The sequence below is a fragment of the Halorubellus amylolyticus genome (assembly GCF_034808145.1).
Taxonomy (GTDB): Archaea; Halobacteriota; Halobacteria; order Halobacteriales; family Natrialbaceae; genus Halorubellus.
In genome coordinates, this window is record NZ_JAXHGM010000003.1 from 1 (window position 1) to 57,280 (window position 57,280).

The following is a 57,280-nucleotide window of genomic DNA, read 5'->3' on the forward strand; positions in this document are numbered from 1 at the left end:
GAGCAGGTCTGCGAGCATCCTAGGCAGATCACTCAACGACCTGCTCGTTCCTCAAACTGGCTCAACTAGACAGTGCCATTCTCAGAATATTAACAGGGTGCTCACAAATAAGTGACCATTTAATACTCTTTTGTGAGCCTCTCTACTGAGAATCGGTTCGTGGAGCATATGCATTGAGAAGGCTGGTCTCAACTATTGCGTTTCGGAGGGTCGAGGCGACCTCGGGGATAGTGGGCCTGTTATGCGTGGTTTCCGACGAAGCAGGAGCGGGAATCGCTTCAGATGCCCTACGTTCGCTGCTTCCTCTCGAACTAAGACCAGCTCGTGATTCTCCTGAGTCACTGGAAGGAGGGTCACGGAAGTCGAATCCGTGAAGCCAGTTGAACGGCAGAGCAGACCACCGGTTTCCGTCCGGTGCGATTACCGGTCGGCTAGTCGTCCGCGACGGTCCGAGCGCTCGGCATCCCCCGGCTTGCTTCGGTCCGTTCGGTCACCGGACTCCATTCCAAGGACTCCTCGTAGTGGAAGGCGCGGTGGTCCTGCGTCGGATCGACGACCGTCAGTGATAGCCAGTTGTTGTCCAGAATCTCGGTCAGCTCCTCGTGGTCGGTCAGGATGTCCGTGACCCGCTCGACCGGCGCGTGGACGACCGTCGAGAGGCGGAGTGGTTGGTGGTACGGTTCGTCGTCCGCGGCCATCAGCGACTGGAGCGGGAGCCCGCTCATCAGGTCGCCGCCGTTACCCTGATAGACGCCGACGTTGCCGACCGGGTTCTGGGTCACCTTCGACCCGCTGCCGTAGACGGCGCTGTCGACCGTCGAGAAGTAGTACTGGGTGTTGATCCACTGGGTGACGACCATGGGACCGGTGAAGATCGCCTCGAGTGCGTCTCCATCGGGGTCGGTCGACCAGTCGTACGAGTGGAGGAACGTGCGCCCGTCGAGGTCACGACCGCTCGTCAGCTCGCGGGGGCCGACGACGAAGCCGGCATTGCCCGCCAGTCCCCATTCGGGACGCGTCTCGGCCCAGTCGGCGGCACGGCGCTCCGTCTCGCTGACGCCGGTCGAAGCGTCGGCGCCCATCGCCTCGGCGCGCTCGGCAGTCGCCGTCTCGCGGGCCGTCGCGAGGTCCGTGCGTAACTGGTCGAGGTCGTCCGCGTGGGTCTCGGGGACGTCGTCCGCGAACAGGTCCACTTCGTCGGTCGTCGTGTTGTGTTCTCCGGCGACGAAGACCGTGTCCTCGGGGATCTCGAACCCGCTGTCGCGGAGCTCGGCCTTGACGGCCTCGTCGTTACAGATCTTCGCGAGGACGCGAGCGCTCGGGCCGCCGGGGTTTCCGGCACAGGCACCGCAGTCCAGGCTCGCGTCGTAGGGGTTGTTCGCCGTCTCGCTGGCGTGGCCAGTGAAGACGACGAGGCGGCCGAACTCCTCCCAGCCCATCAACTCGAACGCGGTCGCGGCGTACTCGACCTTCTCCTCGGTCGTCAATCCCACCGGCAGGTCGCCGGAGTAGGTGTACTGGTGTTGGACGAGCGGCTCACTGAACTCGTGCTCGTCGGGTACCAGGTCGGCGGCAGCGTCGAGCAGGTCGTGAACGCGCCCGGGAACGAGCGTCCGGGCCGCGAGTGAGAGACCGTAGCCGCTCCCGGCGGTCTCGACGTAGCCGTAGGCGGTGGCGGCGTTGGCCTCCAGTATCTCGATGACCTCGTCGGCGGCCGCTTTGATACCGGACCACCGGGTGTGGCGTGCCTGCGTGTCGTCATCGGTCGGGAAGTCGGTGATGCGATACTGCGGGTCGAGGATCGGCGGGCAGGCATCGACCGACACGTCGGCGTCGTACCCCTGATACTCCATCGGGATGCCGAAGAAGCCGGCGTACCCGTGCGTCTCGTAGTCGCCCGTCGCCTCGATGTGACGGCGGATGATCTCCGAGCGGGTGTCGATACAGAAGACCAACTGGGCGTCCGGGCGTCCAGACGTCCCGCTGTCGGCCATCGACTGACTCTCGGCTGCGACGGCTTCGACGAGGTCCTCGCGGTAGGTCGCCTCCCACGCACGCAGGAACGCCCGAGCGATCTCGTCCGCCGGGTTCACGTCGAGGTCGTCGTCGTCGGGCTCGATGGGAGCGTCGACGGCATCGAGCAGTGCCAGTCGCGCCGCGAGGTACCCTTCCAGCGAGATCGGGTACTTCGACTGCCACGCGTCCTCGTCCTCGGAGCGCTGCTTGATGAACCCGGTCCAGCCGGGGAGTGCGGCCAGTTGCTCCTCGAAGATTGACGCCCACTGGCTCTCGGGGTACGACTGCATGACCGCCTCGATGGTCTCGAACGGCGCTTCTGGGAGGTTCGCGACGACCCCCTCCTTCGGGATGTCACTGTCGTATGCGGCCATCTCCCTGAACGCGGTGTAGAACCCCGCCTCCCGGTTCGGCATCGACCAGTGGGCGCTCCCCTCGTCGAGGAAGGCGGACAGCCACTTCGTCAGCACCCGGTCGACGTGGTCTTCGGCGGTGTCCGCGTCACGACCCTCGGCGTCGGCCGTGTCGGTCATGCGGTCGAGTAGCGGACCGGGGTCGTCCTCGTAGCCGACCTGGGCGAGTTCCGCATCCAGGAGTTCCCGGTCAATCTGGCCGCGTTCGAGCGCCGTCCTGAACGTCTCGGCGCTGGGGTAGCCCCGCCCGCCCAACAGGGAGGCGGCCTGCTCGACGGCCGCTCCGAACGGCTGGTCCTCGAACCCCGAGAGGGGGTTCGCCGTCACGAACGAGTGGATGGGCCAGAGCGAGCCGACGGTCGTCGCCGCTTCGTCGATACTGTCGCGGATGGCGGATTCAGTACTCATTGTAGTCCTCCGTCGAGGTCAAGAGGGTGTCGGACGGCGGTTGGGTGGCGTTCAGCAGTGCCACGTAGAGACGCTGGCTGTGTTCGTGGATCCCGGTCTCGATGGCGACGTAGATACCGACGAAGCTGACGGCGATGGCGCCGTGGAGCAGGGTCAGGTCGGTCGTCGCCGTGCTGACTGCGAGGAGGTCCGAGACGCCTTCGTAGACGACGGCGTAGACGACGATGGCCGGGAAGAACACCAGCGGGACCGCCCCGTAGCGGGCGAGCGTCGGGAGCGAGGTGTGGTGTACCGCGCTGCGGGCCGCGTGGAGCGTGGTGAAGACGACGAAGAAGGTCAACAGGAGGCCGCTACCGACGCTTTCCCCTTTCCCCGTCAGCATCGTGAACACCACGCCGCCGCCGAGACCGGTCAGCAACGCCACGAGGAACTCGACGGCATTCGTTCCGAGTCCGAGCGTGTGCTCCGTGGTCTCGCTCGGGCTCGTGTGTTCGACCTGTTCGCCCGAGCTGAGGAACTGGTAGGCCTTGTAGAACCCGTGCAGGATGAGATGAGTGATCGCGGCCCCGAAGAAGCCGAGGCCCGCCTGCATGATCATGAAGCCCATCTGGCCGACCGTCGAGCAGCCGAGTTTCCCTTTGATGTCCGTCTGGACTGACTTGAGGAGCTTTCCACCGCCAGCGCTCATCGCACCGACGGCGACGACTCCGAGCATGAGCGTGGAGTCGACCGTGATGACCGGAGCGAAGCGGACCAGCAGGATGCCGCCCGCATTGACGAATCCGGCGTGCATCAGTGCAGACGCCGGCGTCGGTGCGGTCATCGAGGAGAGCAGCCACTTGTGGAACGGGATCAGGGCGGACTGGATCATCGCCGCGAGGACGAGCAGACCGGCGGCGAGCAGCCACGCCGGCCCACCGAGCGTGTCGGTGGCCGCGCTGATTCCGGAGATCGTCGTCGCACCGGTCGTCCACCACAGCGCCGTCAGCGCGACACCCAGCAACACGCTGCTGGCGAGGAAGTACTTGCGGGCGACCGCCTTCGCCGCCTGTGCCTGTTTCCACCCCTCTATGGTCCCGATGAGTTCAGCCATCACCAGCCCCATCGCCATCCACAGGAACCCGAACAGTGCGACGTGGTCGGCCGCGACGAGTGCCAGCACGGTTGCGGTGAAACCGAACACGGCGACGAAGAACCTCGTCTTGTGCGTGCTACCGGCCATGTAGCGGCGGGAGTAGCTGTGCACGATACCGCTGAAGAACGTGACGACCACCCACATGAGGACGGTCAGGCCGTCTATGGCAATCAGGCCGGGGATCTCCCACGCACCTCCGAACCCGACTTTGGCGAGGAGGACGGCGACACTCACCGCGAACAGCGACCACGCGAGCCACGTTAGTGCGACGGGCACGAACGGTGATTCAACCGTCGTGTCCGGGAGCGCTCCGACCGGCGGTTTCGAACTGTGTCCTGACATCGGTCAGCCCATCGTACGACCTGTCGCGCCACCGCGGACGACCGCTGGTGGAACGGTTCTGGTCGTGGTTACTGCAAAGAACGAACACTGCGGTTATTAAATCTGCCTATGTTCACAATCTGTTCGTACTTTGGCCATCATAGAACGTGATAGTTCGCGCAGCTATGCTGGAGGCGGACGATGGCGGTTCAGGTCAAGAGGCTTGCGACCCGTCTCGGCGTCGCTTCGGCGAGACGAGTTCGGACTGCGGTCGGTCCGTCCCCCCGTCGAAAGCGACAAGATATCGATTGTCGGGGAACGAGCTGTACGCTCCATCTCGATTGCGGACGGAACCAGCGACAGTGACTGATGAGGAGAGTACCCGATGGAGTAACTGGGTCGACAATCGTTCATCCCTCGTCTCGTGCTCGGTCATTCTATCGTACGCCACCCTCGCTCGAAAAGCCCAACGTCGCCACCGGCCTCACTTGACCGATTCAGTAGCGAATCCGCACTACGTTACCGGAGCGTTCGATACGGGTGCACGATAAACCATATCGTTATGTGGGTCTGAATGCAGGTATGGAAGCACTCTCGGGGACCGTCCTTGCCGGCCGGTCGTTCGAGCCGATCCGTGGTCGCGTCGTCGTTGAGGACGGACGGATCCAGGGAATCGAGAAGACGGAAACGGCGTCGACCGACATCATCCTGCCGGCGTTCGTCAACGCTCATACGCATCTGGGTGACGCCGTCGCGAAGGAGGCGGCCGTCGGACTGTCGCTCGACGAGGCCGTGGCACCACCGGAAAGTCTGAAACACCGACGGTTGGCGGCTGCTGACCGGGCCACCCTCGTGTCGGCGATGCGCCGGACGCTCCGATTCATGGAGCGGACCGGCACGGCCGCCTGTCTGGACTTCCGGGAGTCCGGAACTGCCGGGGCACGCGCGCTTCGGGAGGCGGCACGAACAGTCGATTCCGACCCGTTCATCTTCGGGAGCGACGAGCGGTCCGTTCTCGATGTCGCCGACGGATACGGGGCTTCGGGTGCGAACGACGACGACTTCACTGAAGAGCGTACCGCCTGCCGGGAACGCGGCGTCCCGTTCGCCATCCACGCCGGCGAACCGGACCCGACGGACATCCATCCCGCACTCGACCTGGAGCCGGACCTCCTCGTCCACATGGTACACGCGGGACGGGAACATCTCGAACGCGTTACAGACCAGTCAGTTCCAGTTGCGGTCTGCCCGCGAGCGAACAGCGTTCTCGGCGTCGGAACCCCACCGATACGGGACCTCCTCGACCACACGACCGTCGCGCTCGGGACGGACAACGTCATGTTGAACCCCCCGTCGATGTTCCGGGAGATGGCGTACACGGCGAAGCACTTCGACGTGACCGCCCTGGAGGTGTTGCGGATGGCGACGACGGCTGGTGCCGAGGCCGTCGGTCTCGACTGTGGTGTCATCGCTCCCGACCGACGAGCAGCGCTCCTCGTCCTCGACGGCGAATCGAACAATCTGTCGGGGTCGGACGATCCAGTACGAGCAGTCGTGCGTCGCGCGACCGGACTGGACGTCGAACGCGTCGTCCTCTAGGCGTCGTCTTCGGGACGGGTCCCGCCGTCGAACGTCCCGAATGGCGTCGTCTCGTGGCTCCGCACGAGGACTTCGTCGGCGACGGTGAGCCCCATGTCGAGCAGTTCCTGTGCGACGGGTGTGATATCGCTGTCCGTCTCGCCGACCACAGTGACGAGGAGGTTCTGTTCACCGGTGACCAACTCCTGGACTGACACCACGCCATCGATGTCCAGAATGTCGGGAACGATGTCACCGCGTTCGGGGATCGCAGCGGTACAGTAAAGGAGCATCCGGAGCGGATAGCCAGATCGCTGATAGTCGATGCTGGCGCTGTATCCTTTGATTATACCGTCGGATTCGAGACGCTGAATGCGCTTCCGGACGGTACTGTCGGAGGTACCGGTCCGCTCCGCGATATCTCCGGACGACATGTTTCGCGCGTCCTCTTGGAGTGCGTACAAGATCGCTTTGTCGACGTCGTCGATCTCCTCGTCGGTCATATCAGTGGATTCACGTCAAAGACACTTTACCTTTGTACGTTGCTCGGTCACTCCACAGTGCCCTCGACGCGGCACGGACTCTCCGTCGAGCATTCCCCGCTCGATTTGAATAGCGCTGTCTCCCTTTCGAGATACGGCGTCTCTCGCTCGTCGACGAACACGACCGCTCCGTCCGGTCGACGACTGCCGCCAGACAACCGCCGTGGTCGAGGTCTTGGTGTGTGACAGCGACCGCTCACGTGCCATCTATAGCAAGTTCCTCAGCTCCATGGGTGGTCAACGAGGTCGTCGAGGCCACTGGGAGACTGACGTCGAGTAAGAGTCGTCTGAGACGAGCGAGGCACTGATGATAGATCGCTTACTTACTAATCAATCAGAAGTCTCTTAACTAATCAGTTAGTAAGCTCGGGTAGAGTAATGGTATCGGAGACAAAATCCGAGATCATCGACGCGACGAACTCGGTGCTCTGCGAACACGGATATGCCGGACTCACGATGAAGAAGATCGCCGACGAGGCTTCGATGACCACCGCGGCGATTCACTACCACTTCGACACGAAGGAGGAGTTACTGAACGCGTACCTCGACGACCTGATCGAGCGGTTCAAGGCGAAACTCGCCTCCGAGGCGATCGACCCGCGGGAACGGCTCACAGCGTTCCTCGATGCGGTCTTCACGCCGTCGAATCCCGACGCTGACGGTTTCCCCGTGGCGATCATGGAGTTGAAATCACAGGCACCATTCCAGGAGCTCTTCCGGGAACGGTTCCTCGACCTCGACGACGTGATGCACGAGGTCGTCGCGGGAATCGTCGCAGACGGGATCGACGAAGGTCACTTCGAGGAGACCGACTCGGAGGAGGTCGCCAGACTCGTCACGACGATGATAAACGGCGCGAACGCACGGAAGGTGGCACTCGGTGAGCCGCTCGGCGAGACCCGTCACGTCCTCGAGAACACGCTGGAACTACATCTCGGCTGGCAGCCCGGATCGGAGGTACTCGCGTGAGCTTCTTCAAGGGCCAGGACGACCTCGACCTCACGGAGGGTGGTATCGTCAAGCCGCTCCTGTTCCTCTCGCTCCCGATCGTCGTCACGAACCTCATGCAGACGGCGTACAACCTCGCGGACACGTTCTGGCTCGGTCAGTACTCCACGGAGGCGCTGGCAGCCATCTCGTTCGCGTTCCCGATGGTGTTCCTCCTCATCTCGCTCGGGATGGGGCTCTCGGTCGCCGGGAGCGTCCTCGTCGCCCAACACACCGGCGCCGACGAAACCGAGGAGGCAGAGTATGCGGCCTCACAGACGGTCTCGTTCGCGTTCATCGCCTCTGCCATCCTCGGTGCGGTCGGCTATCCCTTCGTCCGGGAGTTCCTGTCGTTCCTCGGTGCGTCGCCCGACGTCCTCCCCGGCGCGACCGCGTACATGCAGGTGGTCGCGCTCGGCCTGCCGTTCATGTTCGGGTTCTTCGTGTTCATCTCGCTGATGCGGGGCGCCGGCGACACCATCACACCGATGCTCGTCATGTTCGGCACCGTCGTCATCAACGTCATCCTCGACCCGTTCCTCATCAACGGCTGGACGCTGCTCGCCGACGCCCCGCTCGTCGGGACGGTCGCGTTCCCCGAACTCGGCATCGAAGGGGCGGCTATCGCCACGGTCTTCTCGCGAGGGCTCGCGATGCTCGTCGGGCTCGCGATCATGCTGTCGGGAACGCGCGGTGTCCAGATCAATCTCGCCGATATGAAGCCCGACCTCCAGTACCTCCGGAAGATCCTGCGCATCGGTATCCCGGCGTCGATCGAGGGAACCGGCCGGGCACTCTCCATCAACGCACTGCTGATCGTCGTCGGGCTGTTCTCGACGTCGGTCGTCGCCGCATTCGGCATCGGGACGCGCGTGTTCTCCGTCATCTTCCTTCCCGCGATCGCCGTCGCGCGCGGTGTCGAGACGATGACCGGGCAGAACGTCGGGGCTGACAAGTACGACCGCGCCCAGCAGGCGAACTACGTCGCCGCGAAAGGGCTGTTCGGCGTCCTCGCCGTCGCCGGCGTCGCCATCTTCTTCGTCCCGACGCCCATCGTCTCCGTCTTCACCGACGACCCCGCCGTCCTCGACGTCGGCGCGGAGTTCCTGCGGTACGTCGCGCTCTCGTTCGGCTTCATCGGAGTCCAGCGGGCGTTCACTGGCGGCTTCCGCGGTGCCGGCAAGACGATGATAGCTGCCGCGATCTCGATCACCGCCCTCGCCGGCATCCGACTCCCCGTCGCATACGTGGCCTCACAGGGCGTGCTCCCGACGGATTTGTGGTTCCTCGGACAGCCAGACGTCCGGGGCATCTGGATCGCGTTCTTCGCCTCGAACGTCGCCGGGGCGGTCATCGCGTGGCTGTGGTTCCGCCGTGGAACCTGGCGTGAAAGCGACGTTCGTGGAACTGGCGAACCCGATACGATCGAGACAGAGGAAGCCGACCCGTTGATTGGAGACGATTAACGTCATGCATTCGATATCTCACACTATCGACCGACGTACAGCAAGTCAGGAACGTGACTCCCATCCGGAGATCGTCCGCGGAGGCGTTCGATGACTGGCTCGGACTATCGGAACGTCCTCGTTCCGACCGACGGCAGCAATCTCGCGGTGGAAGCGCTCAGAGAAGCACTCTCACTCGCAGAGCTGACAGATGCGACGATCCACGTCCTCTACGTCGTCGACGATGCGAAGATCGCAGAACTGGCGAGCGGAACGGGGATCGATGACGTGAGTGTCGACGGCGACGTCGACGGACTCTTCGAGCGCTTCGAAGCCATCGGTGAACACGCACTCGACGACTTGCGCGAGGCGGCAACGGACCGCGGGCTGACGCTCACGACGGCCATCCGCAGGGGATTGCCGGAGGAAGAGATCCTGGCGTACGTCGAAGAGACGGAGATCGACCTGTTGGTGATGGGAACGCACGGCCGCCGCGGAATCGAACGGTACATCCTCGGGAGTACGACCGAACGCGTGCTCAGAAAATCGCCCGTTCCCGTGCTCACGGTTCGAGAGAACGCATCGGGAGAATGACCACGAGTCCCCTCTAATCGGAGACACGACGGGCGTTTGATACCGCCAACTAAATGGTCTAAACGGAGTTTACGGGCGATGTCCGGTTTCTAATCTCCCAAAGCGTCACGGCCACGTGGACCGGGACGGGGGCCTCGACTATCTTCGGCCGTTCGAACTCTCGAATCGATTCGATAGCTGTACGAAGATTCGAAGGTTGGACGCGAACGGCTTACTAAGCCTGCCTCCACCTCCTGTTTGCAATGGCAGAACGCAACGACAGACTCGTCGAGGAGAGCGATTTCGGAACGGGATGTAGCTGACGATGCGCATTCCAGTTCCCAATAACAGACTCGTCGCCTTCACGCTGGCAGGGGCCCTCCTGACGGCCGTCGTGGCCGGTGCCCTCGCGATGCCCGACGCCGGCCTCGCGCAGGCTGGCGAGCGCTCGGATTCAACTGGAACGTCAGCGTCGGATTCGTCACAGCAGGTCGCTGCCGATGCTCCGACGCCGAACCAGGACTTCACGCCGGCAGTCCAGACGCAATCCGGCGACGAGGACGAAGAACACGGGGAGTATGAGGAACGCGAGGACGACGAGGACCACCAGGAGGAAGACGAAGACGAGGACGAAGAACACGAAGAGGACGAAGAACGCGAAGAGGAGGAGTGACCGGAATGATGGGATCACTCGCATCGGTCACCGAACGGTTCGGGGACGGTCGCTGCGAGTTCGACTGCTGTGATACGACGTTTCGAGTCCGAGCGACAGGGATCCGAGCCGACGCTGCGGTGACTGCGGCGCGAGACGCGGCGGAGTCACTCGAAGCCCAGCTGAACGCCTTCGACGAGGCGAGTGCCGTCAGCCAGCTCAATCGCGACGGTGTGGTCGTGAACGAGCACGTCGCCCGTCTCGTCCGCCGTGGAATGGAATACGACGCTCGGACCGAGGGTGCGTTCGATATCCATCAGGGCCGCGTCGAACAGGAACTCAAGGCGTTCCTGCGTGGCGACAGTGACGCACCACCGCCCGCGTTCGATACCGGAACCGTTCAGGTCAGCGAGTCTCGGGTCACGGCCGACGTCGAACTCGACCTCAATGGGCTCGCGAAGGGGTACATCGTCGACCGGGCCAGTGAGGCACTCGCGGGGCTTGGTCGACGTGGGTTCGTCAGTGGTGGGGGAGACATGTCTCCCCCGACTGGCCCTGTCGCCATCGAGAGCCCGTACGGCGACGACACACCGCTGAAGATTCTGGACACGGACTGGTACGTCGCGACGTCCGGCGGATACCGTCGCTCGCGAGACGGCACGGACCACATCTACGACTCGACCAGCGAGTCGCTCGGCTCGCGTCACGAGTCCGTCACCGTCGTCGCGCGTCGAGACTGCATGGAGGCTGATGCCTTGGCGACGACGCTAGCTGCACTTCCTCTCGACGAGGCACGTGAATTAGCAGCCGAGTGGGACGGGCTAGAGGCGCTGATCGTTCACGACGGCGTGTTCCACACGACAGCGAGGTTCGAGACACATGTCATGGACGCGTAAGCAACGAATCACCGTCGTCGCGATCATCCTGCTGGTAGTAACCGTGCCAGTTATCTGGCAGATCGATGACGTCCGTGCCACCCTGGCGACCGAGAAAGCACAGAGCGACCTCGTCGGCCAGGCCGTCCCGGAGAGACAGGCACCGGCAGATTACGACGGGGACGGCATCGACGACTCCACGGACGAGTGTCCGACACGACCGGAGGAGACGAACGGGTTCCAGGACTCGGACGGCTGTCCCGATGTCGTCGCGACGACGGGGGCGTCGTGATGTCACAACTCGTCTGGTTCCTCGACCGCGGGGCCGCACTCGTCACGTACCCGTTGCTGTATCTGGCCGTCCTCACAGGTGTCCTCTACAATACTGAGTCGTTCGGCGTGCTTCAAGAGGCCGCTCAACGCATCCACATCGAACTCTCCGTGTTCGCGATGCTCGTCACGGTGCTGCACGCGGGCCTCGGCGTTCTCGACACGTGGTTCGTCGTCACCGGCCAGGTACCGGCACCAGCGTACTCGATGCCGTACTTCATCGGCGGCGTCGCCGTTGGCGCAGGGGCGCTGCTCATGCTCGTCGTCGCAGTGCTTGGCTTTACTGACGCGAGACGCTTCGAGCGGCCGTGGGGGCCGCGTGTCGTCCACTCGTTCGCCTACGCCGGATTCGCCTTCGGAACGATTCACGCGGCAGCGATCGGCACCGACCTGACGGGACTGGTCCGTCCCCTGGTGGGGCCCTCGGTTGCGTTTCTCGCGTACGTGCTGCTCCTGCGTTTGCTGGTGCTTCGCGGGACACGGTCGAACGCGACTCCGAGTCAGTAGCCGTCCCAGAGGCCCAGCATCCGGTCGACGACTTTGTCGGTGAACGAGCGTCGATGAACCGTGTAGAGGTACGTTACTCGATCGGGATCGCTGACCTCGTAGACGACGCTCCGGCCGTCGCGCTCTTTCGCGACGAGGTCGGCCTCGGCGAGCTTCGAGAGGTGCCAGGAGACGGTCGATTGCGCCTTGTCGAGGCGGTCGCTGAGCTCGGTCGTCGAGACCGGGCCGTCCGTGAGGAGGTGTACGAGGATGCGGCGACTGTACTCCCGTCGCAACGCGTTCATGACTGCTCGGTCGGTCTCGTCGAACTCGGCAGCGGGATAGTACCGCGTGTACTTGCCGTCGTCCGAGACGTCGAGCAGGCCTTCGTCGGCGAGCCACCGGAGGTGGTACTGGAGCGTTCCCTGCGCGTACTCGAGGTCGTCGAGGAGCGCGCGAAAGTGAACGCCGGGCGTGTCGGCTATCCGCTGATAGATCGTCCGCCGAGAGTCGAGTTCTAAGTCCGGGTCCGACATTGCTCAGTCCCGCGTGAGAGCGACGAAGAACGCCAAGAGACCACCGAGGATCAAGATTGCACTCCCGTGTTCGAGCAATTCGAGCGTCGCGTACGGGAGATACGGGAGCAATAGGTACTCGAGGAACACGATGAGCCCATAGACGGCAAACATCGCATACCCGAGCGTGACGATCCGCATCCGATTTTCACGTTCCCGTCGCCACGCAAGATAACTGAAGATAGTGAGCCCTCCAGCGAGGACGAAGATGCCGAGACTGACGTACTGTTCGAGGAGTTCAGCGAGGGTCATGCGTTACGGTCTGTGTACACGGTCGGTGCGACGTGCTCGCCGGTCGAGACACCTCAACCGATGGCGGTGTCGGGGAAAACGGTTGGCGTTCAACCGTCGAATCCAATCGAAGAGCTTCCGTTGGCCGCGAAGCGGTTCGAACAACTCCGCGCTCGGGGACTCCTCTTGGATGTGGCCGAGTTGTTCGACCGCGGCAGAACGGGGGTTATCTATCAGATATATACTCGTGCCACGTGGACCGCAACCGTCCGGAAACCCAGCCACCGAAGGTGGCTGGAGCCAGCACGCATCGGGTGGGGGTCGAGACATATGAAAACAGACGATACGATAGACGGGGCGATCGAGGTACTCCAGCAACTCGGCAGAGTACGAGGCAAAGTGTTTCGTCGGCCTGTCGCGGCTCTCGACAGCCACGGCGAACCAGCTCAGCGAGGTCACCGACGTCCATCGGACGCGTCTACGACGCGATTCCGCTACCGACACGCTCCGCGAACAGAACGAGGCTCGCGTCGCCTGCTGAGACAGGGCTTGTTCCCGCAGAGCGACCCGCACTCGCAGTAGCCACTGATTACCAGTTGAGAGACGATGCCGGTCGTCCTTCGCGGTCCGTCAGTGGATGCCCATCGCTTCGATCTGCTCCTGGTAGCGGTTCCGGATGGTGACCTCGGTGACCTGCGCGACGTCGGCGACCTCGCGCTGGGTCTTCTTCTCGTTACAGAGCAGGCTGGCGGCGTAGATTGCGGCCGCGGCGAACCCGGTCGGAGACTTCCCAGAGAGGAGGCCCTTCTCGGTGGTGACGTCGATGATCTCGTTGGCCTTCATCTTCACCTCCTCGCTCACCTCCAGTTCCGAGCAGAACCGCGGCACGTACTCCTTGGGGTCGACGGGCTCCATCTTCAGGCCCAGTTCCTTCGAGACGTACCGGTACGTGCGACCGATCTCCTTCTGTTCGACGCGCGAGACCTCGGCGACCTCTTCGAGACTCCGCGGGATGCCCTCCTGTCGGCACGCTGCGTACAGACACGCCGTCGCGACGCCCTCGATGGAGCGCCCGCGGATGAGGTCCTCGTTGAGCGCGCGCCGGTAGATGACCGAGGCGACCTCCCGGACCGACCGCGGGACGCCGAGCGCGCTCGCCATCCGGTCGACCTCGCTGAGCGCGAACTGGAGGTTCCGTTCACCGGCGTCCTTCGTCCGGATGCGCTCCTGCCACTTCCGGAGGCGCTGCATCTGACTGCGCTTCTCCGAGGAGATCGACCGACCGTACGCGTCCTTGTCCTTCCAGTCGATCTGCGTCGTCAGCCCCTTGTCGTGCATCGTCTGCGTGGTCGGCGCGCCCACGCGACTCTTGCTCTCCCGTTCGCCGTGATTGAACGCGCGCCACTCGGGCCCGCGGTCGATCATGTCCTCTTCGAGGACGAGCCCGCAGTCGTCGCAGACGAGTTCGTCACCGTCTCCGCTCGTGACGAGTCGGTCGGAGTTGCACTCCGGACACGTCTCCGTCTCCGACTCGTCGGCTTGTTGCTCGTCCGAACTGGCGACTTCCTCTTCTGTCCCTCGTTCTCGATTCAGACGAGCCATCGGATTCTATTGCCGTCTAGCCGTTCGCGACATTTATATGTGTGGGCGTGGCGACGACGAGCGATGGAGGTCAGCGGTGGCGACCGGTCGTTCGTCGTCGAGGGCTGCTGACAGGTGTCGCCGCGTCGTCGTGGCGTTGAACGACGCCCGCGATTTATCACCGAGGATGACCTTTCCCGTGCTATGAGCGACGGTGACGACGTCGACACCCACTGCCTCGATGCGACCGAGGGTGGTGCACCACCCGTCGGTCTCGACGCGGAGACGTACCGCGCGCTCGGGTCGACCGTCAGGCGTCGGCTCCTGGAGGTCATCTTGGACGAGCCCCGGGAGTGGACGCGTGATGAGCTCGCGGCCGCACTCGTCGAGTGGGACCAGGACGTGGTGAGGGTATCCTCGACGGCCCCGCACCGGGAGGAGATCCTGATAGAGCTACATCACGACCACCTGCCACGCCTCGACGACGCGGCGTTGCTCTCGTACGACCCCGAGGACGGGACCGTCTCTCCCGAGCCGGTCGACGACGCCGTCGAGCGTACCATCCGTCGAACGGTCCGCTCCACGACCGAGGACTGAGTGCTCGACGAGGGGGAACTGAGTACTGCGCGACCGAGGATGGCAATGACGCCCCGACTGGACGACGGTCGCTCGTCGACTGAAGCTATTTGACCTCACCGACCATAGCTAGTGACGGACGTCATCATGCCCCGAACGATCGAGCTCGACGACGAACTGGCGGAGCGACTCGACCGGCACCTCGAGGAAGACGAGACGATTCCGGAGCTCATCGCCGAACTCGTGTCGGTGTACGAGACGGATGCGACGTTCCTCCAGGAAGGGTACAGCGAGTGACGCGTGCGGAGCGCCATTCCACCTCCGAAGTGCGCGATCACTCGCGGCCGGGCTGCGCGGCCGTTCGCCTCGGTCGCGTCGCGGCGGTGGCGGTCAGCGGACGACGGTGACCGGGCACGACGCCCGCTCGACGAGGTTCTTCGCGACGCTCCCGAGGACGCGCTCGGCGCGCTCGCTCTTCCCGGTGGTGCCGACGAAGACGCCGTCGGCCTCGACGTCGGCGGCGTACGACGCGACCTCGGACGCCGGGTTCCCGTAGAGGAGTTCCGTGTCGACCGAGAGCCCGAGCTCTGCGGCGTCGGCCGAGGACTCCTCGAGGACGCGCGCGCCGCGGTCCTCGGCGTCACGGACCGTCGAGACGAGGAGGTCGTCCGCCTCACCCAGGTCCGAGAGCGGTTGGCTCGCGGTGCCCGCGTAGACGTCGGGGTTCACGACGTGCACGAGCGTCACGTGGTCGCGGGCGGCGTCCACGAGCGATGCGGCGTATTCGATCGCTCTGTCACCGGCTGCCGACCCGTCGATCGCGATGAGGAATCGCATACCTGAGAGATGGTCCGCCGGGGGCATAATGGTGCGCGTGCCTACCACTCGGTGAGAACGAGCAACGGTCGACGCCCAGGCGCGTTCGACGCGAGTCGGTCAGACGACACTGGCTTCGGGAGTCGGTCAGACCGCGCTATCGACTGCGTCGGTCGCGACGACGACCTCGCAGTCGGCGGCGTCGGCGACGCGCCGGCCGACGCCACCGAGGTGGTGGTCGTGGTCGCCGTGTTCGCCGACGAAGACGACGTCGGCGTCGACGTCGGCGGCGTAGGTTAGGACGAGGTCGGCCGGAACGCCGTGTTTCACTGCGGTCTCGACGGGGATGTCGCGAGCGCGGGCCTCGTCGGCGACGGCGTCGACGAAGTCGTGTCCGCGGTCCTCGGCCTCGATGGTGGACAATTCGCCGGTGCTCAACCCGGGTTCGGGGTGCACTCGTCGGTCGACGACGCACAGGCAGTGGAGGGTGGCGTCACGCCCGTCGGCTTCGTCGATGGCGCGGTCGGCAGCGTGCCGCCCGTGCTCGCTTCCGTCTACGGCTACCAGGACTGTGGACATGCCAGCACGTAGGGCGCTCGCGGACCTAACTGTAACCGACGGTTCGAAAGCACAGCCGACCACTTACGCATCGTATGGTGGGCCTATACGACGACTCGACGGTTCGGTACCGTTGCGGGTTCGGCCTGTGAATCGTCGAGCCTGTGAATCGTCGAGCCTGTGAGTCGTCGGCGCGGTCCTCGCGAGCCCTCGACGTGGTCCCCCCGAACCCGTCGACGGCGTCGCGCCGCTCGGTGGGCATCCGCTCCGGTCGTGTGTTCGAGCCAGCGGGCTACGGCGAAATCGCCGTCGTGTTCCGGACGGGGTCGACGCGGTTCGTGGCCGCGTCGTACTCCACGAGGCCGGCGTCCTCGAGTCGCGGGAGATGGTTGTGGTGGAGGACTATCTCGAACTCTCGACGGTGCGCGTCCACGTCGACGGTCGTCGGCGCGCGCGCCATCGCGACCTCGCCGGCGAGTTCCGACAGCTGTATCGGTGTCGCCCTGTCCGCCAGCACGCCGATAACCGCTCGTCTGTCCGAGTCCGCGAGCAGACAGTGCCGTTCGTCTGTTCCGAGGTGTCCGAGGAACGAACCCTCCGTGGCACGGTCACGCGACCATCCGTATGAGTTGTTGGTCATTGTCGTTCAGGCGGGTCGACTCCCCCCATAACCGAATATTACTACCAGCCTTGCTAAGTCTCGCCTAGAACATTGTAGGTCCACGGCGATCGCCGGTGTGGCGGAATCGCGAGTGCGTGCCGACGTGTCCGTTTCGGTCGGCGACCAGATACTTGCCAGTTGGCGAACGATGTGGGACTCCGCCGGCGGAGTGTTGAAGTGAGTTCGGGTCGTGACAGCGGGTATGGCGTCCATCACGCCGGCGCTCGCGGAGACGCTCGCGGTCCTCGAACGCGCTGCCGAACCGCTCTCGACGAGCGAGGTGAGTGACGCGCTCGACGTCGGTCGACGGAGCACGTACGACCGACTGGACAGGTTGAGCGACGGCGGCCACGTCCGGACGAAGTCCGTCGGCGCGAGCGCTCGAATCTGGTGGACGTCGCGTCCCGCGGCCGACGCACCGCCAGGGACGGGCACCGGTGACACGACGGCGGGCGTTGACGGCAACGCTGGCATGAAGACAGCCGGTTCCGGCAACGCGACCACGGCCTCTGGCGGTTCCGGTGACCCACGCGTGGACGATGGAACCGGCTCGACGACGACCGGGCCGTCGCTCCGAGCGGCGGTCGACGACGCGTCCGTCGGCGTCGCGACGTTCGACCGGGAGGGACGGGTCACGTTCGCGTCCACGGCGTTCCGAGCGCACCTCGGACTCGACACCGAAGCCGACAGTACGCAGGCGGCTCTCGAAGACGTGGTGCTCTCGGTGGAAGGGAACGAACTCGTCACCGATCCGGTCGAGGAGTTCTGGACGGTCGTCCAGGACGGGCATCGTCGCGTCCGCGTCGAGGAAGACGAGCGCTGGTTGGCGGTCGGCGTCCACTCTGCGGACGGGGACGGGTGGGTCGCGACGACGCGCGACGTCACGCGACAGGTCGACTGGGAGGCTGAACTGTCGAACGCGTACGCGGCCGCGGAGCAGGAGCTCGCGGCGTTCCGTTCGCGAGCGGTCGACGGGTTCGCGACGGTGGACGAAGCGGGCTACGTCGTCGAGGTCTGCGACCGGTTCGCGCGGATAACCTGCGGCGTCGAGACCGACGGTACCGCGCTCCTCGACCAGCACGTCGACACCGCGTTCGAGAACGCACCGACCGTCAGGCGCGCGGTGACGGACAGCCTCGAGACCGGAACGGCCGCGAGCGTCGAGGACTCGCTGGCTCACGACGGCCGCCGGTTCGACCTCGAAGCCCTCCCCATCGATCACGGGGTTGCCGTCTACCTCCGCGACGTCACCGACCGAGTGGTTCGCGAGCGCGAGCTCCGGCGGTACGCGAGCCTCGTCGACGCGCTCGGCGAACCGGTCTACGAGCTCAACGAGCACGGCGAGTTCACGTTCGTGAACGACGCGGCCGTCGAGGCGTCCGGGTACTCCCGGGCGGAACTCCTCGGGTCGCACGTCTCCATTGGGATAAGCGACGACGCGGTCGGAACCGTCGCGCAGCAACTCGCCGACGCGCTCGGCGCGGACGACCCCGGTCGACTGCGCGCCGAGTACGAGGTCGAGCCGAAGGACGGCGACCCCTTCCCCGTCGAGAACCGGCTCGCGGTGCTCACGGACGACGACGGACGGATGACCGGGACCGCCGGCGTGCTCCGAGATATCACCGAACGGTGGGAGCGCGAACGCGAGCTCGAGACGTACGAGCGGATCGTCGAGACCGTCGAGGACGGTATCTACGTGCTCGACGACGAGGGGCGTTTCACGTTCGTGAACGACGCGTTCGCGTCCCTGCTTGCGGCGCCCGTCGACGACGTCGTCGGCGCGGAGGCCGGAGACGTCCTGCACGACGAGTTCGTCGAGAAGGCGGAGCGCGCGCTCGCGTCGACCGACGGCGACGAGCGGGACACCGGACGGTTCCAGGAGACGGTGCGTGCGACGACCGGTGAGCGGTTCGTCGCGGACGTCCAGGTGTCCGCGTTCGCGTTCGAGGACGGACGCGGTCGCGTCGGTGTGCTCCGGGACGTGACCGAGCGCGTGAACCGCGAACGGAAGATAGAGAGCCAGCGGGCGCGACTGGAGGCGTTGAACGAGATGAACGCGCTCGTGCGGGACGTCGCCTCCGCCGCCGTCGAGGGGTCGACGCGCGAGGACATCGAGGCGCTCGTCTGCGAGGAGCTCGCGGCTGCGTCCTCGTACGCGTTCGCCTGGATCGGCGGCGTGGAGTCGTACGACGGGACGGTCTCGCGCCGCGCGGAAGCGGGCGTGGAGGAGTACCTGTCCGAGGTCACCATCGCGACGGACCCGTCGGACCCGCGGAGTCACGGGCCGGTCGGGCGTGCGATCCGCGAGCGCGCCGTCCAGACCGTTCAGGACGCGGCCGAGGACCCGCGGTTCGAGCCGTGGCCCGGACTCGTCGACCGTCACGGGTTCCGGTCCGTGGCAGCCATCCCGATCACCTACGAGGGAGCGCTCTACGGGGTGTTGAGCGTGCACTCCGAGCGGGAGAACGCGTTCACCGGCGAGGAGCGCGCGGCCGTCGAACGGATCGGGGAGTTCGTCGGGCACGCGATCGCCGCGGTGGACCGCAAGCGTGCGCTGACGAGCGAGGAGGTGGTCGAGCTGGATTACCGAGTCGAGAGTATCTACGACGAGTTCGCGATGGACGTCGACTCGGGCGGTCGGATTGCGTTCGAGGAAACGGTTCGAGCGGACGACGACGAGCTCCTCGTCTATGGGACGGTGACCGAGGACGCCCGCGACGCGCTGGAGGGACTCGTGGACGCGTTCGACGGATGGCGGTCGATGACGATAGTCGGCGCGTCGAGCGACGACGGCGAGTCGCGGTTCGAGTTACGGACCGGGAACTCGCCGGCGTACATGCAGGCGATGGGGAGCGGAGGGTACATCGAGCGGGCGACGATCGAGGACGGTGAGTCCCGTATCGTGATGCACGTTCCGCCGGAGACGGACGTGCGCGCGGTGACGGCCGCGGTCGTCGATGCGTACCCGGGGGCGGAGCTCGTCTCGAAGCGACAGTTCTCGCGGCCGATGGAGTCGATGACGGACCTGCAGCGGCAGGTCGAGGCGTCGCTGACGGACCGTCAGCGTGCGGTCCTGGAGGCGGCGTTCTACGCGGGGTTCTTCGAGTGGCCGCGGACGGTGAGTGGGAAGGACGTGGCGTCGTCGCTCGGCGTCGCGCCGCCGACGTTCAGTCAGCACATCCGGAAGGCTGAGCGGAAGGTCTTCTCGCTCCTGCTGGGGAGCGACCGGCTGGTCGACGACGTCAGCGCGCCGGAGTGAGCGCGAACCGGACGGCCTCCGTGGCGTGTAGACGCCCGGTAGATGGTTCCTTACGGTCGTCCGGTCGACGGTCCGAAATCACAGGGATGTCTTACGGCTGTACTTGCTGACGTATGGAACCACTTACTAACGGTGTCGTACGTCAATTGTTACCTATGGTGGAACGACTGACTGAAGACGAGATGCGTCGAATCCAGGCCTTCGCTGCGACACCCGCGTACGCGCGCGAGCCCGAACAGCTCCTTCCGGAGGACGCCGAGCCGGAAGCGACGGACGAGGCCGGGGAGAACGAGAAGCGCCTGGCGAGCGCGTTCCCGAACGGCGGTCGGCATCGCCGCCAGCGCTGACCGCCCCCGCTGACGTAACCGGCTCTTCCTTGGGTCCACGCCGTCGCATCACCGACCCAGTCCGTCGAGCTATCGCTCGTCCGGACCGGAACGTCGACCGTCGTCGGGACGCCGGCAAACCGGTCGTCGGGTCGATGCGGGAGCTACTCGACGTGCGGACTCACCGAGGAAGAGGGGCGGAGTCGGACGCGTGCGGTCACTCTGCGAGGTTCTGGGACTGCATCTCCTTCCAGATGCGCTCGCCTTTCTCCGTGATACCGTAGACCCGACCTTTCCGCCGGTTCTCGGGGACGAGGAGTTCGACGAGGTCGCGCTCGCCGAGTTCGCGGAGCGCGCGCGAGACGTGCGTGATCGCGATGTCCTCGTCGTTCGCGATCTGGGAAGGGGTCGCCGGACCCTCGTTGAGGCGCCGGAGGACGGTGACGCGATAGTTCGAACTGATCACGAACCCGATCGCGTTCCACTCGTCGCTCATCCTACCAGCCTCGTAGTGCTCGAATAACAATGCCACAGCACCGAGTGGGTCGAACTGTACCATGGACGACCTTCGTTCCACCTCGGGTCAGCAGGACGGTACGTGCGCGAACTGCGGTCGGCACGTCTCGGCGAGCTACGTGCGGGTCTTCGGTGATAACACCGGGACGCTGCATCGGTGCTCGACGTGCTCGACGGTGAGCGACGTGATGGACGGCCGTGGAAGCGGACTGGATGGTTGACTGGGCTGTCGGGCTGATTCCGTAGCTTCGTTCTGAGTATCATGATTTGTCTTCGGCAGGGGCGTCTTCGACAATCGGTCGCGCACGGTCGCGGTCCACGTAGTGCGCCGCCGACAGGACGGCGAACGCGAGGACGACGGCGACCCCGGCGACCGCTTCCGGCAGCACGTTCAGGAGCGGCGCGCCCACGGCAACGCCCGCATAGAACGCCGCAGAGACGAACGCGAGAATCGCGTAGTACCGATGCCAGGGTCGTTCGTCGTCCGACTCGGGCATGTACCGCTCGATCTCGCTCGCCCGGTCCGAGAGCTCGATGAGTCCAGACTCGGAGTCGTACTCGATGAGGTTCGTGGAGACGAGCTTCGGGACGTGCGTCTGATAGACCGAGACGTACACGCGCTTAGATTGTTTGTCGGTGAGTTCCTCGACCGGGGTGTCGTTCTCCCACGCGGCGATCTCGTTGGCGAGGTCCATGAGGTCGACCGGGCCGTCGTGCTCGTGGAGGTACGAGAGCATGAATCGTCGTCTCGAGTTGCTGAGTATCTCGAAGACGGTATCTTGCGTTAACTCACCTCCTTCGGATTCTGACATCGGTTCTGGATTCACCGGGAGTTGTTCTGCATGCGATTACCTCCTACCACGACGGTTGGACCCTTTGTTAAGTTCCGAATAGCCGAGGTAGGACGCTGGTACTGCTGGACGGTCGAGACGAGTCGTGACGACGGTCCGGAATCGAACGCCGTGATGGGCTCGGCTGCGTGTGACAGGGAGACCCAACCTTCGGCGGTTCGCGTCGATGTCGACTTAAGTGGATGGACGGTCGGCGTAGGGTGGGTCGTCGGACGCTCGGAGCTGCTCGGACGGCGACCGTCCGTGGTCGACTCGTCGCGGGTGCGCTCGACGGGCGCGGCTGGCAGCGGCCGTCGCGGTCGTCGTCGACTCCGGGCGACGGGTGGGTCGAGTCCCACGGTCCGCCCGGGGTTCTGTACGTCGTTCGACGGTGTCCCGCGTCGCCTTCTCGCGAACACGGGCCGTCCCGCTGGTGGTCGAGTCGGTCTCGGGGTCGAGCGCGGGCTGGCGTTCACCGGCGTCCACCACCCGCGTTCCCGAGCTGGTGTCTGCTGACTGTGCCGCCGGCGGCCGGTCGTCGTGTCCGTGTCTCGTACATGGCTGTGTCTGGCGTCCACGTCGCGCAACTCGGACGCGGTCGATACCCCGTAGGTGACGGAGAATGCGTTTAGTTATGCGTCACTTTGAGGGCAACAGCACGGTATTATTCCGAGTAGAAGACGTGTAACCGATGGATACGGGTCGTTCGGCGTCGTTCGACCAGGTTCACGCCGAGCGGTCGCGGTACCGGATGGCCGCGGCTGTGAGGACGCCGCCGGCGAGGACGAGACCACCGAGTGCGACCCCGCTCGCGCCGGCGAGTGCAGCGGAAAGGTACGCGGCCACGCCTGCTGCCGAGAGCACCACGAACGGTGTCTCGATACCGGTCGGTCGCTCGTCGTCGGAGTCCTCGTCGATGTCCAGGTACGGCCGGAGTTGGTCGGCGTTCGGCCCGAGCTCTATCGTGCCGCGGTCCTTGTCGAACTCGACGACGTCGGCGTCCGCCATCTTCGGGAGGTGGCACTGGTAGAGCGCGACGTACACGCGCTTCCGTTGCTGTGAGGAGAGCGCGTTGACTGGCATGTCGTTCTCGACCGCGGCGACGTGTTCGGCGAGGTCGCCGATCCGGACGACGTCGTCGTCGCTGACGGCGAGGTATCCGAGGACTCGTTGTCGGCGTTCGTTGCGAAGGATGTCGAAGACTCGTTCGAGGGGGAGGGCTGCGTCTTCGGTTCCGCTACCGACGAGGGGGTCCTCGAGCGCGGCTGGGACGTCGTCGCTCGTCGTGACGTGTTCGGGTCCGCTCTGTGGTTCGGTCTGGTTCTTGGATGTATCGTTCATGCTCCCCCGCGGTTCGAGTCGACGAGCGAGACGCACTCGGTTGGCGTCTCGCTCTCCCCCTCGTCGTCGACGGACCGATACCGCATCGACCCCTGTTACTATTACACATACTCGTCCGAATTATATAATATTTTTGTAGGGACTGTGGTAGTACCTTTAGATGACCATTACCTATTTCCAAGGATTCCGAACCGAGTAACCAGTGGTCGTATCACCCAGGTGCGGCACTACCTGGAGCGATTCAATACTCGGTCCGACGAGCGGTTCCGTCCCCGACGAAGCGAGGCTGTAACCGGAGGCCCCCTGGAACGGCCGTCAGACGTTCTCGTATTCGCCGGTCGGCGTGACGACGATACGCCCGATGTTCGAGACGAACACCTCGCAGTCCTCGAACTGGAAGGAGAGGGAGAGCTCGTTGCCCGGGTCGTGTGACGAGAACAGTTGTTCGATTGCGTCGCAGTCGACCCACTCCCCGAGCGGTGATACCTCAGTGACGTCCCGGTCGGTCGCCTCGGCTACCGCAGTCGCCATCCGTGCGGTGATCGACTCTGCCCCGCGAGGATCGAACTCGACGATCTGTTTGCTGGGTCGACCGACGGCGACACTCTGCTGTAAGTTGGTTTCTGTCATGTATCGTTCGTTTGGATCGGCATCGACTGCTGCCCCCGCTCGCCGTCCATTCCTCTCAGAGCCGTGTGCACCAACGTATAAAAATTCACCGCATCACGGGTAAAGGAACCAGATGCGAGTTTTAATCTGTTTCCCAGGACAGCGACAGGATGTCCGGAGTCGGTAGGCACCTGGTCCGTTCATCTCGTCGCCGGAGGACGGCACCGGCGATATCGAGCGCCGTCTCGCGAACGATGGCCGAACCACGAGCTCGGGAGCGATACTCGAGCGACGAGGACGGACGGACCGCGAAAACGGATACGGGGATCGCTCCCCGTCGTAAGACGGTGAAACGCCGTCCCTGGTGGGGGTGGATGGGGGGTCGACTGACTGAGTCCGGGGTGGCTGATGGACGTGGTGGGGTGTCGTCCGTGGAGCGACGTTTCGTCGCCACCCAGGAGATGCTATGCGAGGCTATGGCATTGTTATTTAGCTGTTTCGAGCGGCACCCGTCGAGTAAGTAGTGCAATTTCGTTCCCGTGCGATGATTACACGTGATTACTCGCCGCCGAACCCGTGCCGTCCCACACGCGATTATCGGCGGTCCCCCACGTAATCGTTCGTGGTCCCAAACACGATTATCGGTCGATAATATCAGATTCCGCCGGGTCGGCTTCGGACGGTCGTCGGGCGCGACGACCGCAGCGAGCGGTCGGGAGTGCGAGCGCGACCGGTCAATCGGCCGCGAGGGTCCGGCCGACGAGCGACGCGAGACCGTCGGTGAGCGAGACCTCGGCCGCGAACCCGAGCTCGTCGCGAGCCACCGTGGTATCGGCGCAGCTCTCCCGGACGTCGGCGGGCCGTGGGTCGTCGTGGACGACCGGAACGGACCCCGGTGCGAGGTCGCTGACGAGCGTGGCGAGTTCCTCGACGCTCGTCGCGGTACCGGTCCCGACGTTGAACGCTTCCCCGGTCGCGGTCGTCGTCGCCGCGGCCACGAGCGCACGGACCACGTCGTCGACGTGGACGAAGTCCCGGGTCTGGTTGCCGTCGCCGTGAACGACGAGCGGTTCACCGGCGCGTGCTCGCGCGAGGAACGTCGGAATCACGCCCGCGACCTGCCCCGGTCCGTAGACGTTGAAGAACCGGAGTGCGACGGCGTCGCAGTCGTCCCAGTCGCCGTAGGCGCGGACGTACTGGTCGGCCGCGAGCTTCGAGATACCGTACGGACTCCGTGGAGTCGTCGGTTCGCTCTCGGGGATGGGGAGCTGACTCGGTCGGCCGTAGACGGCGGCGCTGGACGCGAACACGAGGCGTGCGTCACGGTCGGCTGCTCGTTCGAGCAGGTACGCGGTCGCAGTGGTGTTGACGTCCAGGGTCCGCGTCGGCGCGTCGAGGGTGGCGGGGACCGAGGGGATGGCTGCGAGGTGGAAGACGTGGTCGACGGTCTCGGTGAGTTCGTCGACGAGGCCGCGGTCGGTGACGCTGCCGACGGTGAGCGTGGCGTCCTCGTGGACGGTGTCTCGGTCTCCCGTGGAACAGTCGTCAAGCACGCGGACGTCCGCGTGCGGGGCGAGGCAGTCGACGATGTGACTCCCGATGAATCCCGCGCCACCGGTGACGAGGATGCGTGCCCCTCGAAGCGGTGAGTCGGCGTCGAGCCTCGGACTGGATTCCGTCATCGGACGTGTCGAGGGCGAGATAGTGGTTTGTTATGGGCGTGCTTCTCCGATTGCAGGCCCGAGCCGCGTCAGTCGTCCGGAGCTCGTTGCTCGCGACGGCAGCGGCCGTCCGTGTGCACCAGTCACCGGTTCCGGGTGGCGTTTCCGACCGTCCGGAAACCCCCAGTAACGACCGTGTACGACCGGATGGGCATCGCTATCGGAAATCACCATCCAGTTTGCCTGACTGCCGTTCGTTCGTGTAGCTTGGTAACACAGTGTTAGGAAGAAACGACGGTTTCAGGCGGGCGAACACCACCACGAGACACCGTCACGTCCGCTTCTGGTAAGTAACTCGGCAATACTGTTAATGCCAGTAGGACGGTGTTTCCAAGCATGCCTGGAAGATGGGTGTTCCAGACGACACAGAATAGACCGGTTTCTGGGTGGGCCGGAACCAGCTCGAACCGCGACCGCGCCGCTATCGGTGGTGGAGACACGTGAGCGAGTCCGCGGTGGAGACCTGGGAGCGCGTCTCCTCGAATCCGGACCCCGAGGACGACCTCGGGTACGACCTACAGGCGCTGAGCATCATCACGGTCGGCGACCGCGACGAACAGTGCATGGTCATGCCGAGCGACGCCGACCACCTGGAGAACGACGAGTTCCTAGTCGCCGATCCGGAACTTGTCTGCGACCTCCACGAGCGCCGCTAGTCCACGACCGACGATACTTCTCGATAGCAATCCGATAGTGTGTTAGTGCTTACCAGTAGGTTCTACGAACCGCCGGTAGGCCGTTCGAACCACTGATTTTACCGACCGGTATGTTACCAATACGTATGGATAGAACCGGTCTAACAAAGATGGCATGGTGGGTATAACGCTACTGTCGCGGAACGGAGTCCGCCTACCCGTCGACACTGGAGGGGAATCGACCACGTACCGCACGCGGCAGTCACGGTAGACCGCTGCCGGCTGCGGCCCGAGACCACCGGCACGATGCGGACCGTCACCGCGTTCACGCGGTGACCCACCGACGAAGCCACCCGAAACGGATCGAGGCGCCTCGAACTGAGGAGGCGTCAGACGAAGGGGGAACACGTCCGCCCAACGGAGAGAGACACACCAATGCAACACCACCAACCGACCATCACGATGGACGCAGGTTCGAACGGACCTGGGGGGAACGATCGGAGTACCGATGTCGACTGAATCGCAATCGACCAGCGCCCCCGACGAGGGGACGTCGGTCACCGAACAGGTGAAGGCGAGCGAGCGACTGGAGACCGAGGCGCTCGCCGAGCCCGAGACGGAACTGGAACTCGACCAGGTGTTCGAGATACTGAAGAACCAGCGTCGCCGCTACGTCCTCCAGTATCTGAACGACGTCGACGACACCGTCTCGATGAGCGACCTCGCGGAGGAGATCGCCGCGCTCGAGAACGGCAAGGAGGTCAGTCAGTTGTCCTCGAGCGAACGCAAGCGCGTGTACGTTGGACTCTATCAGTGCCATCTCCCGAAGATGGACAGCATGGGCGTCGTCTCGTTCAACAAGCCGCGTGGACTCATCGAGCCCGGCCCGAACGCCGAGGTGTTCGACGAGTACCTCGAGACGGACGCGGAGACGGACGGGCCGGCGTGGCACCGCATCCACGCGCTGACCGCCGGCGCGAGCGCGGTCGCGCTCCTGGCCGCCGTGCTCGTGCAGGCGTTCGTCACTGCCCCCGTCGTCGTGCTCGCGGGACTGCTCATCGTCGCCGCGAACGTCGGCTGTTCGGCCGCTCACTACCAGTGGGTTCGGTCGAACGGCGAGGACGACGGGGACGGCGTCGGTATGAGTATCGGCGGGGCGTCGTCGACCTGAACCGGGACGCTCCTTCGAGCGAACCGACGGAGGCGACCGCTCCGGTCGACCGAGACCGTCCCTGGTACCGATTTTCCAGCCAGCGAACCACTCGTCGATCCCGCGAACAGCTTCTGGAGACCGCGCTGCCTCGTGACCGGTTCGGTCCGCGGGTCGTTCGCCGGAACCGGCTGCGGGGACGGCCGTCAGCATCCTCCTGTCGTGGGCGAAGGCCGCGCATAACAAACTCGGTGTCACGACTACCGACTGTCAGAGCGGGGTGGCTTCGGTCGCACCCGCGAGGAGAGACATCATGAACGCACGAACAGTACGGAGTACCGGTATCGTCGCCGAACAGCGGGGGGCGTCCCGATGACGGTCGCGGAGCTCGGCGAGAACGTCGTCGTCGAGCCGGGTGCGACGGTCGGCTACGAGTACGCGGACGACGTCGGACCGGCGGTCGTCCTCGGTGACGCCACGATACGGCAGGGGACGATCGTGTACGCGGACACGGAGCTCGGTCGCGGACTCCAGACGGGGCACAACGCGCTCGTCCGCGAGCGCTGCATCGTCGGGGAGAACGTTCTCGTGGGGACGAACACGGTCCTCGACGGGTTGCTGACGGTCGGGAACGACGTGAGCATCCAGACCGGCGTGTACGTGCCGCCGGAGACGAGTATCGGGGACGACGTCTTCCTCGGGCCGAAGGTCGTGATGACGAACGACCCGTACCCGCTCCGACGGGACGTCCCGCTGGAGGGACCGTCCATCGAGGACGGGGTCTCGGTGGGCGCGAACGCGACGATCCTTCCGGGCGTCACCGTCGGGGAGAACGCGTTCGTCGCCGCCGGCGCCGTCGTCACCGAGGACGTCCCGCCGGACACGCTCGCGGTGGGCGTCCCCGCCCAGCACCGCCCGCTTCCGAAGGAGCTCGCGGCGGAGAACGTGGTCGCATGAGCGAGCACGGCGAGCGAACACGGGTACACCTGACGGCGGGTCAGGTGGTGGTCGCATGATCTCCGTCGCGAATCCGACGTTCGGCGACGCGGAGAAGGAGGCGGTGCTCGCGGTCCTGGACTCGGGGATGGTCGCCGACGGGCCCGAGGTCCGTCGGTTCGAGGAGGAGTTCGCGGCGTACTGCGGGTCGAACCACGCGGTCGCGACGTCGAACGGGACGACCGCGCTCGTCGCCGCGCTCGTCGGGCTCGGTATCGGCGAGGGCGACGTGGTCGTGACGACGCCGTTCTCGTTCGTCGCGAGCGCGAACGCCGTCCGGCTCGTCGGCGCGGAACCCGTCTTCGCGGACGTGGACCCCCGCACGTACAACCTCGACCCGTCGGAGGTGCGTGCCGCGGTGCGCGAGCACGACGCCGACGCCATCCTCGCCGTCCACCTGTACGGGCTCCCCGCGGACGTCGGTGCGCTCCGCGCAGTCGCCGACGAGGAGGACGCGCTCCTGCTGGAGGACGCCGCGCAAGCCCACGGCGCCACGTACGACGGCCGGCACGTCGGGACGTTCGGTGACGCCGCGGCGTTCTCGTTCTATCCGACGAAGAACATGACGACGGGCGAGGGCGGGATGGTGGTCACGAACCGCGAGGACGTCGCGGAGCGCGCGGCGAGTTACGTGAACCACGGCCGGGGCCCCGAGGGCGGGTACTCGCATCGCGACCTCGGGTCGAACCACCGGATGACGAGCATCGGTGCGGCCATCGGTCGCGTCCAGCTCGAACGCCTCCCCGACTGGATCGACGCGCGACGCGAGAACGCGGCCGCGTTGACCGACGCCCTGTCGTCCGTCCACGGTGTCGTCGCACCCGTGGAGCCCGACGGGAGCGAGCACGCGTACCACCAGTACACCGTGCGTTGCACGGACCGGGACGCGCTCGCCGCGCACCTGGAGGGCGAGGGCGTCGGAAGTGGCGTCTACTATCCGACGGTCATCCCCGACCTGGCGGCGTACGACGGCTACGACGTCGACGTCCCGGTCGCTCGCGCCGCGAGCGAGCAGGTGCTCTCGCTGCCCGTCCACCCCAGCCTGACCGAGGCGGACGTCGAGCGAATCGTGGACGCGCTCCTGACCGTGGACATCGAGGCGCGATAGCCCGGATGTGGCCGTGGGAGCACGCCGCGATTGGGTACGTGTGCTACTCGGCCGCCAGCAGACTCCTGGCGGGAGAGCCCCCCGATGGCGACCCCGTTCTCTTCCTCGCCGTCGGCACGCAGTTCCCGGACCTCGTCGACAAACCCCTCTCGTGGTGGCTCGGCGTGTTCCCGACCGGGTACGCCGCCGGGCATTCCGTGCTCGTGCTCCTCGCAGTGACGCTCCTCGCGCTCGGTCTCGTCCGCGACGAGGCGCGTCGTCGGAACGCGGTCGCGTTCCTCGTCGGCGCGTGGACGCACGTCGCCGGCGACGTCGTCTCGCCGCTCAGAGCCGGCGACTCGCTCGGCGTCGACCGCGTCCTCTGGCCGGTCGTCGAACGACCGCCGTACGCCGACGACCTCGGCCTCGAACGCGGGGTCGTCTACCTCCGCGAGTTCCTCAGCGACCTCGGAACCGTCGACGTCGGCCCGGTCCTCGTCCTCACCCTCGCCCTCGCGGTCGCGTCGGTCCTGCTCTGGCTCGTCGACGGCGCACCCGGCGTCCGCGCGCTCGCCGCCAGAATCGAGCGCACGACCCGGTCGCGTCGAGAACGATAGGACCGCGAGAGGTATGGGCTGACTGTGACGGTCCCGTCACGCCAGTACGAGCCGGTTACCGCTCGCAGCGAGTGCCTGTCGACCGGGTGAAACCCGCCACCCGGACGCCGAATCGAGTATGCGATTCATTACTAATCCCGTCCTGTCCCTCCGCGAAGGTAACATGGGAGAAACCTCGAAACGAGTGCAGCGAACCGTCGACTTCACGTACGACTGGTACGGCGGGTTCCTCGACGACGTGAAGGCGGGGTACACGTTCCGGTCGTTCCACGACGATCTGGAGGCCGGTAACGTCGTCCTCCGACACGACGTGGATCTCTCCGTCGACGACGCGCTGAGGTTGGCTCGCCTGGAAGCCGACCGGGACGTCACCGCGACCTACTTCGTCCTCCTCTCCTCCGCGCTCTACAACCCGCTCAGAGGGGAGACCCGGGACGCGATCCGCGAGATACAGTCGCTCGGGCACGAGGTCGCGCTCCACTTCAGCACCCACGAGTACTGGCCGGCGGACGCCCCGCCGGCCGACGACGAGCTCGAGGCGCGCGTCGCCGAGGAGCTCGCCGTCCTGGAGACGGTCACCGGCGACGACCGGTCGCTGGTCTCCTTCCACAAACCCCCGCAGTGGACGTTCGCGAGGAGCTACGACGGGTTCTCCTCGACCTACGAGCCGCGGTTCTTCGAGGACGTCCAGTACGTCGCTGACTCGCGCCAGCGCTGGCGCGACGACCCGCCGGTCGTCGAGGACCTGGAGCCGGTCGTCCAGATACTCACGCATCCGGGGCTCTGGGGCGACGAGGACGGGCCGTTCGACGAACGCATCGAGGACGCCGTGACCGCGGCGTGTCAGACCGCGGGCCAGACCGCCGGCCGCGAGTTCCTGGGTGGTTGGTGATGTACCGGGACATGACCGTCGCCGTCGTCGTCCCGGCGTACAACGAGGAGGGGTACGTGGGGCGCGTCATCGAGGACCTCCCGGCGTTCGTGGACCGCGCGTACGTCGTCGACGACGGGTCGACCGACGACACGTGGGCGGAGATAACGGCGTACGCGGCGCGGAAGAACGACGCGCACGAGGGGCGCTACGAGGACCTCGTCGTCCCGATCCAGCACGAGCGGAACCGCGGCGTCGGTGGCGCCATCAAGACCGGGTACCAGCGCGCGCTCGCGGAGGGCGTGGAGGCGACCGCGGTCCTCGGCGGCGACGACCAGATGGACCCGCGCGAGCTCGAGAAGTACCTCGACCCCATCGCGGACGGCGTCGCCGGGTACACGAAGGGGAACCGGTTCGTGCGCGCCGGCGACTGGGCGCACATGCCGAAGTTCCGGCTCGTCGGGAACGTCGTGCTCTCGCTCCTGACGAAGGTCGCGAGCGGCTACTGGGGGTCGATGGACTCCCAGAACGGCTACACGGCGATCTCGCTCGACGCGCTGGAGCGGACGGACATCGACGGGATGTACGAGTACTACGGGTACTGTAACAACCTGCTCGCGCGCCTGAACGCCGCCGACGTCGTGGTGGCGGACGTCCGCCGGCAGACGGAGTACGCGTACCAGGACGGCTGGAAGAGCCACATCGACTACCGCGAGTACGTGCCGCGCGTCTCGAAGATGCTGTTCGAGACGTTCCTCTGGCGGCTCAACCGCAAGTACCTTGTGAAGCGCTACGACCCGCTCGCTCCCCTGTACGGGGTCGGGATGACGTCGATGGCCGCCGGCGTCCTCGGGTACCTGAACTCGGTCGCTCGGAACGAGGGCGAGGACGCCGGGTCGTGGTTCCTCGCGACGCTGATCGGCGCGCTCGCGTTCCTCTACGCGACGCTCCGGGACCTCGAGGACAACGAGGACCTGAGCGTGGTCATCGACCCGGAGGCGGACGCGGCGCGCGAACGCCGCACCGAGCCGGAGACGGTCGAATCACCGCGCGCCGCGGCCGACGGCGGCGAGCCGGCGAGCGACGACGGTGACAGCGGAGGTGCGGGACGGTGACGGAACGGGACGCGATAACCGTCCTGATGACCGGCGCTGGGGCACCCGGCGCGTCCGGCATCGTCCGGAGCCTTCGCGCCGCGCCCGACCGCGACGTCCACGTCGTCGGCGTGGACATGAACCCGGACGCGTACGGGTTCGCGCTCGCCGACGAGCACGCGGTGGTGCCGGCGGGCGGCGACCCCGAGTACGTCGACCGCATGGTCGACCTCGCCGGCGAGGTCGACGCGGACGTCGTCCTGCCGCTGTGCACCGCGGAGCTCCAGCCGCTCGCGGAGGACCGCGAGCGCTTCGACGCGACCGTGATGGTGTCCGCCCCCGACCGGCTCGCGGTCGCGAACGACAAGGCCGGGCTCTACGGGTTCCTCGCCGACGGGGGGTTCGCGTCCGCGCCCGAGTTCCACCGCACGGAGACCCGCGAGGGGTTCCTCGACGCCGTGCACGCGCTCGGCTACCCCGAGCAGCCCGTGTGCTTCAAACCGCCCGTCGGCAGCGGGAGCCGCGGGTTCCGCGTGCTCGACGACGGCGCGAACGACCTCGACGCGTTCCTGAACGAGAAGCCCGACGCCGCGACGACGACGCTCGACGACGTCCTCCCCGTCCTCGACGCCGGGGACGCGTTCCCCGAGCTCGTCGTGATGGAGTACCTGCCCGGCGACGAGTACAGCGTCGACGTCCTCGCGACCGGCGGCGACGTCCACACCGTCGTCCCACGCTCGCGCGCTCGAACGCGAGCCGGTATCTCGTTCGAGGGCGTGGTCGAGGAACGCGAGGACTTGATCGAGGAGGCCTCGGGAATCTGTCGCGGGCTCGGCCTCGAGTACAACGTGAACGTCCAGTTCAAGGAGAGCGCCGACGGCGTCCCGAAGGTTATCGAGATCAACCCGCGCGTCGCCGGCACCATCATCATGTGCGTCGGCGCCGGCGCGAACCTCCCGTACATGGCCGTCAAGCACGCGCTCGGCGAGCAAGTCCCCGCGCCGGACGTCGCGTGGGGGACGCGCATGGTCCGGTACTGGGACGAGGTGTTCACGGCCCCCGACGGCAGCACGTACCACGTCCACCCGGACGCGTTCGACCGCCAACGGACCGACCACGTCGACCCCGCTCCCAATCCATGACCATAACCGACCACGTCGACCTCACTCCCGGCCCATGACCCGGACCGCCGTCTGTTTCGACCTCGACGACACCCTCTACGACTACCACGAGTACGCCAGAGCCGGCTTGCACGCCGCCGCGGACCTCGTGCATCGCCGCTCGGGGAAGCGCGTGCAAGACGACCTGCTGTCGGCGTACTTCGACCCGAGCGTCGACGCGGGCACGTTCGACGTCCTCCTCGACGAGTACGACCTCCCGAGCCTGACCGTCGACGACCTCGTCGACGCCTTCCACGCCGCCGGCGGGCGTCTCGACCCGTACCCGGAGACCGAACGCGTCCTCGACGCGCTCGGCACCCAGCACGCGCTCGGCCTCGTCACGGACGGCCGCGGCGGCCAGTCGAAGCTCGACCGGCTCGGCATCCGCGAGCACTTCGACGCGGTCCTCGTCACGCACGACGTCGGTCGCTCGAAGCACGAACGCGGCGTCTTCGAGGATTTCCTCGCCGACCTCGACGTGCACCCGACTCGCGCGACGTACGTCGGCGACGACCCCCGCGTCGACTTCCGCGCCCCGAACGAGCTCGGGATGACCACCGTCCGCCTCCGACGCGGCCGCTACGTCGACCTCGAACCCGAGGACGCCGCCGCGGCACCCGACTACGAGATCGCGACCCTCGACGGCCTCCTCTCGGCCGTTCCCACGCTCCACGTCGAGCACGGTATCGTCGAATGACCGCGGGAATCATCCAGCTTCCTCTCCGATAGCCGCCCGCTCGTCCGACGACCGGGTCGTCTCCGAACCCCAAGTAGTAAATCCGTTGACGAGAGGGAGTTCGTATGTCGAACGAGACGCTTCCGTGTTCGAGACGTTCGCTGCTGAAGATCGGTGTCGTCGGAAGCCCGACCCTCACCGCGGGCTGCCTTCGACTCGACGAGAGCGACGGTTCATCGACCGCCGAGGGTGGGACTGGTACCGGACCGGAATCGGGGAACGGGACTGGGACGTCGTCTGATACGGGGGGAGAGAATGGAACGTCGACCGGGACGGCCGTGCAGGACCCGACGGGTTCGGTGGTGCTCGCCGACCAGGAGACCGACGGGTCGTCGGTGACGGTCGCCGAGGTGGAGACGAACGTCGAGGCGATCATCCAGGTGTACGACGGGAACGGCGAGTTCCTCGCCAATCCCGGAATCCGCTTCGAACCCGGCGAGACCCGTCGTGACATCAGTATCCAGCTCGAGTCGTCGCTCTCGGCGGCGACGGAGGTGACGGTCAAGTTGTTCTGGTGCGAGGAAGCCGGGCCGAACACCTGCAACGGCCCCCCCATCGCGTCGGAGACGGCAACGGTCTCGCCGGTATCGACCGGCACGGCCCGGGCGTCGGAGACTTCACCGTCGGGCTCTATCGTGTTCCGCGACCAGGAGACGGACGGAACGTACGTGACCGTCGCCGAGGTGCAGACGAACGTCGAGGCGATCATCCAGGTGTACGACGGGAACGGCGATTTCATCGCCAATCCCGGGATCCGCTTCCAGTCGGGTGAGACGCGGAACGACCTCGAGATCGAGTTGGGGACCGCGCTCTCCGCCACGCAAGCGGCGTCGGTCAAGCTGTTCTGGTGCGAGGAAGCCGGGCCGAACACCTGCAACGGCCCCACCATCGCCCGAGAGACCGCGACGGTGACGGTCGAGTGAGCGAACGGACGGCCCCGGTCCGGTCCGACGGTCGGGCCCGCGACGCCAGCGCGCTTCGCGTATCCTTATGTGCGCAGCGACGTCTCTGGTAGACGTCGACGTGATGCGTCTCCTCGATGCATTGGTCGGAGCCGGGGTCGTCGCTGGAAGCGCCGTCGCTGCGCTCGTGTACTGGGACTGTGCGCGACGGAGAATCCGGTTCCGGGTCCGGGTCGTTCACGCGTTCGCCTGTGGAGCGGGTACTGCCGGGTGCTTTCTGCTCCCGTACGTGTTCTCGCAGGAACTGCAGTACGCGTACTTCCGGGTGTTGCGACCGCGACCGCTCGCGGCCACGCCCGGAGAGTGGCTGTCGGTCGCGCTCGGGACCGGGCTCCTGCTCGGAACCGGCTTCGTCGGGCTCTACCTCGCTGGCACGCGACTCCACGCCCGGTGAGTCGACCGAGGTCGCTGGGGAGAACGGTCGTCCGGGCTCGGAGCGACGGGCGGAGGCGCTCGACGCGACCCCTCCACGCGTCTCGACGGGATACAACGCGGGTAGCCGCTGGACGGGGACGGCGCGTGAGCGACGGCACGTTCTTGAGGCACGCGGACGAGCGGGGAGTATGGACGATGTCGTTCCGGTCGCGGTGCCGTATACGGTGTCTGCGGGGACGAGGACCCGTGTTCCTGCGGGAGTTCACGTGCTCCATTGGTGCACGTGCGTGTCGCTCCCGCCGCGGGGAGCGAACCCCGGCGAGGAGCGAGAGCAGTTACACCCGGACATCGGGTCGCTCGACGGGACGCTCCGTGTCGACGGTCGCCGCGTCGGCGCGGTCGGCGACGTCATCCGGCCCGGTTCCGGGCCGGCGTTCGCCTTCTGGAACATCACGGACCCGCTGGCTGAGGGGACTCACGAGGCCGAGTTCCGACTCACCGTGCCGAGTGACTGCTCCGGTAGCCCGCCGGCCAGGATGGGGGTCGCCGGGGAGCTATCCGTCGACTGGGAGCCCGGGAAGACGGTCTCGCTATCGCGGACGATCGTCGCCGCGCCGCCGGCGGACGTCCCGACGCGGCGTGACGTCGACCCGCTCTGGGGTCGTCGAGACGTCCGGTACGTTACTGCGGAGCGTGACGGCGAGGACGAGGGCGTCGAGACCGTCGAATTCAGGTCTGTCTCCTGATAAGGTCGAGAGCGGGAATCCGACGTTCGATGCCGCGTGACCCGCCGGGGACCGCGACCGGGACCACCGCGAGACGCTCCGCGAGGCGACCCCGGTCATCACCACCCGGACGGTCGGCACCGACCTTGTCCGCCGCCCAGATCCCGAAGACCCGACCGGTGGTCGACCGCGGACGCTATCTATCTAGCCTCGCGGACGCCGGCCGGCCACGCACGTAGTGCGAGCGCTTGAGGGACCGAGGACACTGTCTGGTGGTATGAGCGAGCTACTTCCACAGGAGCCGCCGACTGACCCGGGGGAGCACGACCCCGAGGTTGTCGGCCTCGAAGAGACCGATACGAGCGCGGTGTTCTCGGCGCTGTCCTCGCGGACCGCCCGTTCGATACTGAGCCGGCTCTACGAGGCTCCGGCGACGCCGTCCGCGCTCGCGGACACCGTCGACACCTCGCTCCAGAACGTCTCCTATCACCTCGAGAATATGTCTGACGCCGACCTCGTCACGGTCGTCGACCAGCGGTACTCCGAGAAAGGCAACGAGATGGACGTCTACGCCCCGAGCAACGGCCCGCTCGTGGTCGTCGGTGGTGACGCGGCGCACACCGAACGGACCCGGACTGCCATCGGACTCCTCGAACTCTCCGAGTCGACGTCCGCCACTGGCGATTGAGCACTGCGACGGCACCCCACCTCCGCGTTCCCTATCGCGAGACCACCCTATCCGCGTTAAACTACTGCGAGAGAATCCTCCTCGACGCTTCCCACATCGACGTCACCGGCGTCGCCGGTCGCTGGACGGTTCTCCCGACGAGTCACTGCATCTCGCTGGGGTCGACGACGTGGTCCGCGTCGGTCGTCAACCACTCGGTCGTCTTCGTCCCGTCGTCGGCGTCGCGAACGACGAACGTCACTCTCCCCGATTCCGGGTCACGGAGCACCTCGAGCGGGGCCGCCTCGGCGCCCTCGGTCGCCTGCGCTTTGTCGTCGGGGGACGCCGACTCGCGCGCGCTCCCGCCGTTGTCCTGACTCATGCTCGTGTCGTCGTCGTCGAGTCGCTTAGTACGGCGGACACTGTTTCACGGGGAGCAACACGGTGGAACGCGACGCGGTCGTCGGGTCGTCAGTCGCCGGGCTGTGGCTGCGGGACCGGTCCGGCGTCGGCGTCGGACCGGTCGGCGTCGACGCTGATCGCGTAGCCGTCGTCGGTGACGTCGAGGGTGAGCGACTCGACGGTCGTCTCGAAGACGGTGCGGTGGTGGCCGTCGGGGTCGTAGGCCATCCGGGACTCGACGAGGCCGACGTCGGCGAGCCGGTTCAGGCGCCGGTAGACCGTTGTCCGGGAGGCCTCGCAGGCCTCGGCGAGTTCTCGCGCGGGCGCTGGAGCGTCGTGGATGTGTCGCAAGATCGCTTGCGTGTGGTCCGCGGCGAGCAGCGTCAGGACGTCGGTTGCGGGCGCGGGCTGGTCGTGGTCGGCGTCCGCGAGTGGAGGGTGACTGGATTGCATCGTCGGTCTCGTCTGTGACTGTCGGCTGCCAACCCCCAGTCACTGCTGACAATCAACGTCGTGCCGCCGACCGGGACGGGCTAGGTGTATTGCGTCGGCCCGCACGTCGACCCAGTCGTGGGTTCGGTGGACGTGGGACCGCCGGGCGTGTGATTGCTGGTGGTTGGTCCACCGGTCGTCCGTTCCTCTGGTGGTGCGTTCGTGTTGCGGTGGGTGAAACACCGCTGGGTGGCTTAGGTGGTGGAGGGTCGAATCGTCGATTGGATGAAGCAGAGTGACGCGACGTGGCCAGCACCCTCCGGGAGCGGACGCGGAGGGTGGCGTCCGGTCGCGCCCGCGGCGGCGGTCGACGCCGACGGCGAGCAGGACGAGGCGGCCGGTGCCGAGGGCGCTCCGGAGGATGCGGCCGCCGAGGGGCGGGCGCCGGCCGGCGGGTGCGATGCTGGCTCGGGCGACGTCGGGTCGGCGTTGTTGACGGCGCCCGACGACGTCCTCCGACGACGGCCCGACAGGCAGGTGCTCGTGGTCGGCGACGGCATCGTCGGGCGGACGCTGACGGCGCTCCTCCAGGAGAGCGGATACGAGCCGGTCGTCACGCCGAGCCCCGGGCAGCCCCCCGAACGCGCGGTCGTCCACCTCGGGCCAGCGGCGTTGGACGCCTTCGCACACCTGGGGCTCGCGCGCCACGTCCGCGCCGCGGGAACGCGCATCGACGCCGTGCGCGTCACCCGGTCGAGCACCGCCGACGCCGCCTCGACGGGAGACGCCGCCAGCACCGAGTCGACCTCGGCGGCGGGATTCGTCGTCGACGCGTCGGAGCTCCGGCGACTGCTCGCCGCCGAGTGGCCACTCGAGCGCGCGCAGACGGACCGCCCGATCGCTCGCGTCGCGAGCGAGAGCGACGGCGTCGACGTCGAGTTCGTCGACGGCGTCAGCGAGTCCTTCGACGTGGTCGTCGATACCGTCGGGACGCCAGCGCTCCAGCAGCCCGCCGACGCCCCACCCACGCGCACCTTCTCGCAGTACGTTCGCCGCTGCGACGTCGACGGGGCCGCACCCCAAGAGCTCGTGGACGTCTGGGCGGCTGGCGCGCTCGTCCAGGTCACCCCCGGAACGGACGCGACGACGGGCTGTCTCCGAGTCACGACCGACCGGAGCGACGCGACGGGGGTCGCGGCGGCAGCGGCCATCGACGACGCGCGCGGCGTGGACGCTGCCGCGGTCGCCGACGCGTTGCGCGACGTTCGTCCGTCGCGCGTCACGCAGGTGCAACTCGGCGCGAGCCGGCTGACGCGAGCGAACTGGGGACGCGGTCGCGTCGCTCGCTGCGGCGAGGCCGCGTCGCCGGTCGCACCGGCGACCGGGTGCGGGGTCACGCTCGGCGTGCGGGACGCGGTCGCGTTCGTCGCCGCGCTCGCGAGCCACGACCGGTCGACGACCGCGGCCGTCGCGGCGTACGCCACCGGCCGGGAGCGCGCGTTCGCCGCCATCCAGCGGCGGACCACCGCCTCCGAGAAGCCGTCCGGTCGCGCCTCGAATCGCGTCGCCGACGGCGCTCTCGGCGCCCTCGACGACTTCCGAGCGGCTGCCCTCGAACACGTCCTCGACGCTCCCGCCGACGACCCCTGAGTCAGGAGTCGTCGTCGAGCAGCAGCGTGAATATCTGCTTCTCCGCGAGCCGGAGGTGCTTGTTGAGCGTCGGTTGCGTGATGTCGAGTCGGTCCGCGACGGCGTTCCCGTCGTTGTCCCGCGGCCACTCGAAGTAGCCCGCCGCGAGCGCGGTCTGGAGCACCTCGAACTGTCGGTCCGTGAGTTCCTCGCGGACGCGCTCCCCGAGCTCCGCCGGCGTGACCGTCTCCTGGTTGTGCTGGCGTCGCGCGACGAGCTCGAGCGACGGCGCGATCGCCTGGAGGCGTTCGACGAACGACCGGACGTCGGCCTGCTGTGGGACCTCGACCACGACGGTCGTCTCCGCCGGGTCGGCGGTCGCGGTTCGCAGGACGCCCCCGTACTCGGCGAGTGGCGACCCGAACCAGTCGTCCGCGCGGACCTCGACGAGCGTCGACGTGGACTCGGCGGCGACGACGGTGACCGCGCCGTCCAGTTCGCCGCTCGCGATGTCGGCGACGTCGTCCGGGACGCCGCGGTCGAAGCTGTAGTAGACGCTGACGGCGCCGTCCTGTCGCGCGGCGGTGCGCTCCAGGGTGACGCGACAGTCGGCGACCCTGGCGGCGCGCGCGAACGACAGGGCGTCGCCGCGGCCCGTGAACTCGAGCTGGACGGTCTCGTCGGATTCGAGCGCGCGTCGACGCTCGATGGCGACGATGGCGTCCCCGATGGACGTCCCGAGCTGGGCGAGCACCCCCTGTTCGCGGTCGCCGAACGCGTTCGGACGGTCGGTCGCGACCGACAGCACGCCGTGCGTGATGCCGTCGTACGAGATCGGGACGGCGCAGATGGACTGGTAGCCGGCGGCGAGCGCTCGCTGCCGCCACTCGCCGGCCGGCCCGGCGTCGACGATGGACTCCGTCACGTGCACGTCGTCGGTCTGCCAGGCGCGTACGGCCGGATGCGGGTCGGCGGTCTCGCCGGTCGTCTCCAGGCCAAGGCCGTCGACGTACCGGTCGGTGCCGCCGACGACGGCGCGCGAGGTGAGCGTGTCCGCACCGGCTTCGAGCCCGCCGACCCACGCCAGCTCGTAGGGGCCCGCGCTCGCGAGGCGCTCGCAGACCGCGCGCTCGACCTCGCGCGCGGTCGACGCGTCCGTGATCGCGGCCTCGACGCGACGCGTGAGTCGCGCGATGCGGTCCAGGCGCTCGGCGCGCTCGGTCTGCGTGCGGAGTTCCGCCTCCTGCGCCGCGAGGCGCTGCTGTCCCTGCAGGTGGTTCAGGGCGGCTTCGAGGGTCGCAGCCAGCACGTGCGCCGCGTCGATGGTCTTCGCGGGAAGCGGCTCGTCCATCGACCCGACGAGCAGGACGCCGTGGTTGCCGAGCGCGAGCGCCCGCCAGTCGGCGAGTGCGCCCAGCCCGGTCTCCGACCCTGGCGGCTCCGCTCCCGGCGTCGCGACGGCCGTTCCGTCGCCCGGCGCGACGACCCCTCCGGCCGCGAACGCCTCCCAGATCGGGCCCTCGCCGGGTCGTATCGGCGCCGTCGTGACCGCGCTCGGCAGCGCGCCACTCCCGACCGCCGGTTCGAGGACGCCGTCGCCGTCGTCGTAGAGGAACGCCCCGACCGCCGGCAACTCCAGGGCGTCCGTCGCGGCGTCGACCGCGGTCCGCGTCGCCTCCGCTGGCGTGTCCGCCGTCGCGAGCCCGTCGGTCGCCGCCTCGAACGACGCGATGCGGCGCTCGTGAGCCTTCCGCTGCGTGACGTCACGGCTCACGATGACGACGCGCGGCGCGTCCCCTTCGAACGCGATCGGATAACAGTCCGAGTGCACCCACCGCTCGGTCCCGTCCGGGCGCTCGATGCGGTACTCGACCGAGTACCGGTCGTCGGCCCTCCCCGCGTAGACGTCGTCGACGACGTCGTCGACGAACGCACGGTAGTCGCTGCGGTCCTCGGGATGAAGCGTCCCGAAGAACCCGTCGTCGTACCGCTCCTCGATCGCCGCGAGCGACCGCCCCCAGATCGCCTCGTACCCCGAACTCACGTAGTCCGGGTCCTGGTCGGCCGCCGTGATGGCGTCCGCTCGCGTCATGAAGATGGCCTCGTCGATGCGGTCGACGATCGCGCGGAGCCGACGCTCGGTCAGTCGCTGCTCGGTCACGTCGCGCTGCAGCGAGAGCACGCGCTCCTCGCCGCCGATGGTCGCCGGCGTGAGCGTCGCCTCGATCCAGAGGCGGTCGCCGCTCCGCGTCACCGCCCGCCAGTCGATGGTCCGCGACTCGCCGGATTCGGCGACCGCCCGGATGATCTCGCGACCGCGTTCGCCGGTGTAGTCGCCCTCGGAGACGCTGAGTCCCTCGATGCCGAGGTCGCGGATGGTCTCGACGTCGTCGTACCCCACCATCTCGTGGTACGTGTCGTTGACGTCGACGAACTCCGCGGTCTCCGGGTGGAAGACCGCGATGGCGTCGTTCACGCTGTTGAATATCTGCTCGTACTCGCGCTCGCGCTGCCGGCGTTCCGTGATGTCACGCTGCATCGAGACGACGCGGTCCTCGCCGTCGATGACCGCCGGACTCACCGTCGCCTCGATGTGGATCGTGTCACCGTCCGCGGTCTCCTGCTGCCACTCGACGGTCTCGGACTCGCCGGACGACATGACGCGCCGACAGAGCGCCTGCGCCTCCCCCTTCGTGAACCCCGCGTCCGCGCCACTCAGCTCGTTGAAGTCGAGGTCGAGCAGCGTCTCCAGGTCGTCGTACCCGAGTCGGTCGACGAACGACGCGTTCGCGTCCACCAGCTCCGCCGTCTCCGGGTCCTGTATCGCGATGGCCTCCGTGACGCCGTCGAATATCTGCTGGTACTCGCGCTCCCGTCGCTCGCGTTCGGTGACGTCCCGGACGCTCGCGAGCACGCGCTCCGCGCCGCGTATCTCCACGACGCTCAGGTGGATCTCGGCGGGGAACGTCGTGCCGTCCCGTCGCTCACTCTGCCACTCGAACAGCTGTGGGCCCTCGGCTCGCGCCGCGCGGATCTTCTCCTGGGCTGCGTCGATCCCGTGGTAGGGCGCGGTGACGACGTCGATGGTCTCGCCCACGAGCTCCTCGCGCTCGTAGCCGTTCATCTCGCAGAACCGCTCGTTGACGTCCCGTATCTCGCCGGTCTCCGGGTCGTGGACGACGAGGCCGTCGGAGACGTTCTCGAACACGCCCCGGTACGTCTCCTCGAGCTGGTGGCGTTCGGTGACGTCCCGCGCGAGCACGAGCACGCGCTCCTCGCCGCCGATGGTCGCGGGCGAGAGCGTGCAGTCCAGGCGCCGTCGGTCGCCGTCGGCGGTCTCGACGACCCAATCCACGGTCTCGGCGTCGCCGGTCTCCGCGACCCGCCGCTGTATCTCGAACGCGCGAGCGGCCGTGTAGCCGTCGTCGGTCGCGGAGACCGCCTCCAGACCGAGGTCGAGTAACTGCTCGCGGTCGTACCCCGTCACCGCGAGGGCGGACGCGTTCACGTCGACGAGCGCCGGCTCCCAGGGGTCGTAGACGAGGATGAGGTCGTTGACGTCGTCGAACACCTGCTCGTACCGTTCTCGTTCGGTGGCCGACGGCTCGGCGCGCGCTCCTCGGTCCGCCCGTTCGTCGTCCCCCTGGCGTCCGTTCGTCGGTGTGCTCGCGTCGGCGACCCGGACGAGTCGGGTGGCGAGCACGCCGGGGTCGCGTTCGAGGAGCGCTCGCGGGAGCGTCACGACGTCGGTCGTCGCGAGCGCTCCGAGCACGCCGTCGTCCGTCCACTCGCCGACGAGCAACGCGACCGGCGTCGACCCGTCGCCGACCGCGAAGCGGTCGACGACCCCCGTGGCGTCCACGGTCGAGTCGGTCGTATCGACGACGACGCAGTCCACCTGCTCGGTGGTGTCGGGAGCGACGCGACAGACGTCGACGCGCCGGTCGACGCTGCCGCTCCCCGAGCGCACCCCGTCGACGACGGCGTCCGCTCCCACCACGCCAACGCGAACCGGGCGAGCCCTCGCAGCGGTCATACCCCCAACTCGACGCCCACCTCCCTAAAACCAGGCGGAGCACGCACGGCCCGCCGTCGACTCGGGTCAGTCATGCTGGGCGCCCGTGGGGTCAGTCCTGGGCGACGCCCGCGGGTGCGGCGTCGGTCGTGACGGCCCCGGGCGCGTAGCGACTCCAGAGCACGAGGAGGCTCGGGAGGACGAGCACGCTCACCGCGAACGCGGTGGTCAGGGCGACGACGACGATGGCGCCGAAGCTCTGGAGCTGGGGGTGCGGGACGAGCGCGATGGTGGCGAGCGCGCCGGCGGACGTGAGCGTGCTGCCGAGGAGCGCGCCGCCGGTGCCGGTGACGGCGGCGTCGAGCGCCTCGTACGTGCTCGCGCCCTCGCGGCGCTCGTCCGCGTACCGGTCGCCGACGTGGATGTTGTAGTCGATACCGAGCCCGATGACGAGACTCGTCAGGAGCGCCGTCAGTAACGTCAGCGGTATCGACAGGACGTACATCGCACCGACGACGATGCCGAGCACGAGCGAGATCGGGACCGCGACGACGACCCCGAGCGTGGCGCTCCCGTGCATGTACCGGAACACGCCGGCGAGCGTGAGCGCGATGGCGGCGAGCGCGACCGTCATCGTGGTGAGGATGCCGTCGACGATGGCGCCGAGGACCGCCTCGTTGACGGCGAAGCTCCCGGCGACGGTCGCGGTCCGGTCGCCGTCGTCGCCGGCCATGACGGCGGCGCTCTCGTCGAGGTCGGCGACGACCTGGTCGGCGTTCGCGTAGTCCGCGTCGAGCGACAGCGACACCAGGAGGGACCGGTACTCGCCGTCCTCGCGAGCGACGACGCGACTCGCGACGTCGCTATCGGCCTCGTAGAGCGCGTCGTAGACGCGGTCGAGGTCCCGGTCGGGGACGCCGTCGTCGTCGGTGTCGGCCGCCGCCAGCACGGCGGCGAACGAGTCGTCGCGAGCGGCGACCGCCCGCATCACCGTGACGGGTGACGTGACCGCACGGGTGCCCGTCCCGTCGGCGAGGAGCCCGCGGTCGCGGACGTCGTCGACGCCACGCTGGACGGCGTCGAGCGTCCCGTCGCTCGTCACGTCACCCTCGACCAGTATCGGTTCCCGGAACGCGGCGTCCGCGCTCGCGGGCTGGTAGACCGCCTCGACGTGCGCGCTCTGTGCGGCGACCGGATGCGTGTCCCAGCCGAGCGGACCCGGGAGGTCCTGCTTCCACTCGGCGACGTCGCCGTCGCTCTGCTGGTAGCTCTCCTCTTCGAGACCCAGCCAGGCGACGCCGCCGGCGGCGCCGACGACGACGGCGACGACGAGCACCACCGGCGCACCGCGGCGCGCCAGCGTGACCGCTCGCGCGAGGGCGGGCCTGAGGTAGCGGCCGTGCCCGAGCGGCGCCTTCCGCCGGTCGACGCCGACGCGTTCGAGGAGGCCGTCGATACCGATCTTGAGGGCCGGGACGACGGTGAGGAAGATGACGAGCGCGCTCGCGACGCCGAGCGTGATGGAGATACCGAGGTTGCGGATGAGCGGGAGCGGGCTCGAGAGGTTCGCGAGGAACCCGATGGCGGCGGTGACGGTGACGAGGACGAGCGCGGTCGCGATGCGGGCGACGCCGCGATGCATCGGCGCGCGGATGCCGTCGTCGGGGGCGCGTTGTTCGCGATAGCGGTTGAAGACGTGGAACCCGAAGTCGATGCTCAGGCCGGCGATGAGGACGACCGGGATGACGGTGACGGTCCCGGCGGCGACGCCGAGCCAGCCCAGGAGCCCGAACGTCCACAGCACCGAGAGGACGACGCCGGTCATCCCGACGACGACGTCGACGAGGTCGCGGTACGCGAACCCGAGGACGACGAGGACGAACGCGAGCGCAGCGGGGACGACGAGCTCCAGCATCTCCCCGAAGAAGTGACTGCTGTACGCGTTCCACGCGTGACTGTTGAGGACGAAGAACCCGCTTGCCGAGCGCTCGCCGGCGCTCCGGTAGAGCGCCGCCGTGGCGTTGTCGAGGACGGGCTCCTCGACGTCGGTGTCGAGGGCGACGAGCAGCCGGCGGTCGGACGCCGTCGTCTTCCCGAGGTCGTGGTCGGCCGGTAGGAACCGCTGGGCGCGCGGGTCCTCGGCGAGCGTGCGTTCGAGGAGGCGCTCGAACTCGTCGGCGCTCGTGGCTTCGAGCGCGTCGATCTGCTCGGCGACGGTGGCGTTCGGGCTGCCGGCGGCGCGGACGGCGACGAGGTTCGCGAACCCACGGACGCCGTCGTCGTGGAGCGCTCGACTGACGGTCGCGTTCTCGCGTATCGCCCGCTGGTAGCGCAGTCCGGCCAGGAGCGACTCCTTCGAGAGCGCGTTCCCGCCGTCGATTCTGACGTAGACCGGTTCGACCGTCCGGTTCGGCGTCTCGTCGGTCCGCGCGAACTGCGATTCGATCGTCTGTGCGGTCTGGACGCGGTCGAGGTGGTCGAACGCGTCGGGGTCCGCGCTGGCCTGACTGCCGGTATCGACCATCGGAACCCCGGCGACGACCACGCCGGTGAGGAGGACCATCGCCAGTAGCGTGACGCGGGTGTGTTCGGTGACGAACCCGATCAGGGCGTCGACTCTATCACGTGACATCGTTCTTCTTACGAGCACCTTCGCCGGACATCTGGTTATGAGTGGGAACAGGGTTGCGAGCCCACCAATCGCGCGAAACGTTCAAGTACGAGGACGGTCGCGCGACGTGGCGGTGGACGGAGACGAGCACGCTATCCGCCCGCCAGACCCCCGCTCAGGCACATTCGACACGGAAGAGCGGAATCGGACACCAGAACCACCTGGAATCGACCGCGACTACGAGAGCTGACGTCGGTTACCGACGGGTCGACGTACGGCAACGTCGGTCACCGACCGTATGTCTCACATCGCGGTCGGCGCGTTCGTCGCGGTCCCGACGTCAGAGAAGACGAATCTCGTCTCGTCCGGCCCGGTCTCGATCGTGCCATCCCACCCGTGTCCCGAGACGACCCGCTCGACTATCAACAGACCGAGGCCGGGCCGGTCGGCACCGAACGACCCCCCGAACACCGATTCGGCTATCTCGGCGGGCATCTCGGGGCCATCGTTGACTATCTCGAACCCCGAGTCGGTCCCGCGGACGGTCACCGTCACGCCCTCGCCGCAGTGCTCCTTGACGTTCCGGAAGACGTTCTCGAACAGCTGCCGGAGCCGCGACTCGTCCGCGACGACGATGCGACTCGCCACCACCTCCAGCGTGGCGTTCGACGGCGAGACCACCTCCCAGGTCTCGCGTGCGACGTGGCCCAGGTCAACCGGTTCACGCTCACCGACGTCCACGCCGTCGCGGGCCAGAGCGAGCGTGCTCGTAATGAGCTCCTCGATGCGGTCCAGCGAATCGAGCACGGTCTGGAGGTGCGTCGCGAGCGATTCGGGCGCGGTCTCGATCGCGTACTCCGTGTACCCGATCGCGGCCGTGAGCGGATTCCGGATGTCGTGTGCGAGCACCCCGGCGAACTCCGTGAGGCGTTCGTTCTGCGCTTCGACGGTCCGATGGTGCTTCTCGCGCTCTATCTCGTAACTGATCCACTGCGTCAAGAGCTCGACGAACCGCTGTTCGGTCTCCCCGAACTCGCGGTCCCGGGGCGCGTTGTCCGAATAGCAGAGGGTTCCGTACGTCTCCCCGTCGACCACGATCGGCGCGCCGATGTAACACTGCAATCCCGTGGCCTCCCGGGCGACGTCGTCGGCGTACGGGGACGCGTCCGCGTCCGCCACGACCACCATCTCCTGGTCGTCGACGACGTGCCGACACCACGTCTCCTCCAGTTCGGACACCGAGCCAGCGGCATACGCGCCGGACATCATCGTCGAGCCGACGACCTCGTACTCGCCGTCGGCAGTGTACGAGAGCACGCCGTACGCGAGGTCCAGTCGGTCTCGACCCAGTGTCACCGCTCGTTCGATCTTCTCTCCCAGCGATAAGGACCTGTCCGTTCCCAGCTCGTAGAGGTCGCGAAAGTAGGTATCCGGGTTCCGTGACATAGACATCGTCTTTTCCCGTTCAGTTCTCTTCATCGTTGGGACGACTGAACCCGCTTCGCTCCATGACGCCCCAGCTGTCGACACCGCGGACGTACTCGAGCAGCCCGTGCCACGCGACGACCGTCTTCCACTGCCGGTACCCGAAGTTCTCCAGGATACCGTACCAGAGCAGTCGCAGTATCTGTCGCGGGTTCTCGTAGCGGTTGAAGCTCCAGACCTCGCTGAAGACGCCGAACCACGAGAGGAAGATGCCGACGCCCGTCGTCAGCAGGAAGAACACGAGGAAGAACTCGATGCTCAACACGCCGAAGTACCACGCGAGCGGGAGCACGATGTACCCGAGGCCTTCGATGAGCGGACCGAACGTCTCGGCGGCGACGAAGAACGGGAGGATTATCGTGCCGACGCGACCGTACTTCGGATTGAACAGCATCCCGCGGTTCGTGACGACGGTCTCGACCATCCCGCGGAACCAGCGTCGGCGCTGCCTGCCGAGGACGCGACGGCTGGCGGGGACTTCGGTCCACGCGACCGGTTCCGGCACGAAGTCGACCGTGTACTCCCTGTCCTCGTCCGTCAGATATCGGTGTAAGCGGACGATGATGTCGAAGTCCTCGGTGATCGTGTCCTGTCGATACCCACCGATCTCTCGGACGACGTCGGTACGGAAGAGCCCGAACGCCCCGGAGATGAGGATCAATCCCTTCAGGCGGTCGAGTCCGAGTCGCCCGGAGTAGAACGCGCGGAGGTACTCCATGACCTGGAGTCCCGGGAGGCCGGTCTTGGGGAGTTTGACCTCCTTGACGAGTCCGTCCTCGACCGTGCATTCGTTGGCAACGCGGACGACGCCGCCCGTGGCGACCGTCGTCCCCGGCCGTTTGAGGAACGGTTTGACGATCTGTAACAGCGCATCTCGGTCGATGAGCGTGTCCGAGTCGACGGCACAGAACAGCGGCATGTCGGTGAGCCAGATACCGGCGTTGAGCGCATCGCTCTTCCCGCCGTTCGCCTTGTCGACGACCAGTAGCTCCTCGTAGCGGGTGGACCGGTACGTCGCGTGTATCTCCTCGCTGGGGACGTCGAAGGGTATCTCGGACTCGAGTTGCTCGAGGTCGAACCGCTCGACGAGTCGGTCGAGGGTCGCGTCGGTCGAGCCGTCGTTGACGACGACGACCTCCAGTTCCGGGTAGTTCAACGACAGCATCGACTGCACGCTCTCCTCGATCGTCGAGACCTCGTTGTAGGCCGGGACGACGAGCGCGATACCCGGATAGAACGGGCTCGCGAATCGCCTGAATGGCTGGTCCCACTCGGACTCTCGGACGTTGTCACGCAGTTCGAGGAGGGCCAGGATGTGGATGGAGAGGTAGGAGAGGTTGACGACGACGTAGTAGGCCAGGACGAACAACCCGGTGGCGGCGAACAGTTGCGCGGCGATGGCGGTGGGTGACGCCACGGCTCACTCACCCACCGCTCGCGTCCGGCCACGGGCGACGCCGTCGTATGACGCGTGCTCGCTGCTCCACTCCCAGGCACTGCCGAGGACGGCAGGTTCGTCGGCGTCGATGCGGTCTCGCCTGCTGACGAGGGCGTTCGTGCCGCGAACGAGTGCGCGCGGGTCGTCCTCGGAGACGAGTGCGTAGACGAGGAGCGTCAGCGCCTCGTGGTCGCCCCACGCGCCGAGCATCTCGTAGACGGCGCCGCGGACGCGCGGCGAGGGGTCGTCCGTCGCCCGGGCGAAGAACGTCGAGTCCCTGAGGTCCGGTCGCCACCCGAACCCGCCGAGTGCGCTCGCCGCTGCGGCCCGGACGCCCTCGTCGTCGGCCTCCAGACTGGCGGTCAACCACGAGATGTCCGCCGTGCGGACCGCCGAACCCAGTTGCCCGCAGACGAGCAGCACCTGCGTCAACAGCGCCGGTGGCCACGCGTCGTACTGCTCCGTCGCGATCTCGAAGAGCGCGTCCGGGTCATCGCTCGCCAGTCGATAGAGCGTGTCCTGCCCGAAGACGCTGAACTCCTCGGTCGCTCCCGCGAGCAACAGCTCGAGACCCTGTCTCGGACTGATCAGCTCACCGGTCTGTGACAGGAGTCGAGCGACCGAGGCGCGCTCGGGTGGCGTCTCCGGCCCGTACGACGCCGCCCGGTATGGCTCCGGGTCGTCCAGCCGTATGAGCCACGTCAGCGCCTGGAGCCGGACGAACTTGTGCCCGCGTTCCAGGTCGGAGCGAGCGCGTTCGGGGATGCCGAGCGCGGCGCCGAGTTCCTTGAGCGAGTCGGTCTCGCTCCCGTCCAGTTCCCGGAGGTACTCGGCCAGCAGGTCCTCGGCGACCTGTCGCTCCGTCGCGGAGAGCGTGTCTATCCAATCGTCCCAGTTCGGGTCCGGTGAGAAGGCTCGCTCGAGCAGCGCGTCCTGGACGTCCGGCCGGACGCGGTCCGCTCGCTCATCACGCCGATGACGGTACACCGATAGTCCCAGGGTGAGCCCGGCGGAGACGACGAGTCCGATACCGACCAGCAAACCGAGGACGACGAGAACCGTCTCGATGGGGAGGATGTAGCCACCGAACCCTACGTCTCCCTGCATCAACCCCGAACCCCGTCACGCGTTCGCATATCTGTTCACCCGAGCCAACAGCTCCTGCGCGCGGAACGGCTTCGTGACGTAGTCGTCGGCCCCCGAATCGAACCCCTCGAGCACGTGGTCCTCCTGACCGCGGGACGTGAGCATTATCACGGGTAACTCCGGACTCACCGCCAGTTCGCCGTTCCGGACCATCCGTAGCAGTCGCGTGCCGTCGAGCCGCGGCATCATGACGTCGAAGATGGCCAACGCCGGCTCGTAGTCCGTCTGGAGCAGGTCGGCAGCGGCACGGCCGTCCTCGCAGACGCGGACCGCGTATCCGGCCCCCTCCAGGCGGTACGTAAGCAACTGACGGATGACCTCGTCGTCGTCCACCACGAGTATCCCCTCACCCATTCTTGTCACCTGTACGACGTCGGTCGTGAAAAGCCCATCTACTGGTCGGTGAACTGCCGGTATCCTCGTGAATGCGGTCCTCAGACGACGCCGCGACGACCGAGTGGAACATGTCAGGTGTCAACTCACTGTACGTCGAACTCGAACCGGGCCCCACCGTCGGTTCCGTCCGTCACGTCGACCGTCCAGTCGTGTGCCTTCGCGATGTCGCTCACGATGGAGAGCCCGAACCCGGTTCCGCTCTCCATGGAGGTGACACCGTGGTCGAACACCCTGTCCCGTTGGTCCGGTTGAATCCCCGTGCCGTCATCTTCCACGTAGAACCCGTTCCCGTCGGGTAGCGGACCGACAGTGACGGTCACGTCGCTGCCGCCGTGTTCGATCGCGTTCCGGAAGAGGTTCTCGAACAGTTGAATCAGGCGTCCGTCGTCTCCGACCACGCGCGGAACCTCGTCGAGGACCGCGAGACTGGCCTCGTGCGTGTCGACGTACCCCCACGCTTCGGTGGCGACGGCATCGAGACGTATCTCCGCCGGGTCGGTGATGCTCGTCTCGCCCCGTGCCAGGGTGAGCAGGTCCTCGATGAGCCGTTCGATGCGGTCGTGGGCCTCCTCCACGCGTTCGAAGTGCGTCGGGTCCTGCGTCTCCCGAGCGGCTTCGGTGAACCCGGTCGCGACGGTCAACGGATTCCGGAGGTCGTGCGCGACGACGCTCGCGAACTGGTCGAGTCGCTCGTTCTGTCGCTGGAGTCGCAGTTCCCTGTTCGCCCGGCCGAACGCTGCGCCCACCGTCGAACCGAGCACCTGGAACAGGTCGAGGTCCGTGTCCGAGAACTCCTGCTGGGAGGGCGTTCCGACCGCGAGAAGGCCGAACTCGCCCAGCGGGACGAAGAGACCGCTGCCGAGTTCGGACCCCGACACGTCCAAGGAGATATCTGACGCGAGTTCGTCGTACACGCGGATCTCCGAGGACTCGAACGCCGTCCAGCCGGGACTGTCCTCGCTCTCCAGCCGCGGTAGCTCCCCGACCAGTTCGCGCGTCGCGGTACTCGCAGCGAGCGGGTCCAGCGTCCCCGTCTGGTCGTCGTACTCCCAGACGGCGGAGATATCGAATCCGAGCGTCTCCGCTGCCGCTTCGACGGTGAGCCGCCCGATCTCTTCGCTCGACTGTGCCCCACTGAGTCGTTGTGCGGTCTGCTGGAGCGAGCGGAGTTTCCGCTCCAGCTGTTTCTGCTCCGTGATGTCGTCCAGGACGGCGAGGATGCTCGTGGAGTCACCGTCCGGGTCGGTGATGGGGGCGACGGACAGCAGCAGGTCGAGTTCCTCGCCGCCCTTCGTCTCTCGCCGTATCTCCGCGCCGCGTATCCGTTCGCCGCCTAGCGCGCGCTGACGGAACGACGCGAACTCGGAGTGCTTGTCCGTCGGGACCATCGGATTGAACTCGCCCAGGACCTCCTCCGACGACCACCCGAACACGTTCTCCGCCTCGTCGTTCCAGCGGATGACGTTCCCGTCGGAGTCGATCTCCATGACGGTGAGCGGCGTCGCCTCGATGAGCGATTCGAGCCGCTGGTTCGTCATCTCGAGGGTGCGCTCTCGCTCGACCTGTTCGGTGACGTTCCGCGCGATACCGACGATGCGAACGATCTCGTCGTCGACGATCACCGGCGCGAGGCTCGTCTCCCAGAACCGAGCGTCGTCGTCGATCGCCAGCTCCTCCCGGTACGATATCGGGCCGCGATGCCTGACGCACCGGTGATAGTTCGATTCGACCGCTGCGCCTCGCTCTTCGCCGAAGACCTCCCGCGGCGTCTGTCCGCGAACCTCTGCGGTCGTGAGACCCGTCTGGGTCTCGTACCCCGGACTGAGGGTGGCGAACTCGAACGTCGGCATCTCGCCGCTCGTCTCGACGTCGAGCAGGAAGATGGCGTCCCCGGACGTCTCGAGCAGCGCCTCGTACTCGCCCGCGAGTTCCTCGTACTCGCGTTCGGTCCGCTTCCGCTCCGTGATATCCTGGACGACGCCCCGCAGTACGGCGTCGTCATCCTGACCGCTCTCGACCCGCTCCCCTTGCGCGCGCACCTCTCGGACCTCGCCGTCAGGGCGGACGATACGGAGGTCGAGGTCGTACGGTTCACCCTCCTCGATCGCCCGCTCGACGGCCGACCGTATCGTCTCCCTATCGGCCGGATGATAGAACTCGACCCCATCCGCGAGCGACGGCTCGTAGTCCTCGTCGACGCCGTGAATCCGCCTGATTCCATCGGACCAATGTAGCTCGCCCCACTGCGGGTCGTACTGCCAGATCCCGATATCCGCCGTCTCCTGGATGCGCTCGAACAGGAACTCCTGACGCTCTAGCTCCTCCCGACTCCGGGCTCTGGAGATCTCGGTCGCCGCGAGTCCCGACAGCAGCTCGACGAACGTCCGCTCCAGTGCGCCGAACGCGGCGACCCGAGTCGTCGGGCTCGAGAAGTTGACGGTCCCGTAGCGCGTCCCGTCGACGACCAGCGGCGCACCGATGTACGACTCCAGTTCGAAGTCGCGGTACGCCGGATGGGATTCCTTCCCATCCGCGACCGCGTCCGCGAACGAACACACCTTGTCCTCGGCGACCACCTCCGCACAGTACGTCGATTCGACGTCGAACCGGTCGCCGGGACTCATGTCACCGTCCGTGCGTGAGCCGCCTTGATCGTGTAATCACGCCCCTCTATGTGCGAGATGAGGCCGAACTCGAGACCCAGCGTCCGGCAACCGACCTCGAGCAGTTCCTCGAGACGCGTCTCGGTGGAGATGTCGCTCTCGGCCATGACGGCCTGCAGTTCCTGCAGTGCATCGCGTTCCCGCTCCAGTTCGTTGGTGGCCTCGCTCTGCGCAGTCACGTCCCGAGCAACGACGAGGACGCGGTCGTTCCCGGGACGCTCGAACGGCGTGAAACGAACGTCGAGCGTTCGCGTTCCCTGCCCGTCTTCGAACTCGACCTGCAGGTCCGAATCGTATAACCCGGTGACGCCCCCGTCACCTTCGAGTTGCTGCAGCGACGCCGTGATGGCGTTCGAGAACCGGCTCACGTCGGTCTCGGACACTCGACCACCGACAACCTCGGCCAGCGGTCGCCCCTGCAACTGCCCGGGCTCGCCGCTCGTCAGCCGGCGCTCCGCGGCCGCGTTCGAGAACTGGACGACGCCTTCGCCGTCGAGTATCAGGACGATGTCGTGGATGTTCTGTAGGATCGTCTCGCTGCGTTCCAGTTCCAGCGTCCGCTCGCGCTCGGTCGTGGTCTCGCGCGAGAACACGGTCAGTCCGTCCTCGTCGGGGAACACGCGGATCTCCGCCCAGTAATCGAACGGTTCCTCGATGTACTGCTCGAACGTCGTCGACTCACCGGTCCGCATCGCCGTCCGATACCGCTCTTCGAGTTCGGTTCCGGCGACCGACGGGAACCCCTCCCAGAGGACGGTGCCGACGACCGTCTCAGGGTCCTCGTCGACACGCTGGGCCATCTTCTCGTTTATGTACTCGATGCGCCACTCGTCGTCGACCGCGTAGATCGCGTCGGTCGCCCGCTCGAGCGTCCGCTGGAACCGGTCCGACATCTCCTCTGCTCGCTGCTGGTCGCGAGCCGCTTCGACGAGCGTCCGGATCCGGTCGCCGAGCAGGGAGAAGCTGTCCTCGGTCGCGTGGATTGGGATGTATTCGACCGCGTTCGTCTCCGTCGCGTCCCTGACGACCGTTTCGCTGTCGCGGCCGGTGAAGAGGATCACTGGAAGGTCGTAGCCGTCTGACCGGACGGTCTTGGCCAGGTCGATGCCGGTCGTGTCCGGGAGCGAATAGGAGGTGACGACACAGTCGATGGCTGACGAATCGAGCAGTTCGAGTGCCTCCTCGGCGTCGCGCACGGCCGTGATATCGAACTCGGCGTGACTGCTCGACAGTTTCGTCCGAACCAGCTCCCCGAACCCGGTATCGTCGTTCACGTACAGGACGCGCACCCCCCCACCAAGGTCGTCGTCGTCAGTCATTGCAGCAAGTATGGATTGAACGATAATCAATCATCTGGCGTTTATGCGATGGGCGAAACCACCTGGCTCGTTTATTGTTTGCTGGATACCGTGGAGTCATGAGACGCGATGAGCTAGGCATGGCCATGGATCGCCGTCGGTTCCTTCGGACCGCGAGCGTCACCGGGATGGCCGGCGTCGCTGGCTGTCTCAGCGACGAGACGGGTCGGACGGACGTCCGCGTCCGCGATGGCGGATTCGAGCACCTGGTGGACGGTGGGTACGAACCGTTGACGGTTCGTGGCGTCAACATCGGGATGGCAAAGCCCGGTTTCTTCCCCGGGTCGGCGGCTATCACCCGGGCGGAGTACGACCGATGGCTCGCAGATATCGGCGCGATCGCCAACGTGATACGGACCTACACGATTCACCCGCCGGAGTTCTATCAGGCCCTGGCCGAGTACAACGTGGACGCCGCCGACCCGCTGTACCTGCTGCAGGGGACGTGGGTCCCGCATCGGCCGATGGTCGAAGCGGGTGCGATAACCGAGCTCTCCGAGACGGTGGATGAAGAGTTGCAGCGAACCGTCGACGTCGTACACGGTTCGACGACGTTGCCGGAACGCCAGGGGCACGCGAGCGGCACCTACGAGACCGACGTCCACGATTGGCTCCTGGGGTACCTGTTCGGCGTCGAGTGGCCGCCGGACGTCGTCGAAGCCACGAACCGGGCCCACGGCGATGGCTCGTACACGGGGACGTATCTGGAGAGCGCGGGGAGCCCGTTCGAGCGTTGGCTCGCCGAGCGCCTGGATGGATTGGTCGACCACGAGACGGACGCGTACGGTTCGCAGGCTCCCGCCGGGTTCGTGAACTGGGTGACGACGGACCCACTGGAGCATCCGTACGAGCCGTTCGTCTCCGAGGACGCGGTCAGCGTCGACCCCGATGCCGTCAGGGCGACGGACGAGTTCTCGCCGGGGACGTTCGCCGCGTATCACGTCTACCCGTACTACCCGGACCTGCTCAACGAGACACCGGAGTACGTCGAGTACGTCGACCACCGCGGCGAACCGAACAGCTACGCGGGCTACCTGAACGACCTCTCGAGCGCCACGTCGCTCCCGCTGCTCGTCGCCGAGTTCGGCGTGCCGAGTTCCCGGGGGATCGCGCATCGCGACGTCCACGGGCGCGACCAGGGGCAACACACCGAACGGCGGCAGGGCGAGATCGTCGCCGCGATGTACGAGGACATCGTCGAGGCCGACACCGCAGGGGGCGTCGCGTTCGCGTGGCAGGACGAGTGGTTCAAGCGGACGTGGAATCTCGACGCCCGCTCGGTTCCGGGCCGACGGCCGTACTGGTCGAACGTGGAGACGCCCGAGCAGCGGTTCGGGCTGTTGGCGTTCGATCCGGCGGACGCCACGTCGTTGTCCGGCGACGGGTCCGAGTGGGCCGACGCGGCGGTCAGCGGGCCGACCGCGACGTCCGGTGTCGACGCCGTCAGACGGCTCGAGGAGTTACGGGTCTCGCACAGTCTGGAAGGGCTGGAGCTCCGGCTCACGTTCGAGGAGTTGTCCCAGCCCGTCTCGTGGGACCGAGTGAACGTCGTTCTCACCGTCGGGCTCCGTGGGGAGTCGACGGCGCTCCCGCTGGGGACGGACGCGACGGCGGTCGCGGACTTCGTGGTGCACCTCGGCGGTGCGTCGAACTCGCGGCTGCTGGTGGAGTCGTCGTACGACGCGTTCGCTCGCGAGTTCGGGACCGCAGCCGGCCTCCCGACGACGGACTATCGCGACGGGAGCGCCGGCTTCGTGCCCGTTCGCGAACCGTTGAACCTCGGCTACACCGTTCCGGCATCGGGGGAGGAGGTCCCGTTCGAGTCGGTCGAGACCGGACGGCTCACGTATGGCAACGGTAATCCGTCCGCGAGCGCGTACGATTCGCTGACGGACGTCCACGTTGCGCCGGGCGCTCGAACTATCGAGGTCAGAATCCCGTGGGTGTTGCTCAACGTCGCCGACCCGTCGGCGAGACGACGGATCGCTTCGGACTGGGACGACGGGCTCGACGCGGTGTCGTTCGACGCGGTCACCGTCGGCGCTGGGACGTACCGTCCGGATGCGGACGGGCGAGCGCGGACCGTTCCCGGTGAGACCAACCTCACGCACGCGATTCCGGGCCTGTCGGGTGATGAACTGCGGACCACCGAGTACGCCTGGGAGACGTGGTCCGACGTCGCCTACTCGGAGCGACTCAAGCAGTCCTACGACGTGCTCGAAGACGAGTGGGGCGAGGACGGTTGAGGTCGGGGTTCTGTCGGGTTCGACCGCGAGAGCGAGAGACGGTGGCTGTCCTCCGTCGACGATAGATGCTCCCGGTCGCTGACGGATGCTTTCACTGCTGACGGATGCTTTCGCTGCCGGCGGATGCCGTCAGTAACCGAGGTGGGGTCGTCGGACGGGAAGGAGTGGCGGCTTCGACGAAGAGCGGGAGGTGTCCTCGGAGCGGACCACCGACCGAACCCACTCCAGGAGGACCCACCGCGCGGTATGGAGGTCGGTCAGCGCCGGCGCGAGACGACGAGTGCGGCGGCGAGCAGTGCGACGAGCGCGACGACGATCGAGAACCCGGGCGTGGAGTCGCCGGCGGGTTCGTCGGTGGCGTCCCCGGTCGTGGTGACCGTCGGTGCGGCCGTCGTCGGTTCGCTCGTGGTGGGTGCGGGGTCGACCTGCAGTTGACCCTGTTCGACGCCCGCGACCGCGAGGTCGTACGTGCCGGCGTCGGCCGCGACGAACGAGATCGGGATGGTGGTGGTCTCGCCCGCGGGCACCTCGACGAACTTCGTCTCGACCGACTCGCCGTCGAGGGAGACGGTGGCGTCGTACGACTGCGCGCGCGTCCCGTTGTTCGTGACGGTGACGGAGGCGGTGACGAGGTCGCCTTCGGTGACGTTGGTCGAGCCGACGTCGACGCTCCCCACGGAGAGCGCGGGGTCGTCGACGACGAGCGCGAACGTGGACAGTCGCTCGGTGCTCGCGACGACGTGCCCGGGGGCACCGTCGACGGACTGTTGGGTGAGTTGCTGCCACTCGTTCGCCTGGGCGTCGTAGCGGTGTATCTCGACGTCGTCACCGGACTTCAGGAACTCGAAGGTGACCGACCGCAGGTCGGCGGTCGAGAGCGACGACGTGACCGAGAGGTACCGGACCGCGCGCGCGTCCGACTCGATGGCGGGCGTCCCCGCCGGCGGTGCCTCGATGCGTTCGAGCGTCAGGTCGAACGCGAGGTCGTGACGCACACCGACCGCGTCGGGGCGCGAGTCGACC

51 protein-coding genes and 2 pseudogenes (1 of these 53 cut by a window edge) are annotated in these 57,280 nt (G+C 66.9%); 29 read left to right on the forward strand and 24 right to left on the reverse strand.

Annotation, left to right across the window (positions count from 1 at the left end; all coding sequences use genetic code 11):
* Positions 1-431 precede the first annotated feature (431 nt).
* Both SM754_RS08940 and SM754_RS08945 read right to left on the reverse strand, forming a co-directional pair.
* Positions 432-2,837, reverse strand: a complete 2,406-nt coding sequence (locus tag SM754_RS08940; protein WP_323675879.1) for a DUF2309 domain-containing protein — start codon at positions 2,835-2,837, stop codon at positions 432-434.
* Positions 2,827-4,314 carry a proton-conducting transporter transmembrane domain-containing protein gene (locus SM754_RS08945; RefSeq protein ID WP_323675880.1) on the reverse strand — a complete coding sequence of 496 codons (1,488 nt, stop codon included), beginning with the start codon at positions 4,312-4,314 and terminating at the stop codon, positions 2,827-2,829. The genes SM754_RS08940 and SM754_RS08945 overlap by 11 nt, the downstream gene beginning before the upstream one ends.
* Positions 4,315-4,875: 561 nt before the next feature.
* Between SM754_RS08945 and SM754_RS08950 the strand changes: the two genes are divergently transcribed.
* Positions 4,876-5,892, forward strand: coding sequence for an amidohydrolase family protein (locus tag SM754_RS08950; RefSeq protein WP_323675881.1), 1,017 nt, complete (start codon positions 4,876-4,878; stop codon positions 5,890-5,892).
* Here SM754_RS08950 and SM754_RS08955 read toward each other — a convergent pair.
* On the reverse strand, positions 5,889-6,374 hold the full coding sequence (locus SM754_RS08955; protein ID WP_323675882.1) for an Lrp/AsnC family transcriptional regulator: 486 nt from the start codon (positions 6,372-6,374) through the stop codon (positions 5,889-5,891). The two genes, SM754_RS08950 and SM754_RS08955, sit on opposite strands and share 4 nt — an antisense overlap.
* A 417-nt stretch (positions 6,375-6,791) precedes the next feature.
* Between SM754_RS08955 and SM754_RS08960 the strand changes: the two genes are divergently transcribed.
* The 7 genes from SM754_RS08960 to SM754_RS08990 all read left to right on the forward strand — a co-directional run bounded on the left by SM754_RS08960 (position 6,792) and on the right by SM754_RS08990 (position 11,782).
* On the forward strand, positions 6,792-7,382 hold the full coding sequence (locus tag SM754_RS08960) for a TetR/AcrR family transcriptional regulator (RefSeq protein WP_323675883.1): 591 nt from the start codon (positions 6,792-6,794) through the stop codon (positions 7,380-7,382).
* On the forward strand, positions 7,379-8,866 hold the full coding sequence (locus SM754_RS08965; protein ID WP_323675884.1) for an MATE family efflux transporter: 1,488 nt from the start codon (positions 7,379-7,381) through the stop codon (positions 8,864-8,866). Before SM754_RS08960 ends, SM754_RS08965 begins: the two co-directional genes overlap by 4 nt.
* 90 nt (positions 8,867-8,956) lie before the next feature.
* The gene (locus SM754_RS08970) at positions 8,957-9,439 is read left to right on the forward strand and encodes a universal stress protein (protein WP_323675885.1); all 483 of its coding nucleotides are present in this window, start codon (positions 8,957-8,959) and stop codon (positions 9,437-9,439) included.
* Between the two features lie 304 nt (positions 9,440-9,743).
* Positions 9,744-10,091, forward strand: coding sequence for a hypothetical protein (locus SM754_RS08975; RefSeq protein WP_323675886.1), 348 nt, complete (start codon positions 9,744-9,746; stop codon positions 10,089-10,091).
* A 5-nt stretch (positions 10,092-10,096) separates the two neighbouring features.
* A complete protein-coding gene (locus SM754_RS08980; protein WP_501993771.1) occupies positions 10,097-10,966 on the forward strand; it encodes an FAD:protein FMN transferase in 870 nt (289 codons plus the stop codon).
* Complete coding sequence (locus SM754_RS08985; protein ID WP_323675888.1) at positions 10,950-11,237, forward strand: thrombospondin type 3 repeat-containing protein; 288 nt, start codon at positions 10,950-10,952, stop codon at positions 11,235-11,237. Before SM754_RS08980 ends, SM754_RS08985 begins: the two co-directional genes overlap by 17 nt.
* Complete coding sequence (locus tag SM754_RS08990) at positions 11,237-11,782, forward strand: DUF8596 domain-containing protein (RefSeq protein ID WP_501993773.1); 546 nt, start codon at positions 11,237-11,239, stop codon at positions 11,780-11,782. The genes SM754_RS08985 and SM754_RS08990 overlap by 1 nt, the downstream gene beginning before the upstream one ends.
* Here SM754_RS08990 and SM754_RS08995 read toward each other — a convergent pair.
* Positions 11,776-12,297 carry a winged helix-turn-helix transcriptional regulator gene (locus SM754_RS08995; RefSeq protein ID WP_323675890.1) on the reverse strand — a complete coding sequence of 174 codons (522 nt, stop codon included), beginning with the start codon at positions 12,295-12,297 and terminating at the stop codon, positions 11,776-11,778. The two genes, SM754_RS08990 and SM754_RS08995, sit on opposite strands and share 7 nt — an antisense overlap.
* A gap of 3 nt (positions 12,298-12,300) precedes the next feature.
* Complete coding sequence (locus SM754_RS09000; protein WP_323675891.1) at positions 12,301-12,588, reverse strand: hypothetical protein; 288 nt, start codon at positions 12,586-12,588, stop codon at positions 12,301-12,303.
* A gap of 309 nt (positions 12,589-12,897) precedes the next feature.
* Here SM754_RS09000 and SM754_RS20525 point away from each other — a divergent pair.
* Positions 12,898-13,059: pseudogene (locus SM754_RS20525) on the forward strand (TrmB family transcriptional regulator); the annotation flags it as partial.
* A 138-nt stretch (positions 13,060-13,197) separates the two neighbouring features.
* On the opposite strand, the gene SM754_RS09005 reads toward SM754_RS20525, so the two are convergent.
* Complete coding sequence (locus SM754_RS09005; RefSeq protein ID WP_323675892.1) at positions 13,198-14,169, reverse strand: transcription initiation factor IIB; 972 nt, start codon at positions 14,167-14,169, stop codon at positions 13,198-13,200.
* Positions 14,170-14,352: 183 nt separating this feature from the next.
* Between SM754_RS09005 and SM754_RS09010 the strand changes: the two genes are divergently transcribed.
* Both SM754_RS09010 and SM754_RS09015 read left to right on the forward strand, forming a co-directional pair.
* Complete coding sequence (locus SM754_RS09010; RefSeq protein ID WP_323675893.1) at positions 14,353-14,745, forward strand: DUF7344 domain-containing protein; 393 nt, start codon at positions 14,353-14,355, stop codon at positions 14,743-14,745.
* 126 nt (positions 14,746-14,871) lie between these two features.
* Positions 14,872-15,021: a DUF7557 family protein gene (locus SM754_RS09015; protein WP_323675894.1), complete on the forward strand. Its 150-nt coding sequence runs from the start codon at positions 14,872-14,874 to the stop codon at positions 15,019-15,021.
* Between the two features lie 93 nt (positions 15,022-15,114).
* On the opposite strand, the gene SM754_RS09020 is transcribed toward SM754_RS09015, so the two are convergent.
* From SM754_RS09020 to SM754_RS09030, 3 genes are all read right to left on the reverse strand, one after another.
* Complete coding sequence (locus SM754_RS09020; protein ID WP_323675895.1) at positions 15,115-15,561, reverse strand: universal stress protein; 447 nt, start codon at positions 15,559-15,561, stop codon at positions 15,115-15,117.
* 126 nt (positions 15,562-15,687) lie between these two features.
* Positions 15,688-16,119, reverse strand: a complete 432-nt coding sequence (locus tag SM754_RS09025; RefSeq protein ID WP_323675896.1) for a universal stress protein — start codon at positions 16,117-16,119, stop codon at positions 15,688-15,690.
* A gap of 271 nt (positions 16,120-16,390) precedes the next feature.
* A complete protein-coding gene (locus SM754_RS09030; RefSeq protein WP_323675897.1) occupies positions 16,391-16,738 on the reverse strand; it encodes a DUF7344 domain-containing protein in 348 nt (115 codons plus the stop codon).
* A gap of 223 nt (positions 16,739-16,961) precedes the next feature.
* Between SM754_RS09030 and SM754_RS09035 the strand changes: the two genes are divergently transcribed.
* Complete coding sequence (locus SM754_RS09035; RefSeq protein WP_323675898.1) at positions 16,962-20,018, forward strand: PAS domain S-box protein; 3,057 nt, start codon at positions 16,962-16,964, stop codon at positions 20,016-20,018.
* Positions 20,019-20,173: 155 nt separating this feature from the next.
* Positions 20,174-20,365, forward strand: coding sequence for a hypothetical protein (locus SM754_RS09040; protein ID WP_323675899.1), 192 nt, complete (start codon positions 20,174-20,176; stop codon positions 20,363-20,365).
* A gap of 196 nt (positions 20,366-20,561) precedes the next feature.
* Here the strand turns inward: SM754_RS09040 and SM754_RS09045 are convergent, their stop codons facing one another.
* A complete protein-coding gene (locus SM754_RS09045) occupies positions 20,562-20,840 on the reverse strand; it encodes a helix-turn-helix domain-containing protein (RefSeq protein ID WP_166041922.1) in 279 nt (92 codons plus the stop codon).
* Positions 20,841-20,901: 61 nt separating this feature from the next.
* Here SM754_RS09045 and SM754_RS09050 point away from each other — a divergent pair, with 61 nt between their 5' ends.
* The gene (locus SM754_RS09050) at positions 20,902-21,081 is read left to right on the forward strand and encodes a DUF7563 family protein (RefSeq protein WP_323675900.1); all 180 of its coding nucleotides are present in this window, start codon (positions 20,902-20,904) and stop codon (positions 21,079-21,081) included.
* Between the two features lie 39 nt (positions 21,082-21,120).
* Here SM754_RS09050 and SM754_RS09055 read toward each other — a convergent pair whose 3' ends face one another.
* The 4 genes from SM754_RS09055 to SM754_RS09070 form a co-directional block, all read right to left on the reverse strand.
* Positions 21,121-21,672, reverse strand: a complete 552-nt coding sequence (locus SM754_RS09055; RefSeq protein WP_501993772.1) for a DUF7344 domain-containing protein — start codon at positions 21,670-21,672, stop codon at positions 21,121-21,123.
* A gap of 744 nt (positions 21,673-22,416) precedes the next feature.
* Positions 22,417-23,031, reverse strand: coding sequence for a DUF7344 domain-containing protein (locus SM754_RS09060; RefSeq protein WP_323675902.1), 615 nt, complete (start codon positions 23,029-23,031; stop codon positions 22,417-22,419).
* Between the two features lie 315 nt (positions 23,032-23,346).
* Positions 23,347-23,661: a HalOD1 output domain-containing protein gene (locus SM754_RS09065; RefSeq protein ID WP_323675903.1), complete on the reverse strand. Its 315-nt coding sequence runs from the start codon at positions 23,659-23,661 to the stop codon at positions 23,347-23,349.
* Between the two features lie 713 nt (positions 23,662-24,374).
* Positions 24,375-25,322, reverse strand: a complete 948-nt coding sequence (locus SM754_RS09070) for an NAD-dependent epimerase/dehydratase family protein (RefSeq protein WP_323675904.1) — start codon at positions 25,320-25,322, stop codon at positions 24,375-24,377.
* Between the two features lie 479 nt (positions 25,323-25,801).
* On the opposite strand from SM754_RS09070, the gene SM754_RS09075 reads away from it, so the two are divergent.
* From SM754_RS09075 to SM754_RS09135, 13 genes are all read left to right on the forward strand, one after another.
* Positions 25,802-26,017: a hypothetical protein gene (locus SM754_RS09075; protein WP_323675905.1), complete on the forward strand. Its 216-nt coding sequence runs from the start codon at positions 25,802-25,804 to the stop codon at positions 26,015-26,017.
* Between the two features lie 487 nt (positions 26,018-26,504).
* A complete protein-coding gene (locus SM754_RS09080) occupies positions 26,505-27,167 on the forward strand; it encodes a DUF7344 domain-containing protein (RefSeq protein WP_323675906.1) in 663 nt (220 codons plus the stop codon).
* A gap of 351 nt (positions 27,168-27,518) precedes the next feature.
* A complete protein-coding gene (locus SM754_RS09085; RefSeq protein ID WP_323675907.1) occupies positions 27,519-28,103 on the forward strand; it encodes an acyltransferase in 585 nt (194 codons plus the stop codon).
* Positions 28,104-28,158: 55 nt separating this feature from the next.
* Positions 28,159-29,250 carry a DegT/DnrJ/EryC1/StrS family aminotransferase gene (locus tag SM754_RS09090; protein WP_323675908.1) on the forward strand — a complete coding sequence of 364 codons (1,092 nt, stop codon included), beginning with the start codon at positions 28,159-28,161 and terminating at the stop codon, positions 29,248-29,250.
* Between the two features lie 5 nt (positions 29,251-29,255).
* Positions 29,256-29,846: a metal-dependent hydrolase gene (locus tag SM754_RS09095; RefSeq protein ID WP_323675909.1), complete on the forward strand. Its 591-nt coding sequence runs from the start codon at positions 29,256-29,258 to the stop codon at positions 29,844-29,846.
* A gap of 163 nt (positions 29,847-30,009) precedes the next feature.
* On the forward strand, positions 30,010-30,738 hold the full coding sequence (locus SM754_RS09100) for a polysaccharide deacetylase family protein (RefSeq protein WP_323675910.1): 729 nt from the start codon (positions 30,010-30,012) through the stop codon (positions 30,736-30,738).
* Positions 30,738-31,832 (forward strand): glycosyltransferase family 2 protein, encoded by a 1,095-nt coding sequence (locus SM754_RS09105; protein WP_323676303.1) that lies wholly within the window; start codon positions 30,738-30,740, stop codon positions 31,830-31,832. The genes SM754_RS09100 and SM754_RS09105 overlap by 1 nt, the downstream gene beginning before the upstream one ends.
* A complete protein-coding gene (locus SM754_RS09110) occupies positions 31,829-32,953 on the forward strand; it encodes an ATP-grasp domain-containing protein (RefSeq protein WP_323675911.1) in 1,125 nt (374 codons plus the stop codon). Before SM754_RS09105 ends, SM754_RS09110 begins: the two co-directional genes overlap by 4 nt.
* Positions 32,954-32,987: 34 nt before the next feature.
* Complete coding sequence (locus SM754_RS09115) at positions 32,988-33,668, forward strand: HAD family hydrolase (RefSeq protein WP_323675912.1); 681 nt, start codon at positions 32,988-32,990, stop codon at positions 33,666-33,668.
* A 104-nt stretch (positions 33,669-33,772) separates the two neighbouring features.
* Positions 33,773-34,630: a hypothetical protein gene (locus tag SM754_RS09120; RefSeq protein ID WP_323675913.1), complete on the forward strand. Its 858-nt coding sequence runs from the start codon at positions 33,773-33,775 to the stop codon at positions 34,628-34,630.
* Positions 34,631-34,898: 268 nt separating this feature from the next.
* On the forward strand, positions 34,899-35,063 hold the full coding sequence (locus SM754_RS09125) for a hypothetical protein (RefSeq protein ID WP_323675914.1): 165 nt from the start codon (positions 34,899-34,901) through the stop codon (positions 35,061-35,063).
* 247 nt (positions 35,064-35,310) lie between these two features.
* Positions 35,311-35,790, forward strand: coding sequence for a hypothetical protein (locus tag SM754_RS09130; RefSeq protein WP_323675915.1), 480 nt, complete (start codon positions 35,311-35,313; stop codon positions 35,788-35,790).
* A gap of 256 nt (positions 35,791-36,046) precedes the next feature.
* On the forward strand, positions 36,047-36,457 hold the full coding sequence (locus SM754_RS09135) for an ArsR/SmtB family transcription factor (RefSeq protein WP_323675916.1): 411 nt from the start codon (positions 36,047-36,049) through the stop codon (positions 36,455-36,457).
* Between the two features lie 142 nt (positions 36,458-36,599).
* On the opposite strand, the gene SM754_RS09140 is transcribed toward SM754_RS09135, so the two are convergent.
* Both SM754_RS09140 and SM754_RS09145 read right to left on the reverse strand, forming a co-directional pair.
* Positions 36,600-36,818, reverse strand: coding sequence for a DUF7511 domain-containing protein (locus tag SM754_RS09140; protein ID WP_323675917.1), 219 nt, complete (start codon positions 36,816-36,818; stop codon positions 36,600-36,602).
* Positions 36,819-36,907: 89 nt separating this feature from the next.
* Entirely contained in the window at positions 36,908-37,291 is a 384-nt protein-coding gene (locus SM754_RS09145) for an ArsR/SmtB family transcription factor (RefSeq protein WP_323675918.1), read from the reverse strand.
* 264 nt (positions 37,292-37,555) lie between these two features.
* On the opposite strand from SM754_RS09145, the gene SM754_RS09150 reads away from it, so the two are divergent.
* The gene (locus SM754_RS09150; protein ID WP_323675919.1) at positions 37,556-38,920 is read left to right on the forward strand and encodes an FAD-dependent oxidoreductase; all 1,365 of its coding nucleotides are present in this window, start codon (positions 37,556-37,558) and stop codon (positions 38,918-38,920) included.
* A 1-nt stretch (position 38,921) separates the two neighbouring features.
* Here SM754_RS09150 and SM754_RS09155 read toward each other — a convergent pair whose 3' ends face one another.
* The 7 genes and pseudogenes from SM754_RS09155 to SM754_RS09185 all read right to left on the reverse strand — a co-directional run bounded on the left by SM754_RS09155 (position 38,922) and on the right by SM754_RS09185 (position 53,972).
* Entirely contained in the window at positions 38,922-42,935 is a 4,014-nt protein-coding gene (locus tag SM754_RS09155) for a PAS domain S-box protein (protein WP_323675920.1), read from the reverse strand.
* A 91-nt stretch (positions 42,936-43,026) separates the two neighbouring features.
* Positions 43,027-45,546 (reverse strand): efflux RND transporter permease subunit, encoded by a 2,520-nt coding sequence (locus SM754_RS09160; protein ID WP_323675921.1) that lies wholly within the window; start codon positions 45,544-45,546, stop codon positions 43,027-43,029.
* Between the two features lie 282 nt (positions 45,547-45,828).
* A complete protein-coding gene (locus tag SM754_RS09165; protein WP_323675922.1) occupies positions 45,829-46,881 on the reverse strand; it encodes a sensor histidine kinase in 1,053 nt (350 codons plus the stop codon).
* A 109-nt stretch (positions 46,882-46,990) separates the two neighbouring features.
* On the reverse strand, positions 46,991-48,427 hold the full coding sequence (locus SM754_RS09170; protein WP_323675923.1) for a glycosyltransferase family 2 protein: 1,437 nt from the start codon (positions 48,425-48,427) through the stop codon (positions 46,991-46,993).
* Between the two features lie 3 nt (positions 48,428-48,430).
* Entirely contained in the window at positions 48,431-49,555 is a 1,125-nt protein-coding gene (locus tag SM754_RS09175) for a HEAT repeat domain-containing protein (RefSeq protein ID WP_323675924.1), read from the reverse strand.
* 15 nt (positions 49,556-49,570) lie between these two features.
* Entirely contained in the window at positions 49,571-49,948 is a 378-nt protein-coding gene (locus SM754_RS09180) for a response regulator transcription factor (RefSeq protein WP_323675925.1), read from the reverse strand.
* 125 nt (positions 49,949-50,073) lie between these two features.
* A pseudogene (locus SM754_RS09185) lies at positions 50,074-53,972 on the reverse strand (PAS domain S-box protein).
* Positions 53,973-54,097: 125 nt separating this feature from the next.
* Between SM754_RS09185 and SM754_RS09190 the strand changes: the two are divergent.
* On the forward strand, positions 54,098-56,257 hold the full coding sequence (locus tag SM754_RS09190) for a hypothetical protein (protein ID WP_323675926.1): 2,160 nt from the start codon (positions 54,098-54,100) through the stop codon (positions 56,255-56,257).
* Positions 56,258-56,514: 257 nt separating this feature from the next.
* Here SM754_RS09190 and SM754_RS09195 read toward each other — a convergent pair whose 3' ends face one another.
* Positions 56,515-57,280, reverse strand: partial view of a PGF-CTERM sorting domain-containing protein gene (locus tag SM754_RS09195; protein ID WP_323675927.1) — the 3' end only. The gene runs 1,319 nt beyond the window's last position; the window shows 766 of its 2,085 coding nt (coding positions 1,320-2,085); its start codon lies off the right edge, out of view; it ends in the stop codon at positions 56,515-56,517.

Excerpts from the sequence above, each read along its gene's own strand:
- SM754_RS08970 (WP_323675885.1), top strand. The coding sequence starts at position 8,957 with ATGACTGGCTCGGACTATCGGAACGTCCTCGTTCCGACCGACGGCAGC.
- SM754_RS09080 (WP_323675906.1), top strand. The coding sequence starts at position 26,505 with ATGTCGACTGAATCGCAATCGACCAGCGCCCCCGACGAGGGGACGTCG.
- SM754_RS08960 (WP_323675883.1), top strand. The coding sequence starts at position 6,792 with ATGGTATCGGAGACAAAATCCGAGATCATCGACGCGACGAACTCGGTG.
- SM754_RS08940 (WP_323675879.1), bottom strand. The coding sequence starts at position 2,837 with ATGAGTACTGAATCCGCCATCCGCGACAGTATCGACGAAGCGGCGACG.
- SM754_RS08945 (WP_323675880.1), bottom strand. The coding sequence starts at position 4,314 with ATGTCAGGACACAGTTCGAAACCGCCGGTCGGAGCGCTCCCGGACACG.
- SM754_RS08950 (WP_323675881.1), top strand. The coding sequence starts at position 4,876 with ATGGAAGCACTCTCGGGGACCGTCCTTGCCGGCCGGTCGTTCGAGCCG.
- SM754_RS09030 (WP_323675897.1), bottom strand. The coding sequence starts at position 16,738 with ATGACCAACAACTCATACGGATGGTCGCGTGACCGTGCCACGGAGGGT.
- SM754_RS09055 (WP_501993772.1), bottom strand. The coding sequence starts at position 21,672 with ATGTCAGAATCCGAAGGAGGTGAGTTAACGCAAGATACCGTCTTCGAG.
- SM754_RS08975 (WP_323675886.1), top strand. The coding sequence starts at position 9,744 with ATGCGCATTCCAGTTCCCAATAACAGACTCGTCGCCTTCACGCTGGCA.
- SM754_RS09155 (WP_323675920.1), bottom strand. The coding sequence starts at position 42,935 with ATGACCGCTGCGAGGGCTCGCCCGGTTCGCGTTGGCGTGGTGGGAGCG.
- SM754_RS09015 (WP_323675894.1), top strand. The coding sequence starts at position 14,872 with ATGCCCCGAACGATCGAGCTCGACGACGAACTGGCGGAGCGACTCGAC.
- SM754_RS09090 (WP_323675908.1), top strand. The coding sequence starts at position 28,159 with ATGATCTCCGTCGCGAATCCGACGTTCGGCGACGCGGAGAAGGAGGCG.
- SM754_RS09035 (WP_323675898.1), top strand. The coding sequence starts at position 16,962 with ATGGCGTCCATCACGCCGGCGCTCGCGGAGACGCTCGCGGTCCTCGAA.
- SM754_RS09140 (WP_323675917.1), bottom strand. The coding sequence starts at position 36,818 with ATGAGTCAGGACAACGGCGGGAGCGCGCGCGAGTCGGCGTCCCCCGAC.
- SM754_RS08985 (WP_323675888.1), top strand. The coding sequence starts at position 10,950 with ATGTCATGGACGCGTAAGCAACGAATCACCGTCGTCGCGATCATCCTG.
- SM754_RS09190 (WP_323675926.1), top strand. The coding sequence starts at position 54,098 with ATGGATCGCCGTCGGTTCCTTCGGACCGCGAGCGTCACCGGGATGGCC.
- SM754_RS08980 (WP_501993771.1), top strand. The coding sequence starts at position 10,097 with ATGATGGGATCACTCGCATCGGTCACCGAACGGTTCGGGGACGGTCGC.
- SM754_RS09135 (WP_323675916.1), top strand. The coding sequence starts at position 36,047 with ATGAGCGAGCTACTTCCACAGGAGCCGCCGACTGACCCGGGGGAGCAC.
- SM754_RS09065 (WP_323675903.1), bottom strand. The coding sequence starts at position 23,661 with ATGACAGAAACCAACTTACAGCAGAGTGTCGCCGTCGGTCGACCCAGC.
- SM754_RS09105 (WP_323676303.1), top strand. The coding sequence starts at position 30,738 with ATGTACCGGGACATGACCGTCGCCGTCGTCGTCCCGGCGTACAACGAG.
- SM754_RS09115 (WP_323675912.1), top strand. The coding sequence starts at position 32,988 with ATGACCCGGACCGCCGTCTGTTTCGACCTCGACGACACCCTCTACGAC.
- SM754_RS09070 (WP_323675904.1), bottom strand. The coding sequence starts at position 25,322 with ATGACGGAATCCAGTCCGAGGCTCGACGCCGACTCACCGCTTCGAGGG.
- SM754_RS09085 (WP_323675907.1), top strand. The coding sequence starts at position 27,519 with ATGACGGTCGCGGAGCTCGGCGAGAACGTCGTCGTCGAGCCGGGTGCG.
- SM754_RS09060 (WP_323675902.1), bottom strand. The coding sequence starts at position 23,031 with ATGAACGATACATCCAAGAACCAGACCGAACCACAGAGCGGACCCGAA.
- SM754_RS08955 (WP_323675882.1), bottom strand. The coding sequence starts at position 6,374 with ATGACCGACGAGGAGATCGACGACGTCGACAAAGCGATCTTGTACGCA.
- SM754_RS08990 (WP_501993773.1), top strand. The coding sequence starts at position 11,237 with ATGTCACAACTCGTCTGGTTCCTCGACCGCGGGGCCGCACTCGTCACG.
- SM754_RS09175 (WP_323675924.1), bottom strand. The coding sequence starts at position 49,555 with ATGCAGGGAGACGTAGGGTTCGGTGGCTACATCCTCCCCATCGAGACG.
- SM754_RS09000 (WP_323675891.1), bottom strand. The coding sequence starts at position 12,588 with ATGACCCTCGCTGAACTCCTCGAACAGTACGTCAGTCTCGGCATCTTC.
- SM754_RS09160 (WP_323675921.1), bottom strand. The coding sequence starts at position 45,546 with ATGTCACGTGATAGAGTCGACGCCCTGATCGGGTTCGTCACCGAACAC.
- SM754_RS09010 (WP_323675893.1), top strand. The coding sequence starts at position 14,353 with ATGAGCGACGGTGACGACGTCGACACCCACTGCCTCGATGCGACCGAG.
- SM754_RS09005 (WP_323675892.1), bottom strand. The coding sequence starts at position 14,169 with ATGGCTCGTCTGAATCGAGAACGAGGGACAGAAGAGGAAGTCGCCAGT.
- SM754_RS09120 (WP_323675913.1), top strand. The coding sequence starts at position 33,773 with ATGTCGAACGAGACGCTTCCGTGTTCGAGACGTTCGCTGCTGAAGATC.
- SM754_RS09040 (WP_323675899.1), top strand. The coding sequence starts at position 20,174 with ATGGTGGAACGACTGACTGAAGACGAGATGCGTCGAATCCAGGCCTTC.
- SM754_RS09050 (WP_323675900.1), top strand. The coding sequence starts at position 20,902 with ATGGACGACCTTCGTTCCACCTCGGGTCAGCAGGACGGTACGTGCGCG.
- SM754_RS09020 (WP_323675895.1), bottom strand. The coding sequence starts at position 15,561 with ATGCGATTCCTCATCGCGATCGACGGGTCGGCAGCCGGTGACAGAGCG.
- SM754_RS09150 (WP_323675919.1), top strand. The coding sequence starts at position 37,556 with ATGAAGCAGAGTGACGCGACGTGGCCAGCACCCTCCGGGAGCGGACGC.
- SM754_RS09045 (WP_166041922.1), bottom strand. The coding sequence starts at position 20,840 with ATGAGCGACGAGTGGAACGCGATCGGGTTCGTGATCAGTTCGAACTAT.
- SM754_RS09025 (WP_323675896.1), bottom strand. The coding sequence starts at position 16,119 with ATGTCCACAGTCCTGGTAGCCGTAGACGGAAGCGAGCACGGGCGGCAC.
- SM754_RS09095 (WP_323675909.1), top strand. The coding sequence starts at position 29,256 with ATGTGGCCGTGGGAGCACGCCGCGATTGGGTACGTGTGCTACTCGGCC.
- SM754_RS09145 (WP_323675918.1), bottom strand. The coding sequence starts at position 37,291 with ATGCAATCCAGTCACCCTCCACTCGCGGACGCCGACCACGACCAGCCC.
- SM754_RS09100 (WP_323675910.1), top strand. The coding sequence starts at position 30,010 with ATGGGAGAAACCTCGAAACGAGTGCAGCGAACCGTCGACTTCACGTAC.
- SM754_RS09180 (WP_323675925.1), bottom strand. The coding sequence starts at position 49,948 with ATGGGTGAGGGGATACTCGTGGTGGACGACGACGAGGTCATCCGTCAG.
- SM754_RS08995 (WP_323675890.1), bottom strand. The coding sequence starts at position 12,297 with ATGTCGGACCCGGACTTAGAACTCGACTCTCGGCGGACGATCTATCAG.